The organism is Pseudomonas citrullilanati (assembly GCF_030580855.1).
Lineage (GTDB): Bacteria > Pseudomonadota > Gammaproteobacteria > Pseudomonadales > Pseudomonadaceae > Aquipseudomonas > Aquipseudomonas citrulli.
Map to the genome: position 1 here is coordinate 1 of NZ_JAUQOP010000032.1, position 55,380 is coordinate 55,380.

The window sequence follows — 55,380 nt, forward strand, 5'->3', positions numbered from 1 at the left end:
AAATGTGGCGCTGGGCCCAGCGCACGCGATGGGCCAGGCGTTCTTCGTTGGCCGGCAGGCTGGTGAACCCGGGCCCGGCGCAACGGGCCAAATCCAGCAGCGCGGGCAGGTCGGTGAGGGCGACCGGGCGGACAATCATGATGCGGCTCCTTCGTGGTGCCGGTGCGCAGACCGAGGGAAGAGGCGGGCTCGACTGTGCTTCATAGGGCCACCACCCGGATCGGTTCGCCTGGCGCGACATCCAGGGCGGCCAGCAGGTCGGGCGTCAAGCCCACGGGGCCTTCGGCGTCCAGGTCCAGCTCGGCGACGATGGCCCGGTAGTTGCCAAGGCCTTCATTGCTCACCAGGTAACGACCACGGGCATCGATTTGCGCGCATGGCCGGGCGACCGTGACACGGCCCTGGGTGACGGAGCGGATGTTCGCGACACGCGCGTGCAGCGTCGGCCCGCCGTCGAAGATGTCCACGTAGCTGTGGGTGTCGAAACCCTCGTCGACCAGGATATCGAAGGCCTCCTGGCCGTCGGGGTGGACCCGGCCGATGCACGCCTGGGCCGCTGGCGGCAGCATGGGCACGTAGATCGGGTATTGCGGCATCAGCTCGGCGAGGAAGGTGCGGCTCTGCAAGCCGCACAGGCGTTCGGCCTCGACGTAGGGCAGGTCGAAGAAGTGCTGGCCGATGGCGTCCCAGAACGGCGACTGGCCGTCTTCGCTGCTGAAACCGACGATTTCGCTGATCACCCCGTCGGCAAAGCGCCGGGGGTGGGCGGCGATGAACATCAGCCGCGCCCGGGACAACAGCGCCGAGGCCGGTGTGCGCACCCGCTCGGCGTCGATGTGAAAGCCGCGCAGCAGCGTCTGGCCATTGAGGTCTTGGCACAGCGACAGCGCCGGGACCCCGTGCTGGATGTTCAGCTCCCGGGATTCGCTGGAAAACGGACGGTTGCGCAGGCTGTAGAACGGTTCGTTGCAGCCGGTGCAGGCGAGCACTTGCGAGCAGCCCACCAGGCGGCCGGATTCGAGGTCCTGCAGGACGAAAAAATAGCTCTCCCCGCCAGGCTTTTGCACGTCGGCCTCGAACGAGGCGCACGAAGCGAGGATTTTCTCCCGCAGCCGCTCGCGGTCGTCTGGCAGCGACGTGATGCCCACCAGGCTTTTCCGGGCCAGCTGCTGCAGTTGCGGCAGGTCGGCGAGTTGCACTGGACGTAAGGCCAGCATGGATTGCACTCCTGTTCCAGAGGGCCCGGTGCCAGGCACCGGGCTTGACGATCACTGTCGATGTCCACGCATTGTCATCATGGGCGGTCGAACCCTTCGACCGCCGAACCTCATTGGCCGGCCGGGTCGGGCAGGGCCGTGCGACCGCCGAATCTGTTCAAGGCACACAGGTAGACCACGCCGACGGCAATCCAGACCAGGCCGAGCTTCTGCGCGCCCACGCCCATGTTGTACATGATGGCCGCGACGATCGCGAAACCCACCAGGGGGCAGGCCAGGTGCCGGATGAACTGGCCCGAGCGCTGGCGCCGCCAGTAGTGGTTGATCACGGTGAGGTGCAGCAGCATGAAGCCGCTCAGGGCGCCGAAATTGACCAGGGAGGTCAGGGTGTCCACGGCATCGATGAACAGGTAGCAGATCAGCAACGACAGCAGCGCGACCAGGTAGATGCTCACGTACGGGGTGTTGTGCCGTGGATGAACCTTGGCCAGCACCCTGGGCAACTGGCCGTCCCGGGCCATGCCGAACAACAGGCGCGACACCGCCGCCTGCGAGGTGATCGCCACCGCCACGCCCCAGGCCAGGGCTGTGGCGACCGCGGTCAAGGTGGCCAGCCAACTGCCGGCCGCCAGCTCGGCGATTTCATAGAAGGCGGTGTCAGCGGACTTGAAGCCCATGCCGGCCGCCAGGTCCGTGGCGATCCAGGTCTGCACCACGAAGATCGCCCCCATCACCACAAGCGTGACCAGCGCCGCCTTGCCGATGCTGCGGCCGGGTTCATGCTTGATCTCCTCGGCCAGGGTGGAAATGGCGTCGAAGCCCAGGAACGACAACACCGCGATGGACACGGCTTGCATCAGCAGGGCGAAGTTGAAGTGCTCCGGGCTGTACAGCGGCGCCAGGGTCAGCTGGCCGTTACCGGCGCCACCGTGCAGGGCCGACCAGGCGTAGGCCAGGAAGATCCCCAGCACCACCAGTTGGGCCAGCAGGAACAGGATGTTCATCCGTGCGGTAAAGGTGATGCCGCGCAGGTTGACGAAGGTCGCGCTCAGCAGGAACGCGAGGATGAAACCGACCTTGGGAATGTCCGGGTACAGGTGATTCAGCGCCATTGCGGCGTACACGTACAGCAGCGGCGGGATCAGCAGGTAGTCCAGCAGCATCAACCAGCCGGCAATGAAGCCGACGTGCCGGTTGAGTCCCCGTTGCGCGTAGGAATAGACCGAGCCGGCCACCGGAAAGGCCCGGGCCATGCTGCCGTAGCTCAGCGCGGTGAACAGCATCGCCACCATGCCGATGATGTACGCCAGCGGCACCATCCCCGGCGCCTCGGCGTTCACGTAGCCATACACGCCGAACGGCGCGATGGGGATCATGAAGATCATCCCGTACACCACCAGGTCGGTCAGTGACAGGCTGCGTTTCAACTCCTGTTTGTAGCCAAATGCCTCGATACTCATGAGCCGTTTTCCTTTTCAGCTGTGTGGGGGGTGTCGCTTGCCGCTCTAGAGCAGCGGGGCCAGGTACGCGCTCCAGGTCCGTACCGCTTCGGGGCTGCGCAAAAGGTCGTTGCGTACTTCGATCAACACCGAGTCCAGGCCGCGTCCATCGCCGTGCACCGGGACCGTCATGTCGGTCAACGGGTTGATCTTGTAGGGTTGGTTACCGGCCGCCCGCAGCGAATGGCGGGCCAGCCCGTCGACGATGCGCTGGGCATAGTCCCGGGCTTCACCGAACAGCACGCCGGCTTCCAGTGCGCGTGGCTGGCCGTAGAACACCGGGGTGAAGCTGTGGATGCCCACCACCCGCACCGGGCGGTTGTCGGCCAGCCGCCGGTCGATCAACGCGCGCAGGCGATCGTGGAACGGATGGAACAGGCACTGCTGGCGGTAGGCGCGGGTGGCGTCGTCCAGGGACTGGTTACCCGGGACCTGGTAGATCTCGCTTTGTGGCGGGATGCTGTCGGCCACGTGAAGCGGGCGGTTCAAGTCGATCAGCAGCCGCGAGTAGCGAGCTGACAGTAACGTTGCACCGAGGGTCTCGGACAGGCGCTCGGCCAGGGCCAGGGCGCCGATGTCCCAGGCGATGTGTTCATGGGCGGCGGTTTCATCCAGGCCCAGGTCGTTCAGGGCCGCGGGGATGAAGCGGCTGGCGTGTTCGCACACCAGCAACAGGGGGTGTTCGGATTCTTCCCGCAGCAACCGGTAGGCCGGCTCGGTGTAGAGCCCCGACTCGGCACATTCAATAGATTCGCGCATAGTGCTCACAACGCTCGGCAGGTGACAGCGCCTCGGTCAAGGCCAGCTCCTGGGCCTTCAAGGCGAAATAGGTTTCGACCAGCGGGCGGGGCAGGGCCTCGAACAGCGCCCCGCTGTGACGCAGGCAATCCAGTGCCTGGGCCAGGGTCGTTGGCAGGGCGATGATGCCACGTTCGCGCCGCTGTGCTTCATCCAGCTCATCGGGTATTTCATCGGTCACGGCGTTCAGCGGCAGGCATTGCTCGATGCCCAGCCGTCCGGCGATCAACACGGCGGCCATCGCCAGGTGCGGTGAGGCGGTGGCGTCCACGGCGCGGAACTCCAGGTTGTACTGGTTCGCCACCGGTTTGCCGCCCAGGCTCACGGTCGGGCAGATGCGCAACGCCGCCTCGCGGTTGCGCTGTCCCAGGCAGGCATGGGAGGCGCTCCAGTGATGGGGTTGCAGGCGCTCGTAGGACACCGGGGTCGGCGCGGTGAAAGCGCACAGCGCCGGCAGATAGTGCAGCACGCCAGCCGCCCAATGGCGGCCGAGGCTGGAGAGCCCGTTGGCGCTGGCGGCGTCATGCAGCACCGGGTCGCCGCTCAGGTCCTGCAGGCTCAGGTGCAGGTGCACGCCGTTGCACACGGCGTTTTCCGCGGTCTTGGGGGCGAAACTCAGGTCCAGGCCCATTTGCCGGGCGATCTCCCGGCTGATTTCCCGCACGTTCACCGCTCGGTCGGCGGCGGCCACGCCGAGGGACGGACGGCAGGTGATTTCATACTGGTGCTTGCCGTATTCCGGCAGGAACATTTCCGGTTCGACCCCACCGGCCCGCAGCGCACCGAGCAGCCAGCCGGCGAACCCGGCCTGCTGGCGCTGGGCCTGGAGGCTGAAGGCCAGGCGATCGGGCAGGGCGGGCGTGGCGTTGAGGTTGAACTCATGCTCGAACGCGGCGTAGACCTGCAACCCCAGCGCTGTGCGGTAGCGTTCCACCTCGTCCTGCAGCAGCGTGCGCGGACAGGCGCCCCAGGGCCGGCCGTCGGTTTCGCGCACGTCGCAATGAATGAAATCCAGAGCGGGCGCTTCGCTGTCGGGACCGTTGTCGACGGTCACCCGGCTGGACAGGTCCGGTATCAGCCGCAAATCGCCATGGGCACCCCAGGGGTTGCTCGCCGCGATGATGTCCTGGGGCGTCAGCGCGCTGTTGGCCGGCACCCAGCCACACCCGGCGCTGGCGTAGTGGGCCAGCTCGTCGCTGGGGAACGAACGCCCGCGGGTCACGCCGATCAGGTCGGTGCTCACCAGCGTCGTCAGGGGCAACGGTGACAAGCGCGGCGTCGTGTCGAGGCGGCTCATGGCTGCATCTCCTGCAAGCGTCCGAGCACGGTGGCGGTGTCCGTGATCCAGCAATAGCCCTTGATCGCGTTCAGGCACACCAGGTGGCGCTGTTCGGTGTACGTGGCGCAGGCATCGTCCACCAGGGTGACCAGGTAGCCCCGGTCGGCGGCGTCGCGCACGGCCATGTCCACGCATTGGTCGGTGACGATGCCGGCGACGATCAGGTGGCGCGTTTCCAGGTTGCGCAGCACGTAGTCGATGTTGGTGGAATTGAAGACGCCGGAGGACGTCTTCGGCAGCACGATCTCGTTTTCCTGCGGGGCCAGCTCGGCGATGATCTGCGCCTCGGGGCTGCCCTTGGGCAGGTGCATGTCCGACAGCTTGTGGTCCAGGGAGCGGTCGCGGCCATCGGCGGTGAGGCTTTCGATGTGGGTGTGCAACACGTTCTGTCGCGCCGCCCGCATCGCGGCGAGCAAGCGCTGCTGGTTGGGAATCACCTGCTGCCGAGCGCGGCGGATGAAGTACTCGGCCTCGGGGCTGTCCAAGTGGGCATCGAATTGCACGTCCAGCCAGGCGCGTTGCATGTCCACCAGCAACAGGGCCGTATGGTCGCGGGTGAACGGCAGGTCCCGGGGAGAACGGTGGGGGAGCGAGAACATCCTTATTTTTCCTCCAGCAGGTGCGTGTTGAACGTCGAGCGCAAGGCGTCGATGCCGTCCAGGCGTTCGGCCAGGTCGGGGCATTGCAGCGCCAGGCAGGCGACCAGCGCCTCGACCTGGGCCAGCGCCGGGACCAGGCTGTCGAACGCCGAGATCGATTCCACCGGGGCGCTGATGATCAGGTCGGCCAGCTCGCGCAGGGGTGAAGCGTAGACGTCGCTGAACAACACCACCCGGGCATGTCGTTCCTTGGCCGCCTTCGCCACGCGCAAGGCCTGGGCCTGGTAGCGCCGGTAGTCGAAGATCAGCACCAGGTCCTGGCGCTGTATGTCGAACAACCGGTCGGGCAACTGGGCGTTGTCTTCCAGGGCGAAGCAACCGGCGCGCAGCAGGCGCAGATGGTTAAGCAAATAGTGGGCGAGGAAACTGCTGAAGCGCCCGCCAAAGCAATGCACCTGATGGCGGCTGTCGAGCAGCCACTGCATGAGCACGCGCACGTCTTCGGGTTGGGTCAGCGCCTGGGTATCGCTGAGATTGCGTTGGCTGACCGCCAGGTACTGGCTCCAGGTATCGCCTTGCTGCGCCTTGGCCCGGGGTTGCAACAGCGTGCGCGGGGAGCGCAGGCGGTGGTCCATGTCACTGAGCAGCGCTTCCTGGAATTGGGCATAGCCACCAAAACCGAGCTTTTTCACCAGCCGCACGATGGTCGGGTCGCTGACGCCAGCGCGGTCCGCCAGGCGCGACATCGGCCCCAGGCCGTTGCGCGGGTAATGATCGAGCAAGGCGCGGACGACCTTGCGTTCCGACGGCGTCAATACCAGGCCGGGATCGGTGATCAAGTCTCTGAGGGGCGGCATCCGTGCTCCTTGCCAGGATGGGTGTTGGTTTTCTTCCATAACTCCTGAAAATAGTATTTATGTAGCAGGTGCTACATGTCCAGCGCTTTTTGCGCCTCGTTTAAGAACTTCGAATAGGGTACGAAAGCACTGTAGGGCTTGGCTTTGGCTGATGCGAATCGGTATGTCAGCTAACGCTTTTTGTTGTGTAAGAAATGTCGCCGTTTTGTCCCGGTTATTTGATTTCGTATAAGGTGCTGTACAAGCAAAACCCGGATTATCCCGTTGATGAACCTCTTTGAAATGTGTGAGTTCCCGCGTGCAAGCCACCCGTCTGACCCTGATCTGCCATGCTCGCACCGTCGCCCAGAAACAGGCGCGTTTCAGCCTGGATGAGCCGCTGGACGTCGATTGGCTGGCCCCGCGCCGGGGTATTGGCAAGCATTACCCGAGCGTTCGGCAATTGCTGTGCGCACCGGAGCTACGCGCTCGCCAGACCGCCGCGTTGTTCGGCCCCGAGCCCCGGTTGGTCCAGGCCCTGGCCGATTGCGACCTCGGACGCTGGCGCGGGCTGTCCATCGATGCGTTGCACCAGGACGAACCGGCCGCGGTGCAAGCCTGGCTCGACGACCCTGACGCGGCGCCCCACGGCGGTGAGTCCGTCGCCGATGTGTGCCGCCGTGTCGGGGACTGGTTGACGGGCCTGCAGGCCCGGCCGGGGCACGTGCTGGCTGTCACCCATCCCTTTGTGATCCGTGCGGCGCTGGTCCATGCCATGGGCTGCCCCGCAGCGTTCAACCGGATCGACATCGAGCCGCTGTCGGCCGTCGAACTGCGCTTCAACGGCGTCTGGCGATTGCGCACCCAGGGCCCCGGCCAGGAGACCTCGCCATGAAGACGCTGTACGTCATCGGCATCGGAGCCGGCGACCCGGATCACCTGACGATGCAGGCGGTGAAAGCCCTGAATCAAGTGGACGTGTTCTTTCTCATGGACAAGGGCCCGGCCAAGGACAAGTTGCTGGACCTGCGCCACGAAATCTGCCGACGCTACATCGTCGATCACCCGCACCGTTTCGTCACGGCCGACAGTCCCGAGCGCCAGCGTGGCGAACCGGATTACCCGGCCAGCGTCGAAGACCTCAACCGCGCGAAACAGGCTACGTTCGAACGGCTGATCGATGAGGAGCTGTCCGATGGGCAACGTGGTGGTTTCCTGGTGTGGGGCGACCCTTCGCTGTACGACAGCACGGTGCGCATCCTGCAGTCGATACGCGAGGCGGGCCGCTGTGCCTTCGAATTCGAGGTGATCCCCGGCATCAGCAGCGTCCAGGCCCTCGCGGCTCGCCATCAGGTGCCGTTGAACAGCATCGGCGGCGCGCTGGAGATCACCACCGGGCGGCGCTTGGCGGCGGGGCAGGTGGGCGACGCCGCCACCGTGGTGGTGATGCTCGACGCCGAGGACGCGTATCGCCAGGTGAGTGATCCAGATACGCAGGTTTACTGGGGCGCCTATGTGGGGACGCCGGATGAAATCCTGATCCGTGGCCGGCTCGGGGACGTGGCCGATGACATCGAGCGCACGCGCAAGGCCGCGCGAAAGCAGAACGGGTGGATCATGGACACGTACGTGTTGCGCAAGCCCTGATTCGCCCGCCGGGCCTTACCCCCGCCCAAACCGCTCCCGATACACCGAAGGCGCCAGGCCCACCACGCTGCGAAACGCCACGCGAAAGCTTTCCACCGAGCGATAGCCGCACAGCTGCGCGATGTTGTCGGTGTTGTCTGCGGTGCTTTCCAGCAGCTCGCGGGCGCGGGCCAGGCGCTCGTGTTGCAGCCAGGCCTTGGGCGACACGCCACAGGCCTGGGTGAAATGGCGCAGGAACGTGCGCTCGCTCATGGCCGCCTGGCTGGCCAGTTCACGCACGCCGAGGGGTTCGTGCAGGCGCTCGCGGGCCCATTGCATGACGCTCGACAGGTCGCTGCGTGGCGTGCGGCTGACTGGCGAGGGGATGAACTGCGCCTGGCCCCCGGTCCTTTGCGGCGACATCACCAATCGCCGCGCCACCGTGTTGGCGACCTGGACGCCATGGTCCCGCGCCACCAGGTGCAGGCAGGCATCGATGCCAGCGGCGCTGCCGGCCGAGGTGATGACTTGGCCGGAGTCCACGTACAACACGTCCGGGTCTACCAGGATGGCGGGAAAACGTTCGGCCAGCTCGTCGGTGTAGCGCCAATGGGTGGTGGCGCCCAGCCCATCGAGCAACCCGGCCGCCGCCAGGACGAACGCGCCCGAGCAGATCGACAGCAGCCGCGCGCCGCGGGCGTGGGCCCTGCACAACGCATCGAGCAGGGCTTGGGGCGGCGGTTCGCTGCGGTTGCGCCAGCCGGGCACGACAATGGTCCGGGCCGTGTCGAGCAGTTCCATGCCGCCGTCGGCCAGGATCTGGAAGCCGCCCATGGCGCGCATCGGGCCGTCATCCACCGCGACGATCCGATGCTCGTACCAGGGAAACTCGAATTCGGGCCGTTCCAGCCCGAAAATCTCGACGGCGACGCCGAACTCGAACGTGCACAGGCCGTCATAGGCGAGGATCGCGACCAGGCCGGGGGTAGGCTGCATTTGTCGGAAAATTCCCAGAGAGTGTCGTATGCGCCACTGTAGCGGTAACCCAGGGCCGGATAAAGTCTGTCCATGCCCACACCCACCTTGGAGTACAAACGATGACTAGCCTGGTTCGCGAAGTGCCTGCCGCCCCGTCCGATATCGCCTTGGAGCATTTCCGCCGTCGCCTGGCGTTCGAGACCGATTGCTCCGACGTCCACGCCAGCCAACAGGCCGGCAACGTCGATTTTGTCCTGGTGGACGTCCGCGGGCCATTGGCCTACGCGCGCGGTCATGTGCCCGGGGCGATCAACCTGCCGACCCGCACGCTCGATGCCCAGGCCTTGGCCGCCTACCCCAAGACCACCCTGTTCGTGGTGTATTGCGCCGGCCCGCATTGCAACGGCGCGAACAAGGCGGCGGTGCGCCTGGCGACCCTGGGTTACCCGGTCAAGGAAATGATTGGCGGCGTCATGGGCTGGCTCGATGAAGGTTTTCGCCTGACCGGCCTGGTGGAACGTGTGACGGACCAGGCCATCGGCTGCGATTGCTGAAGCGGGCCTTTTCTCAAGGCCTCATTCGAACCAGGTCCTCCATGGCCGCCAGGAACCGATGAACGTCGTCTTCAGAGGTGTAGTGCGCAAGGCTGATCCTGGCTACGCCGTCGTGCTCGTCGACGCCCAGGGCACGAATGGTCTGCGGGCTGAAATGATGACCGTGCCAGAGACGAATGCCTTGTTCGGCCATGTACCGGGAAATCATTTCGCTGGGTGTCGACTCCAGGGTAAAGGCCACGGTCGGCACCCGGCGTTGCGGTTCATGGGATGCGCGGTAGCCATGGACATGAACGCCGTTCAAGCGGCCCAGGCCTTCCAGGGCCGACTGCACCAGTCGCTGTTCGTACTCGATGATGGCGTGCATTCCCGCGACAATCTGCTGCCGCTTGCCCGCCTGCTCGCCGCAGGTTGCGAAGGCGCGACCGACCCAGGCCAGGTGATCGATGGCGCCGAGGATCCCGGCGATGGCCTCGCGGCTCTTGCTCCCGGTTTCGAATTTATAGGGCGGCTTATCGACCGTGGGGCGGGGCTTGTAGGGCATGAGCCGTTCGAGCAAGGCCAGGCGCCCCCAGAGGATCGCGTGATGGGGGCCGTGGAGCTTGTGCGACGAGCACACCAGCAAGTCGCACCCCAGGGCCTGCACATCGATCACCCCGTGGGGCGCGAACTGGACCGCATCGACATAGACCACTGCACCCTTGCGCCTGGCGAGGGCGGCCACCGTGGCGACGTCATTGATCGTGCCGGTGACGTTGTTCGCATAGCTCACCGCGACGACCTTGGTTCGATCGGTGATGATCGAGTCCATGTCGGCGATGCTGAAACCGTGGGTAAGGGGATCGAACGGCAGCCAGCGGACGTTCAGTTCCAGGTCTTTCGCCAGCTCGAGCCAGGGTGAAATATTGGCTTCATGATCCGACTGGGTCAGGACAATCTCGTCACCTTTGCGAAGGCTTCGCCCGAGGCAACGGGAGAGCTGGAACGTCAGTGTCGTCATGTTCTGGCCGAACACGATTTCTTCGGCACAGTGGGCGTTGACCAGTGCGGCGGCTGCGCAGCGTGCCTGGTCGATGGCTTTTTCCGCAATGACCGACGTCGAGAAATGGCCGCCCAGGTTCGCATTGTGTTCAATCGCGGCCTCGACGCTCGCCTCCAGGGCGCGCTTGCACACCTGGGTGCCTGCGGCGCTGTCGAGAAACACGCCGTCGCGCGCCGATGCCAGGGAGAACACCGGAAACTGTTGCCTGATGCGCTCGATATCCAAAATCTCGTTCCTTCGTGGTGGCGACTGGGGGTGGTCAGGCTTTCAGGTCGCTGAGGCTGATGCCCTGGGCGAGCAGCAGGTCCCTGATTCGATCGGATTCCGCCCAGTTCCTTTCGTTACGGGCCGCGTTGCGCGCCGCGATCAGCTCGCTTTGTTCCGACGTCAGGCGCGTGGCCTGGGCGTCGAACAAACCGATGTCCAGCACCGCATTGAAACTGCGGAGCAGGTCGATGCGTTCCGATTCGGTCAGTTCATTGGACTTGATCACCCACCAGAACTCAGCCATGGCGCTGGGCGTGTGCAGGTCCTTTTCGAGCGCAGCGAAGAACCGTTGGTGGGACGCGGCATGGGTGGACGAGAAAGCCTCGCCGCCAGGGCCGCTGTTTTCCAGGGCGCTGCTGACCCGTCGCCGGGCTTTTTGCAATGCCGTGGCGACGTCATCCAGCGCCGCCCAGGAAAATGCCAGGGCGCTGCGATAGTGCGAGCCCAGCACCAGCAACCGGAACGCGCAGGGGTCGTAGCCCTTGTCCACCAGCGAGTCCACGGTGAGGAATTCCCCGCTGGACTTGGACATTTTCTCTGCCTCCACATTGAGGAACTCGCAGTGGAACCAGTAGTTGACCCAACGGTGGCCGAAGCAGCATTCCGATTGCGCGATCTCGTTGGAATGGTGGACGTTGATATGATCGATACCGCCGCAATGGATATCGATCCTGTCGCCCAGGTATTTGCTCGCCATGGCCGAGCACTCGATATGCCAGCCAGGAAATCCCAGGCCCCAGGGAGAGTCCCACTTCATGATCTGGCCAGGAAATTTCGAGGTCGAAAACCACAGGGCGAAGTCCGCCTGCGCGCGCTTCAACGGATCGTGAGTGACACGTTCGGTGGCGCGTTGCTCGTCCAGCACCAGTTGCCCCAGCTCATGGTAGGTCGGGAATTTTTCCACGCTGAAATAGACATTCCCGGCGCTTTCGTAGGCCACGCCCTTTTCCAGCAAGCGCTGGATCAACGCGATGATGTCGGGAATATGCTGCGTTGCCCGGCATACCACGTCCGGCCGGGTAATGTTCAACAGGCCGCAGTGGCGAAAGAACGCGTCTTCGTAGAATTGGGCGATCTGCCAAGGGGTCTTGTTCTCGCGAGCGGCACCCACCATCAATTTGTCCTGGCCGGCATCGGCGTCGGATTGCAGGTGCCCGACATCGGTGATGTTCATCACGTGCTTTACCATCCATCCGCGATGCCGCAGGGTCTTGGCCAGGACATCTTCGAAGATGTACGTGCGCATATTCCCGATGTGCGCGTAGTGGTAGACCGTGGGGCCGCAGGCGTACAGGCCGACATGGTTCTCAACGATCGGAGAGAAGGGCACGACCGTCCTGCCCAGGGTATTGAATAGTTCCATTTCCAACTCTTGCGTCGAGGGGGCATCGATGCCCCGGGCCATCCGGGCTCAGTGCCCGGAGGAGGTCGTGTTGCCTTGTCGGTCGAGATCCAGCCATTGATGGACACTCTCGCGATCCCACGCCCGCAGCGCATAGTCCTTCAACGTCTGGGGAACCGGATCATCGTTGTAGATGAGCCTGTTCAACATGCCGGCGGCGTCGACGTCGGCGATGCACCAGGTGTTGAAAAGAAATGCCTTGCCGTCCCGAAGGCTGTGGGACAAGGTCTCGACCAGCCGCTGGGCATCGGCCTGCGCCAATGGCCCCAGCGGTTCCTGTGACGGTGCGATGAAGATGGTCTCGGTGGGCCGGTTGCCGCGCAGGTTGAAGAAATCGCTCCTCAGCCAGGCCTGGACTTGCCGGGCTTGGGCGCGGGCCTGGACATCAGCCGGGAACAGGCGGGCACCTGGCGCAATGTCGTTCAGGTATTCGGCGATGGCGGATGATTCAGCCAGGGAAAACGCCCCGTCCACCAGCGTCGGAACGCGGTGGGTGAGCGAGACCCCGGTGAATGGCGGTCGCCGGTGATCGCCCTGGGAGAGGTCGAGGTAGTGCAGGTCGAAGTCGAACCGGCACTCCTTGAGCGCTACGAACGCGCACATGGCAAAGGGCGAAGTGCATTGGTGATCCACGTATAGCTTCATTGAGTCTCGCTCCATCCCATCGAGGTCAGCAGGCTTGCGCGACAGCTGCCTGGCTGAGTTGCACGTCGAAAAAGCCGGTGTCTTCGGCTTCTTTTGCCCGGATCCACAGGTAATCGGCGTAGGTGACCGCCGGGTCTTCGTGAACCAGATAAATGAAGCCGTAGTTCGTCGAGATCCCGATGGTCGGCGCAACGCGGTCGCCAATTTCCGGGGCCCTGATCATCTTGAAGAAACTCGGCCTGGCGCTCAGTTCTTCGAGCCAGCGGCGATGGGTCACCTGGCCGGAGACGCTGTTGATCATCCCGATGACTTCACAGGTCGCATTCGATCGGTTGACTTTATCCAGCATCGAATGGAACGCCTCGGGGTCGGCATAGCAGGCCACGCAGAGATTGACGGCGTTGACGCCGCGCACGCGGGTCATCGCGCTGAGCTCCTGGGTCCCCATCATCCGGGCTGCCCATTCGATCAGCATCGGACCGTTGGCCGTCACCATCACTTCCAGGAACGAAGGGCCGATGTCGACGCCGAATGCGTCCAGGCATTGGTGGACGTAAGCGATGATGGGGGCCGCTTCTTCCGAGAGCAGGTCGATCAGCACTTCACGGTCGTTGACCACCCCGGCGCCTGGCACGGGCTTGCGATTGTCGCGCCAGATTTCGAAGACGAAATGTTCACCGGCGCGGGAAACCGCCTGCACCAGGTATTGCTGGCCAGCCAGGTATTCCATCGCCAGCAGCGTGTCGTTGATGAGCCCCATTTCATTGAGCCGGCCCAGCTCCTTATCCACCGCGTGACGCACCTGCGTCGTCTCGTAGCAGAAATGAATGCCGTCCGCCCCGGCGCTGTTGACCGGCTTGATGACCACCGGCCAGCCATCGATCGTCTCGATCGCCGTCTCGACCTCGCCCATCTGATGGATCAAGGCCACCCGGGCGGCCGGAATGCCCAACTGATGCAGCCGCTTGGCCATGTGCCATTTGTCCCGGCGGCAGGCCGACAGCGCCGTGCCGTTGCCAGGCGTGCCCATCAGTTCGCTGAGCCGGTCGGCCAGCTCGACGCCGGACTCGCAGCCGGGAATGATGAACGCCGGCTCGAATTCGGCCAACGCGTCCGTCAGTGCCTCGAGGTCCTGCGTTGCGACGAACCGCTGCTGGAAATCCCCTGGCCGGTAGCTGTCCACGTCATATTCGAGAATTTCGGCGGATGTCTGCACATGGATGCAGGTTATTCCATACCGCTTGAGTTCGTCCGCAAGGCTTGCCCCGGTCGAGTAGGCATCGACGATCACCGCGTATTTCATGTTCTAACTCCTTCGACTGAAAGGCGACTAAGGTGGGAATAGCCGTTGTAGGTCGCGGCCAGGCAGATAAGGACCACCCCCGCGAAACTGAATGCTGAAAAGGCCAGTCTCGAATCAACGGTTTGAAAAATGATGGTGAACAACGGGGCGGCCGCCAGGATGGCTTCCGTGGTCACCGGTTCGCAGCGCTTTATTCCTTCCTGCAACAAGAGCAGCGGCAGGATCACGCCGACGAACGCCAGCAGGACCAGGGCGTCGAGATGATCGAGGACGGCGGCGACCTTGCCCGGGTTCAAGCCGGTGTAGACGCCGGTGACCGCCAGCAAGAGATAGAACCGATGGGCGTAGAGATAATGGCTTGACGCCCCATGATCGGCGACGACCTTCGAGAGAATGCTGGTCAACGCCATGGCGACACCGCACACCAGCATCATCAGGTAGCCCAGCAACACCTGGTCGCTGTCGAACTCATGCTTGACTGCGGTGCGTCCGTCCATCGAGACCCAGCCCAGGTAGACGCTGGCCAGGGCGATGACCAGGGCGGCGATGTAGTCGGCCGGGATCATGATCGCCGTGGGGCGCAATAGCTTGTTCAGCACCAGCGTCGAAATGATCCCGACCCCGCCCACCAGCGCGCTGACGATGGCCGGCTCCACCCATTTCAAGGCCAGCAGGAAGGATATCCAGAGGGCGGCGGAGCTGACGTTGAGCATCAGCAGGCACCGGCGCACGGAAGCCTTTTTTCCTGGCGCGGCAAGCAAGGCTGGCGTCGCGCGTTTGCGAGCCATGTAGCCGAAAAAGAACACAGGCCAGGCGACGGCGAATAACACGAAGGTCGCGATGACGCTGTCGAGGCGTTGCAACAGGATCCCGAAATACACCTCCTTGAGCCCATCGATCACGTTGACGAGCATCAACGCCGTGATCCCTACAAACAGAGCTTGTGCCGTGCGCATGGTGCGGATTCCAGTCAGGAAAGCGGTCATAGGGCGGTGAGCGTGCGAATGTTCCCTTTTCTCGCTTGCTTGTAGCGTTGCAGCAGGGCTTCGGCCGGCAATGTCCTGGACAGCTTCGCGACTTCGTCCAGGCCACTCTGTAGATCGCCCAGGATGCGCTGCAGGGCAGGCTCCGACAGCGTGTCGAGCGGGTGGGCCCTGAGCCGTTCGTTCCCGTGCAGGCGTTCCAGCAGGGCGTAGGTGATGATGTCGGCGACCGTCGGCGGGTTGATCACGAAGCCGATGGAAAAGGACTCTTCATGGGCGACCGTGGCATGCCAGTAGCCCCGGGGCATGAACGTCGTGGTCCCGGGCTTTACCAGCCGCTCCTCGTGGCCGTCGGGCATCGTCAGCGGTAGTTTTGCGCCGGTGTAGGGGTGCGTGCCTGCCTGGTAGAAGCGGTTCGGGTTATTCGGGAAGAAGGGGTAGATGGGGTCCGGCAGCGAAGTGTTTTCGGCAAACCTCCAGGTCTTTTCGCCCTTGATCTGGATCATGAAGTTGGTTTCATGATCGAAGTGCGTCGCCACTTCCACGCCATGGTTGGCGGCGAACGCCTCGCAGCTCACATAGTGCCGGGGAATGTCGAGTATCTTCGCCAGTTCATCGCAGGCCAGGGAAATCGCGGGCAGCGCTTCCAGATCCTTCAGGTAAACCATCGCGGCGCCATCGTTGTACGGTGCGAGGGCATCGGCGGACCGGGCCACGGTGGTGCGCTTGCCCCCTGCAAAGAGCAGGTCGACGGGCCCCGGCAGCGCCCTGAACAACGCGCGGATGTCCTGGAATTCCTCCAGGGCCGACAATTGCGTAAAGCGGCTCATCGCGCCGTCGGCGACGTAGGAGCGCTTGGGCCAGCACGTGTCGAGGAACACCTCGGTCTGGTCGCCAAACATCTGCTGCAGAATATTCATCGCGCATTCCATCCTTGAAGCGGCGCGCATTGCGCGCCGCATGGTTTCATTACACGGCCGCGGCCACTGGCTGAGTATTCGCCGTGGCGTAGAAGGCGTTTTCCCGCTGGTGCAGGTACCCCTCGTAGACGCGGGCAAGCTCATCGCTGCGGGTCTTCAGTTGGTGGGTGGCGCTGGCGAACAGCGCTTGCTGCTCGTCTCGCGACAGGCCGACCATTTCCCCCTCGGCGCGACCCAGTGCGTTGAACAGCAGCTTGGCCAGCAGTTCGGTTTCCGAGCGCTCATGGCCGATTCGCTGGCAGATGGTTTCGACTACCGCGGCATGGTCGTGGAAGTGCCAGCCCAGGCGGCAAAGGCGGAATTTCACCGAAATCGGCGAGTCTTCCCACCAGTTCAGCGAGGCGTCGAGTTCGGCGTCGGTGATCCCGGAGAACTCTTCCACCAGTTGTTGGTGGCGTTTTTCCCAGAGGGTCAGCAACGCGTGGATGCTGCCGAAGTTGTAGGGCGCCGGGCCATGTATCTTCCAGTTGACCAGCGCCGGGCTGACGTTTTCAGCGTGGCGGATGCCCGTCCGGCTGGCTTCCAGGGTGGCGCGGATCGCAGGGGAGTGGGCCCAGAACTCGGCCATCACGCAGTGGACGATGTTGTTGCGAATCGTCCGCTGCTTGCCGAGGGTGTAGTTCTGGTGCAGGTGCTGCTGGTCGTACTCGGAGCCTTTCAGGCCGATGAGGCTGGCTTGCAGGTCTCGGAAGGAAACCTGCCAGTCGCGGATGATCATTTGCGCACGGGTCAAGCCGCGGCCCTGTGCCGCGCGTTTCTGCGCCGTGTCGGTGGCGACATCCAGCAGCATCTGGTAGATGCCCAGGCACAACTCACGCAGGCAGTCGGTGTAATGGGCCCAGCCACCTTCGCCCTGGGCGCCCGGCCAGTCGACCATCAGCTCATGGTCCGGCACCTGGATCAGCGTATTGCAGAAGCGGCGCACTTCACGGGCAATGGCAGTCTGCGCGATGCCTTCTTCGGGCACGCTGTCTTCAGGGTACTGCCCGCGGGCTTGCACGACGGGCAGCCAATACGCCGCTTCCCGGACCGCCACGCTGGCGGTGTTGCTGGCGTTCAACGCCTTTCGCAGTTTCGACTCGGCGATGGAGTAGTTGAAGCTGGCCATCGCCTGCTTGGCCAGGCCTACCGACAGTTGGGAAACGGTTTCGCTGGCGTCGATATCACCCTCGACATCGTGATGCACGCGGCAATACCCCAGGTCGAGCCGGGTATGGAGCGGAGCGCCGAGGAATTTGTGGTAGATGTCGCCATCGCTGGAGATGAGTTGCAAGACCGGCGACATGATGAAGATATGGCTGCCCACCAACTCGGAAATGCGCGGGTCGGGTTGGGAATTTTCCACTTCGACCCACACCGGAATCGTTGCTTCGTTGACCGCACCGATAAGCTGGGGATCGTTGAATACGCTGTCCACCAAGCGGTTACAACCACTGCAGGACTGGCTATGGAAATAAATCAGGATCGGCTTGCCAGTCGATTTGGACTGCTCAATGGCGTGGACGTAGGACGTGTGGTGGACCCAGTCAATCTTGTTGGTTTCGCTCATTTCTATGCTTCCATTCACGGTGGTTGAACATTTATTTGACGGATTTCAGGACATCGTCGAGCAGCTGTGCCCGTGTCGCCGGATTCGTCCAGAGCGCCTGGGCGTCGGCGGTCAGGGTATGGAGCGGGTCGCAGTAGAGAAAAACCTGGTCCTTTTTCACGGCCGGCGCGCGATAGGCGGCGATGCCCAGGTAGGGGTCGTAGTAGTCGTAGCTATGGATATCGCGCTTGCCGCCACCGCCGGGCAGATCCACGATGAAATGCGGGGTGTTGTGCCCGGCGATCAGGCCACGGGTGGATTTTTCCAGGGCGATCGAATCGCGAAGGCTGGTCCTGAGTGCCTCGACGCCACGGATCATGTCCCCTTGAAAGCAGTAATAGGGGCGCACGTTCAAGTAGGCGAGGCACTCGTTCAAACGGTGCATGGTCTGCGGGTTGTCATTGACGCCTTTGAGGATGACGGCCTGGTTCCTCACCTCGACGCCACGCTGGTGGAGCAGCCCCAAGGCCTCGGCGGTGATCGCCGTTATTTCGTTCGGGTGGTTGAAATGGGTGTGGATGGCAATGGACTTGCCCATCGTCCTCGCCCGGTCCGACAAGCGCGAGATGGCATCGGTCCAGTCGTGGTCGCTCTGGATCTTCATCGGCAGCACGGCCAGGCCTTTGGTGGCGAAGCGCATGCGCCGTACGTGGGGAACGTCCAGCAGCCGTTCACCGATCTCGGTGATCTGCCGGGCCTTGAGCCGGTAGGCATCGCCGCCCGAGATCACCACGTCCTCGACGCTGGAGTTGGCCTCTATGTAGCGGAACGCCGGTTCCCAGCGCTCGCCGGGGGCATTGATCTTCTTCTTGGTCACCGCATCGGTGTCCAGCCCCACCGCATAGCTGCGGGTGCAATAGCGGCAGTAGACCGGACACACATTGGTCGCCAGGAACAGCACGCGATCGGGGTAGCGGTGGGTCAGCCCCGGGGCCGGCGAATCATCCTGCTCGCCCATGGGGTCGAGTTTCACCATGGGATGGTCGACGCAGATCTCCGAGGCCAGGGGCAGGAACTGGCGTCGCAACGGGTCCAGGTAGGGGTTGTCCCAGTCGATCAGCGAAAGGATATAAGGCGTCAGCCGGATCGACATTGGTGCCATCTGGTGACCTTCCTCGAGGTCTTTCAGGAACGCGGCACTGATCCTGTTCTTGATCAGTGCGCCCAGCGCGCCGACGCTGGTAATGGCATTTTTTTCTTGCCACAGATGATTGTGAAACAACTCGGCGTCAATCGCTTTCCAATGATCCAGGTCGCGCCAGAATTCATCACTTCGAAAGGCATAGCGCAGCGACAATAATGGTTCCAGACGCTGGCCTTGAGAAGAATGGGCAATCAATGACTTTAATTGAATGCCTGCAAAGTCATAATCCACAATGTTACTTGACATGTGTTGTCGTCCCTTTCAAGTGGCGGCGTCCGTAGACTGACAATACTCATTAATTATCGTAAATCAAGGCGCTGTTTTAATTATTTATCCGGCACTTTTTCGAGGTGAAAGTGTGCGCATCGCCAATGATTAATTGCAATTTTTTGTCCGGGGTATAACCGGGCCAGGCGTTAATATCGGGCGCGCACTGTTCTACGCGGCGTTATCGGCGCCTGAAACGGTTAATAAAAATTTTACACGTGCGTAATGATTGTTTAATTAGGCACGGTGCCGGATTTCGCTTCTGGATGAATGACTGCCGTCGAAGACGCGACAACGCTCGGTTGAGGCTGCGTCGTGCCCGAGGACTGGGTCGTGGAAGACTGCACCAGGTATTGCGCGACGTTGGCGATGTCCTGGTCGCTGAGGGACTTGGCCACGGTCACCATGACAGGCGATGGGCGCGAGGCATCACGGAAGGCGCGCAGTTGTGTCTCCACATACTTGGCGAATTGCCCCGCCAGTTTGGGGTACTCGGCGTTTTCCGACGCGCCAGCCGTGCCATGGCAGGACGCGCAGGCGACGATGCCGCGGGTATGGTCGCCGCCGTTGAAGAGCCGTTCCCCGGCCCCCACGTCAACGGCCGCCGAGACAGCCGGTTCGTCGAATGGGCAGGCGTCTGGCTGGGCTTTGACGACACCGCCCATCTGGGTGCAGGTGCCCTTGGGAACAGCGACCCACTCGCGTGGATCGTTATCGACCTTGCTCATCTCCGAGCAGTCGTGCAGGCAACTGCTGTCGGAGCAATCGTTATGGCCGGCCTTGGCTACGCCGTAGCAAACCTCGGTCTCTGCCGTCTTGTCAGCGGCCACATCGGCCAGCGAAGCACTGCTGATGGAGGCCAACGCGGTGGCCACCAGAATATCTTTTAGATTCATCACGCAAGTTCCCGGTCAAGGTTTAATACAGTCATTTATTTTTATCAGTCCTTCGCACACGCGAAGGGCCGTACGACGGCCCGTCTGGAAACATGCCTCAGACAGGCGGCGAGTTATTCGATGTTCAATGAGGTTTTAGCAGTGCCCGTGACAAGAGAACTTGTCCAGCAAGTCGTGCCGGCACCGGATGTGCAGGAAAACAGGAATGTCGGGGAGGAAGGTAGCAATACGTTGGCGCCGCGTGGGCGAAGTTGATTCGTGCAAGTCAGTGGTTCGATACATTTATCGCTCCCTTTTTGTACAGGCCGCGTCTGGCGACTTGTCCGGAATCCGTTCCTGTCAGGTGACAAATCGTGCGTTCGTTTATCGAAGCCGCCATGTCCCTGTCGTATCTTCACCGTGAAATCAAATGTATTGCTTTAGTGCGAGTTTGCAAGGTGCTTTCTATTTGTAGCCCACGGCCAGAATATGTCTAATCGATATAAGCTTATAAGATGTTTCAAGATGTAACAGAGCGCGACCACGCTTTTACAGCGGGGGTGTCGGCCCGGCAGGACGCGCTCATGGCGAAAAAATCTGCCCGACTCAGCGGCTCAGGCAGGGTTCAGGAAATGGCGACCAGCAGGCCATCGTTCAACCAGCGGGTGACCAAGGCAGCGCTGTCGACAAGCTGCGGCTGACCCCGTGCGCCGTAACACGCCTGGGCGGCGATCAACGCGTCGCCCAGGGTCGTACCCTCCGCCAGGCGCTCCAGCGCGGCGGCTTCCCAGGGTTCGACCTCGCGTGCTTCGACATTCCAGCCGTTCCGATAGACAAGGACGGTACAGGCGTAGCGGTTCACCGACGGTAGGGGCTGGCCTTGCTGGCGGTGAGCGGACCATATCGCGACCACCGGCCATTGGCAGGGCAGCAACCCACAGCTCGGTGGCAAGGTGAATCGCTGGACATCCAGCTCCGCGCTGCTCATGGCGGCCAGTGCCCGGGGATCGAGTGCCGTGGCATCGCGGGCGTGAGAGGCCAGGTGGATCAGCCATTCCAACGACGCCACCGCCGCGAAATAAGGGTAGGGTGCCACGGGCGCATAGTGTTCGAGGAACATCGGCAGGCGCTCGCCGAACAGGCCCAGGTCGGGATGTCGCGACGGGTGGCGCCGCCCATACGCGTAGGCGAGCGAGCGGAAGAACGGGTCGCCCACCAACGCCTTGATGACCGGATAGGTCAAGGCCAGCGATTGTTCCTGGTGCCGCCAAAGCCCGCTGCGGTAACGCGCGAAGCGTCGCTGATCGCCCGCGCTGGCCGTCTCCAGCCACCCGTGTGGCAGGACCGAGGATGACGGGGAATCATCCAGCGCCTGGGTAAAGCTGACCTGCAGGGCCGCCAGTTCTTCACGTGTCATGCAGCACCTCCCGGGCGATCGTCCGTGCGATCTCGACCTGGTCGAGCAGTCCACCCAGGGGCGGCAGGCGTGTGTCCCATTCAATCAGTACCGGGACCGGGCCAAACCGGCGCAATGCGTCGCGATACAGCGACCAGACCGGTTCCGCCACCGCGCTGCCATGGTCGTCGATCAGCAGGTCCTCTTCCTGGCTATGGCCTGCCAGGTGAAACTCACGGACAGCCGATTCATCCAGGGCCTGCAGGGCGGCAAGGGCGCATTCACCGTGGTTGCACTGGTTGACGTAGAGGTTATTGAGGTCGAGCAGCACCGCACTGCCGGTGCGTGCCACCACTTCGGCGAGGAACTGCGCTTCGCCCAGGGTATCGCCGTGGTAGCGCAGGCTGGTGGAGATGTTTTCCAGCAGCAACTGTTGGCCCAATGCCTCCTGGACCTGGTCGACCCGGTCGCAGACCAGCTCCAGCGAGGCTTCAACCAAAGGCAGCGGCAGCAGGTCGTTGAGGCACCGGTCTTCAATCGCCCCCCAGCTCAAGTGCTCGGAAACCAGGAATGGATGCACCTGTGCCGCCAGGCGTCGTATGCGTTCGACATGGGCACTGGAAAACCCATGGACCGAGCCGATGCCCAGTCCGACACCGTGCAGGCTGATGGGATATCGTTGCGCCAGGCGTCGAAGGATGTGCAGGTCCTTGCCGCCCGGCCCCAGGTAGTTCTCCGTGTGCACCTCAAGCCAGTCAACGGCGGGATGGCCGTCCAGGAACGCTTGATAATGAGGGGCCCTGAGGCCAACACCAATCCGTGGTAATGGACGCACTGTCTGACTCGCTTCTCGATGGTCGCCGCTGATCATAGCGCAGTGCCGGATCGAATTGAGCAACCACCGATAACCGCTGTCTACCGCCGGCACGGTGTTTGCCGTACGGCTATCGAACGATGGAGGAAGACTGATGTACAAAGCGCTCGCCCTGTTCCTGTTGCTGGTTTCGTCCGGGTTGCAGGCCCAACCCTCGCTGCTCACCGACCTGCCGCTCAACTACCTGGCCCAGGCCGACGAGCAGGCCCGCAACCGACCGCTGGTGATCTTCCTGCATGGCTCCGGCAGTAACGAACAGGACCTGTTCGAACTCAAGGATGAACTGCCCCAACATTACAACTACCTGTCGGTGCGGGCGCCCAAGACCATGGAGCCGGGGCATTACCAGTGGTTTGCCAAGGCCGGCGAGGGCGCCTATGACGGCGACCCTGCGGACCTGAAGGCCAGCGGCCAGGTGCTGCTGGATTTCATCGACAAGGCCCGGGCCAAGTACCCGACCGACGCGAGCAACGTCTACCTGGTGGGTTTCAGCCAGGGCGCGATGATGAGCTACGAAGTGGCCCTGCGACATCCCGAGGCGGTCGGCGGCATTGCCGCGATGGGCGGGCGGGTGCTGTCGGTGCTGCGCGGGCAGTTGAGTCCGGAAGAGTCGCGCCGCACGCTGGCGGTGTTCATCGGCCATGGCACGGCCGACCCGATCATTCCCTACCACGACGGCACCGAGGCCAATACCTTGCTCAAGACCCTGGCGCTGGAGCCGGAATTCCACGCCTACCCCGGCGTGGGCCACACCATCAGCGCCCTGGAAGTGCAGGATCTGCGGGCCTGGTTGGAGCGGCTCAATCCCTAGTGGAATGGGAGACCGCGGTGGGGCTTTCGCGAGCAAGCTCGCTCCCACAGCGGGCACTCGGTCATCTGTGGGAGCCTGCTCGCGAATGCCCCGACCCGGTCCCGAAGGCACACCCGCATCCCATCACTGGCCGCTGGCGATCCGCTTCACCAAGGCTTCGTGAGCCGCCTTGTCGCTGGGCCGCGAGATGATCTGCACCACGGCCATGTGGGTGCCGGATGCGCCGATCAAGGTGGTGTCCAGCGTTGGCCCGCCCCCCTGGGTCGCACGGGTGTCGAGTTGGCGCAGGCCCAGGCCGGTGGTTTTGAGGGTCAGGCTTTTCTCACCGAGGATCTTCGCGTCGGGCAGGCTCTTGGTTTTCTGCACGGCAAACTCTGCGAAGGTGGTATCGAGGAACGCCGCGTCGTCGTCCTTCACCGCCGCGCCGCCGGCGATGGTGTTTTCTGCGGTGATCACCACCGTCTTGCTGGTGGCGTTGCTGTACATCGTTCCGCTGGCCCCGGCGGTGCCTTGGGCGGCTTCGCCGGCGGGCAGGGGCGTGGCGATGAAGCCCTTGGGCAAGCTGAAGGCGAACTTGCCGCCCAGCATCGAAACCCTTTGCGCCGGGGCATCGCCGGTGGTTTTTGACGGGGCCGCCTGGGCCGATACACCCGCGAGGCCGACGATCGCCACCAGCAAGACGGCGGCCGGTTGACTCAGCAATGACATTCAGATTCTCCACGGGACGCTTGAAGGGCGATCATCCCATGGGCGTCGCACTGGACTCCAGCGTCCGGGGAAAAAGCCGACGGTCATTTCGTCATCGGCGTCGTGGCGCGGCGTTCAGCGATCCCAGTAGGGCACTTCGCCAAAACACTCCAGGAAGAAGTCGATGACCGTGCGGACCTTCACCGACAGGCGTCGGCTGCCTGGCCAGAGGATGGCGATCTGCTGGGGTTCGAGGCTGTTGGAGGCCTGGTAGTCGCGCAGCACCGGGACCAGCGTGCCGTTGCGCACCGCCTCGCCGATCAGCCAGGACGGGAACATCACCAGCCCCAGGCCTTGTTCGGCGGCCTGGGTCAAGGTATCGGCGTGGTTGCCGGTGATCGGTCCCTTGACGCTGTAGGGTGTCCAGGCCTGGCCCGGGCGCCGGAAGAACCACCGCTGCTGGCCGGTCACGCCTTTGTAGGCCAGGCACTGGTGATGGGCCAGGTCCTGGGGCTTGAGCGGTGTCCCATGGCGAGCCAGGTAGTCCGGGCTGGCGGCGATCTGGAAGCGATGGGGCGCGAGGATACGGGCCTGCATGCTCGAATCGTGCAACGGACCGATGCGAAACAGCAGGTCGGCGCCTTCCTGCAAGGGGTCGACATAGCTGTCGGTCTGCTGGATGTCCAATTGCAGCTTCGGGTAGCGGGCGCACAACGCGCCCAGCCAGGGTGTCAGGTGGCGTTGGCCGAATACCACCGGGGCGTTGATCCGTACCAGCCCCGAGGGCTCGCTGTGTTGCTCCTGCAGGGCCTGTCCGGCTTCCTCCATCTGGACCAGCATCAATCGTGCGTGATGCCCCAACAGGCGCCCGGCTTCGGTGGGGGAGACGGCGCGGGTGTGGCGATAAAGCAACTGTTGGTTCAGGGCCTGTTCCATCAGCTGGATCTGCCGGGAAATCGAGGACGGTGCCAGGCCTTCGCGCCGGGCCACTTCTGAAAAGCTGCCGTGATCCAGCACGGCGACAAACAATCGCAGTGCCTTGAAGCCCAGTTCGTCGAGACCCTGCATGGTGCTGCCTGCCTGTGCGTATTGCGCAAAAGTGTTGTCTGGATACTCCCATTTATCGCACAGGGGCGCCAGCCGATAATACCGGCCATTCTTCGACGAACAAGGGTTAAAGGCATGCAAGCATCTTCACTCAGCGAGGCCGCGCGGGGAGCGACGACCGCCCAACCACGGTCATGGTTGCGCTGGTTATTGTTGCCTCTGGTCATCCTGGCCGGCATGGGCCTGTCGGTGGAAGCCGGCCTGCTCGGGCCACTGGGGGGCCAGGTCGGTCATCTGTGGGCCACCCTGAGCATTTTCGGCGTCGGTGCGGCGATCCTGTTCCTGCTGTTGTTGCTCAGCGGCCGGCAGCAAGGCCCGGCCTTGCATGAACTGCCGCGCTGGCAGTTGATCGGTGGTTTCCTGGGGCCGATCTACGTGGTCGTGCTGACACTCGCCACGCCCCACATCGGCATCGCCATGACCATGATCGCGATCCTCTCCGGCCAAGTCGGCAAAAGCGTCCTGATCGATCATTTCGGCTGGTTCGGTACGGCCCGCAAGCGCGTCAATGGCGAGCGCTGGCTGGCGTTGGCCTTGATTGTCGTTGCCCTTGTTCTGATTGCCCGAGGTTGACCATGAATCTGTTCATCTTATTGCTGGTGGTCGTTGCGGCCGGTGCGGTGCTGAGTGTGCAAGCGGCCATCAACGGGCGCCTGGGCCAGATGGTCGGCGTGCTGCGTAGCAGCCTGCTGACCTTTGCCGTGGGCACGGTGACCACCGGGTTGCTGATCGTGTTCTTCGAGCCGGCGCATGCCTTGACGCTGCTGGATATGCCGAAATGGCAACTCAGCGGGGCCTTGTTTGGCGTCGTGTACATGATGGTGATGGTCGGCGCGGTGCCCAGGGTCGGCACGGCCGTGGCCACGGTAGCGGTGATCGTCGGCCAACTGGGCATGGGCATGCTGATCGATCACTTTGGCTGGCTGGGCAACCCCGCCATCGAATTGTCCGGTAGCCGGATACTGGCCATGGCCTGCCTGGCACTGGCGCTGGTGTTCATGTACCGCAGCAACGCGCGCCAGGCCTGATCCCTTCAGTCGGGCTCCACGTTCATTTGCAGGCTGCCATCGCCCAGGCGCTCCGTGCTTCGCACGATGCCGCTCTGGCGCCGGCCTTCGGCGCTGAACACCACGATCTGGGCTTTGTCCAGGTCGTCCGGCATCGGCGGCTGAACGTGCAAGGCGAACCACACGGGCTTATCCTCGTCGAGGCGCTGGACGTCATACTGGCAGTCGATGCTTTTGGTCTCGCGGCCAAACAGGGTGTCGAGGCCGTAGTCAAGGTGGTTGCTGTCGGCAGGGGCGTTTGGCATCGGCAGTCTCCTGGAAAGGTGCACGCGGCTGATGTTCAAGTGATCCGTGGGGGAATGGAAAATTCCATCGGGTTGCCGTTCAGAATTGATAGCCGACCCCGGCGTAATATCCCCATCCCTCGGAGCGGGCGCGGAACTGGCCGTCGCCAAAGTCGAGCTCGCTGCCATCCTGCCAGTTGCCGCCGTTGTGAAAGTAGCGGCCCACCAGGGTGAAGCGCAGGTGCGTGAAGGCATACAGCAGGACGTTGGTCGCAACCGTGGCATTGGCGGTGCGCGCGGGGTTGTCCTTGTGCAGGTCCGAACCGAAGTCGAAGTTGGTGAAGCCGATGTAGGTCAGTGAAGCACCGTTGCCGAACTGACTGATCGGCACGATGTACTTGAGCTGGGCGCGATAGCCGTCCCAGGAATATTCGTTGCTGGCGCCATAGTTTTCCCATTGGTATCGACCGTAGAGGTTGGCCGACAGGTTGACCCTCGAACGGGTGTCGATGTCCGTGCCCAGGCCGCTGTACAGCGTGTTGGCGCGGTTGGCGCTGTTGCTGCCGTGGTCGTAGATCCAGTCGAACGCCACATACCATTCCTTGATTGGCCCGATGGCCAGGCTGCGGCCGGCCAGGGTATCGATGGAAATACGCGGCTCGTGCTCCATGAACACCGGGGAGCCGTGGTCCCATACCCCTTTGTCGTGGCTGTTGCCGATAGTGAAGATTTTCGGGATGTCGACGTAGCCATACAGCTCGAAAGGGCCCTTGCGACCGAAATACTCGTACTCCAGGTAAACGTCGTCGGTCGGTTGTGGACCGAAGCTGATGTCCTTGCTGCCGATGATCGTCAGGTCCTGGTTGTACCAGTCCGACAGGTAGGCGCCTTTTTTCGCCGGGGTGGCGTCGGGGCTGAGGGTTTCGCCCTGGGCGGACGTTTCGTTCGTCTGCGCCAGGGTGGTGGCGCTGGGTAGTCCGGTAACGACGGCCAGGAGCAGGCCGATTGTCCAATGGCCGGGCGAGGTGCGACGCAGGGTAGTGAGGTGCATGGAAAATCCTTGTCCGAGCGGGCCGGAGCCCGTGTTCCGTAGTTGAAAAAAACGTCGTCGATCAGCAGGAGGGTGACCTGCTGCGCAAACGTTTGCACATCCTGTACCAGAACTTGCCACCGGCTTGAAAAACAAAGGGATTCGTGTTGATTCCTGGCCCTATGGTCAATTCCCTGGAGCGAGCGGCGGGATGAGCCCCAACGAGGGCGTGCGGCACTCATCGTGCGCGACACTGGCGCGCCGGCGATGCTGGTAGACTCGCTCACCTTGACTTACGAGAGGTGTCCCCATGAGCGAGCCGATTCGCCTGACCCAGTACAGCCACGGCGCCGGTTGCGGTTGCAAGATTTCGCCCCAGGTGTTGGAAGTGATCCTGGCCGGCAGCGGTGCGCAGAACCTCGACCCCAACCTGTGGGTGGGCAACGCGTCCCGGGATGACGCCGCGGTGTACGCCATCGACGAGACGCGCGGGGTGGTCTCGACCACTGATTTCTTCATGCCGATCGTCGACGATCCTTTCGACTTCGGCCGCATTGCCGCCACCAACGCCATCAGCGATATCTACGCCATGGGCGGCGATCCGCTGATGGCCATCGCGATCCTCGGATGGCCGGTGAACGTGCTGGCCCCGGAGATCGCCCGGGAAGTGATTCGCGGCGGCCGTTCGGTGTGTGACGAGGCGGGCATTCCCCTGGCGGGCGGGCATTCGATCGATGCCCCGGAGCCGATCTTCGGCCTGGCCGTCACCGGCCTGGTGCAAAAGCGCCACATGAAACGCAACGACACCGCCACGGCGGGATGCCGCTTGTACCTGACCAAGCCCTTGGGCATTGGCATCCTCACCACCGCGGAAAAGAAGGGCAAGCTGCGCGTGGCCGACGTCGGCCTGGCCCGTGACTGGATGTGCACCCTGAACAAACCCGGCAGCCGCTTCGGCAAGCTCGACGGCGTGACGGCGATGACCGACGTCACCGGCTTCGGCCTGCTCGGGCACCTGGTGGAAATGGCCGACGGCAGCCAACTGACGGCACGCATCCGCTACGACGCGGTGCCGCGCCTGCCGAGCGTCGAGTATTACCTGGACCTGGGCTGTGTGCCGGGCGGCACGTTGCGCAACTACGACAGCTACGCCAGCCGGGTGGGACGGGTCCAGGAGCTGCACAAGCGGGTGCTGTGCGACCCGCAGACCAGTGGTGGCCTGTTGATCGCCGTCACCGCGGAGGGTGAAGCGCAATTTCTCCGGGTCGCCGAGGAACTTGGCCTGGCGCTGGCGCCGATTGGTGAACTGGTCGAGCGACAGACCCACGCGGTCGAGGTGTCATGATGGCCAATGACTTCATCGATTACCGCGACATCTTCCTCAACGACCGGCCCATGATGGACACCCGGGCGCCCATCGAATTTCTCAAGGGCGCCTTTCCCGGCGTGGTCAACTTGCCGCTGATGACCGACAGCGAGCGGCAACGCGTCGGCACCTGCTACAAACAGCAAGGGCAACAGGCGGCGATCGTGCTCGGCCATCAATTGGTGTCGGGCGAGACCAAGGCCCAACGCATCCAGGCCTGGGCCGAGTTCGCCCGGCGCCATCCCGATGGCCTGTTGTATTGCTTTCGCGGCGGGCTGCGCTCGCAGATCGTCCAGCAGTGGCTCAAGGACGAAGCCGGTGTCGAGTACCCCAGGGTCGGCGGCGGCTACAAGGCCATGCGCACCTTTTTGCTGGAGACCGTCGAGCAGGCGGCCAGCCAATGTGACCTGGTGCTGCTGGGCGGCATGACCGGCACCGGCAAGACCGACGTGCTGGCCCAGCTGGACAACAGCCTCGACCTGGAAGGCCATGCCAACCATCGCGGTTCGAGTTTCGGCAAGCGCGCCACCGGGCAGCCGTCCAACATCGATTTCGAGAACCGGCTGGCGGTGGACGTGCTGAAAAAGCGCGCCGCTGGCATCGAGCAGTTCGTGCTGGAAGACGAGAACCGCATGATCGGCAGCTGTGCCTTGCCGCTGCCATTATTCCAGCGTATGCAGCAGGTGCCGATGGTCTGGCTGGAAGACAGCGTGGAGCGGCGGGTCGAGCGGATCCTGCGCGACTACGTCGTCAACCTGTGCGCGGAGTTCGTCGCGGTTCGGGGCGAGGAAGGTTTCTCGTTGTTTGCCGAGCGCTTGCTGGCGAGCCTGGACAACATCCGCAAGCGCCTGGGAGGCGATCGTCACCGGCGCTTGATGGACATCCTGGAAGCCGCCCTGGCGGAGCAGGCCCGCAGCGGCGCCGTCGACCTGCATCGGGATTGGATCGAAGGCCTGCTGCGCGAATACTACGACCCGATGTATGTGTACCAGCGGGAAAAGAAGAACCTGCGCATCGAGTTTTCAGGGGAGCAGCCGGCGGTGCTGGCGTACCTGCGCGAGCGAGCGGCCCGCCGCGCCCCATAGCCTCGGGGGCGGCTCACAGCACCGCGGCCCCCACCAAGCCGAAGACAATCCCCACCACCATTGTCAGCAGCGCCACGGTCACCAGCACGCGGGCATCGAAATCCTTGCGCAGCATCAGCAGCGACGGCAGGCTGACGCTCGGCAGGGTCATCAACAACGCGACGGCGGGCCCGGTGCCCAGGCCGAGGGTCATCATGGTTTGCACGATCGGGATTTCCGCCGCGGTGGGAATCACGAACAGCGTACCGACGATGGCCAGCGGCACCAGCCACAACAGGCTGTCGGCCATGGCGCCGTCGACGTGGGGAAACAGCCAGACCCGCGCCGCCCCCAGTACCAGCACCGCCAGCACGTAGATCGGGATGGTGCTCCAGAACAGCTGCCACAGGGTCCGGCCCCAGCGGAGCAGGAACGGTTGCGTATCGACCGCGCTGGCGTCGGCCACCGCTTCCACGGCGGCTTCGGGCAGGGCCTCGGGCCGGGCGATGCGTTGGGCCACCATCGACACGCCGAACACCAGCACGATACCGGCCACCAGCCGCAGGGCGGTGAAGCCCCAGCCAAGCACGAAGCCCATGAACACCAGGGTCGCCGGGTTGAGGACCGGGTTGCCGATCCAGAAGGCCAGTGCCGCGCCCACCGACACGTTCTGCCGGCGCATGCCGGCCGCCACGGGCGCGGCGCAACACGAGCACATCATGCCGGGCAGGGCGAACAGCCCGCCGCGCAGGGTCGAGGCGAAGCCGGCCCGGCCGAACAGGCGCAGCAACCAGTCACGGGGAATCAGCACTTGCAGCAGCGAGCCGAGGATCACCGCCAGCACCGCCGCCTTCCAGATGGCCAGGAAGTAGACCTGGGCGTAGGCCAGGGCCGCCGTCAGTGGCGAGGTCTGCGCATCGTTGAGGATCGAGTTGCCGATGCTGTGGTTATCGGCGGCGACGAAGGCCTTGAGGTAGTAGGGCGACCACTTGACGTAATAGAGGCCGACGCAGGCCACCAGCAGGAACAGGGCGGGTTTGTACCAGAACGACCAGCCCCGGGCCGGAGCGGCAGAAGATGAAGACATGGAAAGGGTCCGGATAGCGGGAGAATGGCTGCATCATACCCTGCGCCGCCGGCTTGCGCCGAGGGCAACGGCTGCCCGCCGGTCAGGGCCCCGGTGTGGCCCGGCCCGGCGGCTGGCGCCTCAGGTCGGGCAGCTTTCCTGGCCGTTGTCCAGGCCTTGCTTGTAGGTCCGGCTGGAGAGGCTGGCCTTGCCGTTGTGCCAGGTCAGGGTCAGCACATACAGCGAGTCGAAATCCCCGGATTCCCAGTCTTCGGTAATGGTCTGCTTCTTGCCCACGGCCTCGCCGGCGACCTTGTTGATCAACTCCGGCAGGTAGCCATGGGACCAGGCGGTGTAGATGGTGGCGTTGTGGTACTTGTCGTGCAGCAACTCGTCGGCCAGGTCACTGGTGTCGTTGGCCGAATAATTGATGTTCACCGGCAGCCCGAGCTTGATGGCGCTGGGGCTGATGGTCATCAGCGGGCGAATGTAGCTGTAGGAGTTGTCCAGCTCGCCTTCTTCGACATGGCGGGTCGGGTTGGCTGCGAACACGTAGTCGGCCTTGCCGAACTTTTCCGGCAACAGGGTGGCCAGGTCGATGGCCCGGTTCAGCCCCTGGCAATTGAGCTGGCCAAGGCCGCCGGCGGGTTTCTCGGCGTGACGCAGGAATACCAGGGTCTGGACGCCGTCCACGGGTTGGGCGCGACTGACGCTCGATTCCAGCGACAGGGCCAGGCCGCAGGCCACCAACAGTGTCGGCAGCAGCAACCACGAACGGTGCTGCAAGCGCCTGGCAAACTTCAGTGGGTTCATCATCGGATCAGTTCTTCATTCTTCTTCGAGCCAGGCTGACAAACCCTGGCACCGCGAGGCGGTTGGCCTCGGGCGTTTTCCTTGTCATGACGCCGCTTCGGTTCCCTGTGGGGCATTGCTCAGAGTCCATCGAGGCCCTTTGGTTCGATCCTGCGGCCGGTTCCTTCCGAGCGATGGGCTGAACATTAGCGACAGGATGTTGCGAAATTAAGAACGGCGGAGGGATTCATCGTGCCTATGAGGTCTTTCGGTATTTGGATTATCCTCGGCCATCCATTCCTCTCGGAGCCCGCGACCATGGCTGACCTGAACCCATTCCCCATCACCCGCAAATGGCCCGCTCAATACCCTGAGTGGATCCAGCTCTATTCGCTGCCGACCCCCAACGGCGTGAAAGTCTCGATCATGCTCGAGGAGATCGGCCTGCCGTACGAGCCCCATAAGGTGGACTTCGGCAGCAACGACCAGTTGTCTCCCGAATTCCTTTCCCTGAACCCCAATAACAAGATCCCGGCGATTCTCGACCCACACGGGCCGGGCGACCAGCCGTTGGCGTTGTTCGAGTCCGGGGCGATCCTGATCTACCTCGCGGACAAGAGCGGCCAGTTGCTGGCCCAGGAGTCGGCGGCGCGCTACGAGACGATCCAGTGGCTGATGTTCCAGATGGGCGGGATCGGGCCGATGTTCGGGCAGTTGGGGTTCTTCAACAAGTTCGCCGGCAAGGATTACGAGGACAAGCGGCCCCGTGACCGCTACGTCGAGGAGAGCAAGCGCCTGCTCAACGTGCTCGACGGGCGCCTGCGGGGACGCGACTGGATCATGGGCGAGCGCTACACCATCGCCGACATCGCCACCTTCCCGTGGGTGCGCAACCTGATCGGTTTCTACGAGGCCGGCGACCTGGTGGGGATCCAGAACTTCCCCAACGTCACTCGGGTGCTGGAGCGCTTCCTGGCACGTCCCGCGGTGGCCCGAGGGTTGAAGATTCCGGAATGAGCGAACCGGGGGACCGTCGATACGCGCTCTCTGACGGGCGAGCGGTGCAGGGCTGACCTGCATCAAGGGTTACCCGGCCTTGCAGGGCGATTATTGCCCGGCCGGTAACACTCTGTTTTCCAGCCGGCGTTTGTGCCCTGGTCGGCCAGGGCATAAGCTTTGCCCCCTGTGATCGAGCCCCCCATTTGCCCAGGAGTCCCATGTCCAGCCAGTTCCCCGAAGCACGCCCACGCCGTCTGCGTCGCAATGCAAGCTTGCGCAGCCTGTTCCAGGAAACCGAATTCACCCTCAACGACCTGGTGCTGCCGATTTTCGTCGAAGAAGAAATCGACGACTTCGTGCCGATCAAGAGCATGCCGGGCGTGGTGCGCATCCCTGAATCGAAACTGGCCAGCGAGATCGAGCGCTACGCCCGGGCCGGCATCAAGGCGGTGATGACCTTTGGCGTGTCCCACCACCTGGACGGCGACGGCAGCGACACCTGGAGCGAGCGTGGCCTGGTGTCGCGCATGGCCGGCATCTGCAAGGACGCCGTGCCGGACATGATCGTGATGTCCGATACCTGCTTTTGCGAATACACCGATCATGGCCATTGCGGTGTGCTCCACGGCCACGAAGTGGACAACGACCGGACCCTGGTCAACCTGGGCAAGCAGGCCGTGGCGGCGGCTCGCGCCGGCGCCGACGTGATCGCACCGTCCGCGGCCATGGACGGCCAGGTCCAGGCCATCCGCTCGGCCCTGGACCAGGCCGGTTTCAGCCAGACGGCGATCATGGCCTATTCCACCAAGTTTGCCTCGGCGCTGTACGGCCCGTTCCGCGAGGCCGGCGGCAGCGCCTTGAAGGGCGACCGCAAGAGCTACCAGATGAACCCGATGAACCGTCGCGAAGCCCTGCGCGAATCCTTGCTCGACGAGCAGGAAGGCGCCGACGCGTTGATGGTCAAGCCGGCCGGTGCCTACCTGGACATCATCCGCGACATTCGCCAGGCCTCGAACCTGCCGCTGTCGGCGTATCAGGTCAGCGGCGAATACGCGATGATCAAGTTCGCCGCCCAGGCCGGCGCCATCGACGAGGCCCGCGTGGTTCGCGAAAGCCTTGGCGCGATCAAGCGGGCCGGGGCCGACCTGATCTTCACCTACTTCGCCATGGACCTGGCGTTGAGCGGGATCTGACCTGGCGCTGTCTGGGCGGGGGGGCTTGGGTTGGACGAAAGATTCGACCCCCCCAATTCCCCTGTAGGCGCGAGCCTGCTCGCGAAAGCGGTAGGCCAGCCCGAACCCAAGTGACCTGTGCCGCCGCCATCGCAGGCAGCGTCGCCCCCACATTGGGCATAGCCCGCATCCGTTTTTGATCGTATGGTTGCTCCGGACTCACGAACCCGATGGAGCACCATGCAATTCAACCCGTTGATGATCAGCCTCGCGGCATTGCTGACCCTGGCCGGGTGCGGCAGCCGCCCGGTGCAGGAACCCGAGCGCCAGCCCGCTGAGGTCAAGCGGCAGATCGTGCAGTTGTTGCCGGCCAAGACAGCGGACCGCGAAGGCTGGGCCAATGACATCTACGTGGCCTTCTCGACCCAGCAGATTGCGACCACCACCCAAAACATCTGTGCGGTCCTGGCGGTGACCGAACAGGAATCGACGTTCCAGGCCGACCCCAGCGTGCCGGGGCTGGGCAAGATCGCCCGGGACGAGATCGGTCGTCGCGCCGCGAAAGTGCACGTTCCCGGGCTGTTGATCAACGCTGCACTGGAAGTGCGCTCGCCCAACGGCAAAAGCTACGCCGACCGGCTCAAGGCGGTGCGCAGCGAGAAGGAACTGAGTGCGATCTTCGATGATTTCATTGGCATGGTGCCGTTGGGCAAGACGCTGTTCGATGGCTTCAACCCCGTGCACACCGGCGGGCCGATGCAGGTCAGCGTGGCTTTCGCCCAGGCCAACGCGCGCAACTACCCCTACACGGTGGACGGCTCGATCCGTCGCGAAGTGTTCAGCCGGCGGGGCGGGATGTATTTCGGTATCGCCCATCTATTGGGCTATCCGGTGAGCTATACCGAGCCGCTGTACCGTTTCGCCGATTTCAATGCCGGGTGGTACGCCAGTCGCAACGCGGCGTTCCAGCACGCGGTGAGTCGGGCGTCGGGCATTTCCCTGGCGCTGGATGGCGACTTGATCCTGCATGATTCCATCATGCCGGGCAGCACGGAGCTGGCGGTGCGCACGCTGGGCAAGTCGTTGGGGATGCGTAACCCGACCATTCGCGACCAGCTGGAACTGGGGGATAGCCTGGCGTTCGAGGACAGCACGCTTTACAAGCGGGTGTTCGAGTTGGCCGAACGCGCCGAAGGCAAGCCATTGCCGCGGGCAGTGTTGCCGGGGATCGTGCTCAAGAGCCCGAAGATCACGCGCCAGTTGACCACGGCGTGGTTCGCCAAGCGGGTGGATGAGCGTTATCAGCGGTGCATGGCGCGGGCGTCGGGGCGTTAGGTGGACGGTTGGCCCGGGGCGTTGGCAGGGGACCGTGGCGAGTGATCGGGGCTGCGTTGCAGCCCAGCGGGAGCAAGCTCCCTCGCCACGGTGTTGGATTGCTTGAGACCTGGGGTTGCAGGGCGAGCACTCATGCGTGGTTTTCGATCAGGCGGTCGGAGCCACCCTCGGCGACGCGGCGTTCCAGCAGGCGATCGGCACCGCCTTCGGCGACGCGGTTTTCGATGAGGCGGTCGGAGCCACCTTCGGCGACGCGGCGTTCCAGCAGGCGATCGGCACCGCCTTCGGCGACGCGGTTTTCGATCAGGCGATCAGAGCCGCCTTCGGCGACGACGGGTTGCGCGGTGGCGGCGAATACGTTGGCTGCCAGGACCGAGAAAGCGAGGCTGAGGATGACTTGGCGTTTCATGAGGGTGTGCTCCGGGGTGCAGTGGTTGGTGTGGCGCCATTGTTGCGCCCGGCCTCGGCCAATAGAACTTCATTGAAATGATGGTGGATATCGACGGCGCTGATAGCGCGTTGGTCAGCTCGATGCCACAACGACGGCGTTGGTTTGAACGCCGGCGGGTTGGTGGGTTCTACCCCATGACCCTCTCTTCAGGAGACCGCTCATGTATCAATTGTTTGGTCATCGCCAGTCGGGATCGGCGGCGGTGGAGATCGCGCTTGGGCTGTGCGAAGTGCCGTTTCGCCGGATCGATGCCTATTCGACCGAGGACAGCGAGGCGACGAACCAGCTCAAGGCATTGAACCCCCAGGCCCAGGTGCCCACCCTGCAATTACCGGATGGCTCGGTGCTGACTGAGGCGGCGGCGATCCTGATTCACCTCGGGTTGAGCTTTCCGGGCTCGAAGTTGCTGCCCGAGGACCCCCTCGAACGTGCGCAAGCGGTGCGGGGCCTGGTCTATGTCGCCGCCAATTGCTACACGCCCATCGGCATCATCGATTTTCCCCAGCGCTGGCTGGACGGCGGGGATGACGCCAGCGGCCAGCAATTGGTGCGGGGCACCCAGCAACGGCTGTATCGCAACTGGGCGTTGTTTGCCGATCAGTTTCCGGCCCGCCCGTTTCTCGGCGGTGCCGAGCCGGGGGCCCTGGATATCCTGGCCGCCGTGATCACGCGCTGGAGTGGTACGCGGGAGGCCATGCTGAACGCCAGGCCCGAGTTCCACGCCTTGTTGGAACGCATCGATCGCCATCCACGGGTGGCGCCGGTGCTGTCGCTGCATTGGCCCGGGTGAATCAGGGGCAGGCGTTTCGAGTGGCGGCCTGCTCGACGAGGCCGACCAACTGGCGGACGTTGTTCTGGTGGGCGCTCACCAGTTCGTCGATGCTGCCGCCCGCCGGCGTCTGCAGGCTGCTGCGGCAGGTGAGGGCGGGGCCCTGCGTGCCCCGCAACCGCCACTGCACATCCATGCGGGCATAGCGCCCGGGAATCGAGTCGAAGCGCTGCACGTCCACGCGCAGCAACCGCTTGGCCGCGCCGGGATTGTTCAGTTGTTCGTCCAGGCTGCTGTGCAACTCATCGGCCAGGCTGGCGCCCCACCATTCGGTTTCCAGGATCGCCAGGCCGCTGCTGCCTTGGCGAATGACCATCTGGGTGCGATCCACCTGGGGCGGTACGCTGACTTGCTCGACCTGAATGTCTGCGTTCGACCGCGACTGGCCGGCCGGCTGCACAGGGCTCAGGGTGTGGTAGTGGATCGGGTCGCTGCGGCAGGCGACGAGCAGCAGGACGAGGGCGACCCCCAGGCATTTCAGCGGCATCAGGCGTGCTCCTGTGGTCATTCGTTTGACGGCAATATGAGGTCCTGCGCCGGTGCATCCTTGGGGCGCCCGCGCAGCAACGATTCAGGATGGCGACTCAGGTAGTCGGACAGCTCGCGCAGCGAGCGCGACATGCGGCCCAGGTCGTCGAGGGTCTCGGTCAGTTGCTCGCGCTGGGGTGAATCCTCGGCCAGGGTGGAATTGGCCGATTGCAGGGTCTTGCTCACGTCCTGCAACGTGCTCTGCACGCCGGGCAGGGTCTTGCCGTTGAACTGTTTCAGGCCTTTGCGCAATTCCACCAGGTTGCCGTCCAGGTTGCTGGCGATGCTTTCCAGCGGCAGCTTGTTGATCCGTTCCACCACCGATTGAAGTTGCTCCTGCAATTGCTGGAGGCTGCCCGGGATGGTCGGGATGCGTACCGGCCGGGCGTTGGGGTCGAAGGCGACCTTTTCCGCCTTGGGGTAGAAATCCAGGGAGATGTACAACTGTCCGGTCAGCAGGTTGCCGCTCCGGGCCTGGGCGCGCAGCCCGCGTTCGACGAAACTGCCGATCAGGCGGGCGCCCGCGGCCTCGTCGTCGGGGTTGTGGTTGAGGGCCTTGAGCAATTTCTCATGGGCCTTGCCCAGGCGCTGCGGGTAGATCACCACGCCGACGTTGACCGGAAAGCTGCGCTGTTTCTCGTCGAAATCCAGGTTGATGGCCACCACTCGGCCGACCTCCACGCCCAGGAATTCCACCGGCGCATCGACCCGCAAGCCGCGCAACGCCTGGTCGAAGCGCAACGCCAGGTACTGCGCCTTGCCATTGGGTGGGGCCAGGGCGCTCTGCTGGTCGGCGAACAGCTCGAAGGTCTTGTCTTCGCCGGCGGGGCTGTCGTTGGGGTTGTATTCCGGGGCCCGGAAGGCGATGCCACCCAGCAGCAAGGCCGAAAGCGACTCGGTCTTGACCGCGAAACCGTTGGCACCGACGTTGACGTCCACGCCGCTGACGTTCCAGAACCGGGTGTTCTCGGTGACGTAGACATCGTTGGGCGCGTTGACGAACACGTCGATGTCGACGCCCTTGCCCTCGGCATCCAGGGCGTAGGACACGACCTGGCCCACCGGGATCTTGCGCAGGTACACCGGCGAGCCGATGTCCAGCGAGCCGAGGTCCTGGGAATGCAAGGTGAAGCGCTTGCCCGGTTCGCCATAGGTGATCGGCGGCGGGGCTTCCAGGCCGGTGAAGGATTTGGCGCGCACCTTCGACTGGCCGGCGTCGGCGCCGATGAAGTCGCCGGACAGCAAGGTGTCGATCCCCGAGATCCCGCCCGCGCCGATGCGCGGCCGCACCACCCAGAACACCGAGTCCTCGTGGGTGAAGGTGTCGGCGTTCTTGGCGAGCTTGACCGTGGCGGTGACGTTCTTCTGGTCCTCGCTCAACTGCACGTCGGTGACCTGGCCGATGACCACGTTGCGGTATTTCACCTCGGTCTTGTTGGCCGTCAGGCCCTGGCCGGTCTTGAAGGTAATGGTGATGGTCGGGCCTTCCTGCAGCCAGTCGTGGACCACCAGCGACACCCCCACCAGCACCGCGATGATTGGCACGATCCACACCAGCGAAACGCTCCAGCGGCGGGTGCTGACGTTGGCGCGCCCCGGCCCGGGCCGTTGCCCGTCAGTGGCTTGCGTCTTCATCCAGGGCCTCCTCGGATGGTTGGGTGTCCCAGATCAGCCGGGGGTCGAAACTCATGGCCGACAGCATGGTGAACAGCACCACCAGGCCGAAGAACAGGATCCCCGGGCGCGGCTCGATGTCGCTCAGGGCCTGGAACTTCACCAATGCCGCCACCAGGGCCACCACCAGCACGTCGAGCATCGACCAGTAGCCGATCACTTCCACCAGCCGGTAGAGCTTGGCCCGCTGGACCTGGGCCCAGGTGCTGCGGCGCTGGACGGTCACCAGCAACAACGTCAGCACGACGAACTTGATGCCCGGCACCGCGATGCTGGCGATGAAGATGATCAGGGCGATGTCCCAGGCGCCGCCCTGCCAGAACTCGATGACGCCACTGATGATGGTGCTGTCGGCACCTTCGCCGAGCATCTGGGTATTCATCACCGGCAGCAGGTTGGCCGGGATGTAGAACACCAGCGCGGCCAGCATGTAGGCCCAGGTGCGGGTGATGGGATCGGGCTTGCGCCGATGCAGCTCGGCGTCGCAGCGGGGGCAGGCCTGGGGGGCGTCGCTCATGTCGCAGGCCAGGCCACAGCTGTGGCACAGGCACAGGTTCAGGTCGTCGGCCTTGGGCGGAGGGGCCGGCGGCGGGCCGTTCACAAGCTGTCCCAGAGGTCGCGGACATCGCGCCCGGCAATGCGGATCATCAACAAGCTCAGGACCGCCAGGGCAAACAGGCCGATGCCCGGCAGCACGTCCAGCAGCCCGGCCAGCTTGATCACCGCCACCAGCGCGCCCAGCAGGCAGACTTCGAGCATGCTCCAGGGCCGCAGGCTTTCCAGGCTGCGCATGCACAGGTTGAAGCCGGGCGCTCGGCGCTGGGCGTGGGCGTAGCCCAGCACCCAGAGCAGCAGGAGCAGTTGCAGGGCCGGCGCGACGATGATCGCCACGGCGGCCACCAGGGCGATGAAAGTAATCGGCCCGTGGCTCAGCGCGACGATGGAGTCCCACAATGTGGCGCTGTTGCTCAGGCCCTTGAACCGGATGCTCATGACCGGATAGACATTGGTGAATGCCCACAGCACCGCGGCCGTGACCGTCAGGGCCAGGCGTTGCTCGATGCTCAGGCCGTTGTAGCGCTGGATGACGGCATGGCAACGCACGCACGAGGCTTTTTGATGGCGGACGAGGGCCACCGGCTCGTACACCGCATCGCAATGTTCACAGATGATCAGTCGGGCGGAGGTGGCCATCGAGATGCTCGGGCAGGGGCAACTCCTTCAATATAGAAGTGAACGGCAAATCGGCAACCCGTGGCAGCGAGCCGCTCGCTGCCACCTCGTTCGGCGACGCGGTGAACCGGTCATTCGCCGCGGATGTATTGCTCCAGCTGTCGGATCAGGTCCGCCTGCTCGGCAATGGCTTCCTTGACCAGGTCGCCGATGGACAACAGGCCGACGAGCTTGCCGTCGTCCACCACGGGCAAGTGGCGCAGGTGCTTTTCCGTCATGATGCTCAAGCAGGTCTCGACGTTCTGGTGCGGGTCGATGGTGATCACCGGGGAAACCATGATGTCGCTGACCTTGGTCCCCACCGACGAGCGGCCGTGCAGGACCATTTTGCGCGCGTAGTCGCGCTCGCTGATGATCCCCAATACTTCCCCGTTCTTGACCACCAGCAAGGCGCCGACGTTCTTCTCGGCCATGCGCATCAGGGCCTGCAATACCATGTCGTCCGGTGAGATGGTGTGCACTTGCTGGTTCTTCTCATCTTTTATCCGGAGCAGTTGCGCGACGGTTTTCATGGTGGGCCTCGGGTTGTTTTGCGGGGGTGGTTAAAGAATCGTAGACCCGACGGCGCAGAGCAAGCGCTAAAGCGGCGGCCAGTCGTCAAATAACGTCATGGCCGGGGAAACTACTGCAAGCTCAAGTCATGCGCTGTTGTGGCGAGGGGATTTATCCCCGTTGGGCTGCGCAGCAGCCCCAATAAACAGGTGTTAGGACTGCTTCGCAGCCCAGCGCGGATAAATCCCCTCGCCACAGGTAGAATTGTCGCCTATGCAAAATTCGAGGTTGCAGTGGTGGATCTACAGCAGGGCTTCGTCCTGACCCGGCATTGGCGCGACACCCCGGCCGGCACCGAAGTCGAGTTCTGGCTGGCCACCGATGCCGGTCCCCGGCGCGTGCGCTTGCCGGTGCAGCCGTCGGTGGCGTTCGTGCCCCAGGTCCAGCGTGGCCAGCTCGAGGCGCTGTTGCAGGGGGAGAAGGACATCGAGCTGCGTCCCCTGGACCTGCTGGATTTCGAGCATCGTCCGGTGCTGGGGCTGTATTGCCAGCAGCACGCCCAGTTGATGCGCCTGGACACCACGCTGCGCCGCGCCGGGGTCGAGGTGTTCGAGGCCGATATCCGGCCGCCGGAACGCTACCTGATGGAGCGCTTCATCACCGCGCCGGTCTGGTTCGGCGGCACCCCGGCCGCCGATGGCCTGCTGGTGGAAGCGCAAATGAAACCGGCACCCGGCTACCGTCCGGCCTTGCGCCTGGTGTCCCTGGACATCGAGACCACCGCCCAGGGGGATTTGTATTCCATCGCCCTGGAAGGTTGCGGCGAGCGCCAGGTGTACATGCTCGGGCCGCCCAATGGCGACGACAGCGGGGTGGATTTCCAGCTCGAATACTGCGAGTCGCGGGCGCTGCTGCTCAAGAAACTCAACGAGTGGTTCGCCCGCTTCGATCCCGACGCGATCATTGGCTGGAACGTGGTGCAGTTCGACCTGCGGGTGCTGCATGAGCATGCCCGCCGGTTGGCGGTGCCGTTGCGCCTGGGGCGCGGCGGGGAAGAGATGCAGTGGCGCGAGCACGGCGCGCGCAACAACCACTTTTTCGCCTCGGCGGCCGGCCGGCTGATCATCGACGGCATCGAGTCGCTGCGGTCGGCCACCTGGAGCTTCCCGTCGTTCAGCCTGGAAAATGTCGCCCAGACGCTGTTGGGGGAGGGCAAGGCGATCGATAACCCATACCAGCGCATGGACGAGATCAACCGCATGTTCGCCGAGGACAAGCCGGCGCTGGCGCGCTACAACCTCAAGGATTGCGAGCTGGTGACGCGGATCTTCGCCAAGACCGAACTGCTGACGTTCCTGCTGGAACGGGCCAGTGTCACCGGCCTGCCGGCGGACCGCAGCGGGGGATCGGTGGCCGCCTTCACCCATTTGTACATGCCGCTGATGCACCGCCAGGGGTTCGTCGCGCCCAACCTGGGGCAACGCCCGCCCGAAGCCAGCCCGGGTGGCTTCGTCATGGATTCGCAACCGGGGCTCTACGAGTCGGTGCTGGTGCTGGACTACAAGAGCCTGTACCCGTCGATCATCCGCACCTTCCTCATCGACCCGGTGGGCTTGATCGAGGGCCTGCGCCACCCGGACGATGGCGCGTCGGTGCCGGGCTTTCGCGGGGCGCGTTTTTCCCGCACCCGCCATTGCCTGCCGGCCATCGTGGCGCGGGTCGCCGAAGGCCGGGAGACGGCCAAGCGCGAACACAATGCCCCGCTGTCCCAGGCCCTGAAAATCATCATGAACGCCTTCTATGGCGTGCTCGGTTCCAGTGGCTGTCGCTTCTTCGACCCGCGGCTGGCCTCGTCCATCACCCTGCGCGGCCACCAGATCATGCAGCGCACCCGGCAGTTGATCGAAGCCCAGGGGCACGTGGTGATCTACGGCGACACCGACTCCACGTTCGTCTGGCTGCGTCGCGCCCATGGCCAGGAAGAAGCGGCGAAGATCGGCCGCGAGCTGGTGGCGCACGTCAACCAATGGTGGCGCGAACAGGTGCGTGACGAATTCGGCCTGGAGAGTGCGCTGGAGTTGCAGTTCGAAACCCACTTCAAGCGCTTCTTGATGCCGACGATTCGCGGCGCGGAGGAGGGCAGCAAGAAACGCTACGCCGGGCTGGTGACGCGCGCCGATGGCCACGACGAAATCGTCTACAAGGGCCTGGAGACCGTGCGCACCGATTGGTCGCTGCTGGCCCGGCAGTTCCAGCAGGAGCTGTACGAGCGGATCTTCCATCGCAGGCCCCACCAGGATTATGTGCGCGATTACGTGCGACAAACCCTGGCCGGCGCGTTCGATGAGCGCCTGGTCTACCGCAAGCGCCTGCGCCGTCCGCTGGACGACTACGAACGCAACGTGCCGCCCCATGTGCGGGCGGCACGGCTGGCCGACGCGTTCAACCAGCGCCAGGGTCGCCCACCGCAATACCAGAATGGCGGCTGGATCAGCTACGTCATCACCGTCGCCGGTCCCGAGCCTCTGGAAATCCGCAGTGCGCCCATCGATTACGACCATTACGTGACCAAGCAGCTACAACCGGTGGCGGACGCGATCCTGCCGTTCGTGGACGATGATTTTTCGACGTTGGTGGGCGGGCAGATGGGGTTGTTTTAAGGCAATCCTCATTCGCTTGACCAACCCCTGTGGCGAGGGGATTTATCCGCGCTGGGTCGCGTAGCGGCCCCAGAAGCGTCGCTGCCACCTGCCAAGCTGGCGAGTGCTGCGCACTCGAGCGGGGGTAAATCCCCTCGCCACAAAAGCCCTGTTGCCTTCATCGCCAACACGTAGTGACCCACCGACTCAAACCATCGCCAGCCGCTGCTTGCCTTGAGGCCGGGGAAACACCAGGTCCAGGGCCGCCAGGTCCTGCGGTTCAAGCTTCAGGTCGACCGCGTCGGCGTTCAACCGCACATGCTCCGGCTGCACGGCCTTGGGAATGGCGATGACGTTGTCCTGGCGCAGCAACCAGGCCAGCGCGATCTGGGCCGGTGTCGCGCCATGGCGGTCGGCGATCTGCCGTAGGGTGGGGTCCTTGAGCAGGTGTCCGCCCTGGCCGACCGGACAGTAGGCCATGACCGGCATGCTTCGCTGTTGGCACCAGGGCAGCAGGTCGAACTCGATGCCCCGGGCTTGCAGGTTGTACAGCACCTGGTTGGTGGCGCAGGCCGGCGCCGCCAGTTCCTCCAGGTCAGCGACATCGAGATTCGACACGCCCCAACGGCCGATCTTGCCTTCCTCGCGCAGGCGTTCGAAGGCTTCGACGGTTTCCTCCAGCGGGTATTGCCCGCGCCAGTGCAGCAGATAAAGGTCGATGTAGTCGGTGTCGAGTCGCCGCAAACTGCGCTCGCAAGCCAGGGGAATGCCTTTGCGGCTGGCATTGTGGGGATAGACCTTGCTCACCAGGAACACCTGGTCGCGCAGGCCGGTGATCGCTTCGCCCACGACGCTCTCGGCACCGCCTTCGGCGTACATTTCCGCGGTGTCGAGCAGGGTCATCCCCCGCTCGATGCCCAGGCGCAGGGCGGCCACTTCCTGCTTGTGCCGGGACGGTTCCTCGCCCATGCGCCAGGTGCCTTGGCCGATCACGGGCACGGATACGCCGGCCAGTTCCAGAGTCTTCATGACTGTCTCCTGTGTGGTTGAACGTCAGGCATGTGGCAGCAGGATAGACCAAGTGTCCAAGGACGATGGCCCCCACGGGCGGGCGGCGTCAGCCGAGCCTGTGGGGGCGGGCGGGGCGGGGGATTACTTGGCCGAGAACTTCAACACCATGGTCTGGGTGTAGGTCTGGCCCGGATCAAGACGCGTCGACGGGAAGTCCGGCTGGTTGGGCGCATCCGGGTAGTGCTGGGTTTCCAGGGTGAAGGCGCCCCAGTGCGGGTACACCTTGCCTTGCTTGCCCTTGATCGTGCCGTCGAGGAAGTTGCCGGTGTAGAACTGCACGCCTGGCTCGCTGGTGTAGAGCTGCAGATAGCGCCCGGACTGCGGATCGTAGGCATCGGCGGCCAGTTTGCCCACGTCACCCTTGGCGTCCAGCACCCAGTTGAAATCGAAGCCGCCCTGTTTCGGTTCGGCGAATTTGAGTTGCGGGTGGTCGGCCTTGATGTGGGTGCCGATGGCGGTGGGCTTGGTGAAGTCCATCGGCGTACCGGCCACGGGGGCTAGTTCACCGGTGGGGATCAGCTTGTCGTTCACCGGCGTGTAGCGGGCCGCATGCAAGGTGGCGACCTGTTTCAGGATGTCACCGTTGCCGGCGCCGGCCAGGTTGAAATAGCTGTGGTTGGTCAGGTTCAGCACCGTGGGCTTGTCGGTGGTGGCCTTGTATTCGATGCGCAATTCATTTTTGTCGTTGAGGCTGTAGGTGACGTCTGTCTTCAACGCGCCGGGAAAGCCCATTTCGCCGTCGGCCGACAGGTAGGTCAGGGTCACGCCCACCGAGTCCTTGCCGTCATGGGGTTCGGCCTTCCACACATGCTTGTCGAACCCTTGCGGGCCGCCGTGCAAGGAATTGCCGTGGTCGTTCTGCGGCACCTGGTAGCGCTTGCCGTCCAGTTCGAACGCGCCGCCGGCCAGGCGGTTGCCGAACCGGCCGATGGTTGCGCCGAAATAGACGTTGCCGTTCTTCTGGTAACCCTGCACATCGTCGAAGCCGAGCACCACGTCAGCGGGCTTGCCGTGTTTGTCCGGCACGATCAGCGATTGGAGAATGCCGCCGTAGGTGATGACCGTGGCTTCCATGCCGTGGCTGTTGCGCAGCACGAATTTTTCCACCGCGGTGCCGTCGTCGGTCTTGCCGAACGCCGCGCGTTGTTGGGTCAGGCCGGCAGCCTGGGCAGAGGTGGCGATCATCAGAGACACTCCGAGGGCCGAGAGCAAATGTCTGGATTCAAGCATGGTTTGACCTTCCTTCCTGTTGTTTTGTTGTTGTTTTGAACGCGGGTCGAGTCCGTTGTTGGTCGGACAACGATGAAGGCTTTTCTGTTCAGTAGTCTTTCTATTTGAGAGTAGAGAAGGGATTTATAGCCATAAATTGGGATTTATCAATTAAAAAGTAAGACTAATTGAAGTTTTGGAAATTTCTTTCAGCGAGAAGGGTTGCGCCGCGTACCGCACTTTTACGGTTTTTGCCGCTCTATCCATGGCCGGAAGCGGCGACCCCCGCCTCTTCCCCCTGCCCAGACCGAGACTCGATGGCCGGTGCTTTTTATTCCATGGATGCGGTGCGACGACGCTGCACCGCATTGTTTTTGATCGCTGTGCTGGCCCTGCTCAGCGGCTGCAGCCACCAGCAAGGCCAGGACATGGTCGCCCAGCTCGGTAACACCCGGCCCCAGGAATTTTTGCAGACCAGCGTCGACCGCATGGCGACACTGGCGATGCACGACAACCTGCAAAGCCTTTACCTGCTGATGAGCAAGCTGTACCTGCGCAACCCCGACGAGCTGCGCAAGTCTGGCTTCCTCGACGCCCGTACCGCGGAAAAACAAGTGCGCATGGCCATCGAGCAGCAGCAACCGTTGCCGACCCTGGGGGGCAAGAAGGACCTGGCGGCCTTGAGCTATGCGATGAGCCCCGAGTTCCTGGGGGACCGGGTCGGCGCCTTCATCTATGCCATCGGCAGCATGCTGGTCACGGCCCATGGCAATCGCCTCGAGTTCTACATGACCGACACCATCGACCCGCGCTTCGTCAGCAACGCGGCGCGCAATATCGAAAAGGCCACCTGGATCCTGAGCCAGCGCCAGGACAAGGACGGCAAGCCGCTGCTGTTCTCCAACGAGATCTCGGAGGAGGGCAGCAACCTGAGCTTCGCCGTGGAGTTCGGCAAAATCGTCGCGCGATTGGACCTGCTGACGCAGATGCTGGACGAGCGCTACCGACGGATCGGGCTCAACTACGCCCAGAGCCTGCTGTTCCTGAACTTCCTGCCGGTCCAGTAGTGTGCGCTGAAAAAGGCATAAAGATAGATCATATCGATATAGGGGGTTATAAGAAAAATCGCTATGCTCGCGGCCAGATTTTCCACGCGGTTGCGCTGAGACGGGTTTGATGGATTTCGGTAATGTCGGTTTAGTCGTAGCGGGCCTGGTGGTCGGTTTCATCGTCGGGATGACTGGGGTCGGCGGCGGTTCGCTGATGACGCCCATTCTGTTGTGGTTCGGCATCAACCCGGCGACGGCCGTGGGCACCGACCTGCTGTACGCGGCCATTACCAAATCGGGCGGGGTCCTGGTGCATGCCAGGAACCGCAACATCGACTGGGCCATCACCGGCTGGCTGACCTTGGGCAGCGTGCCGGCGGTCGGCTTGACGCTGTGGTTCCTCAGCAGCCTGCACAGTTCGCCCGACGCCATGAACGCGGTGATCAAGCAGGCCCTGGGCTTCGTGCTGTTCGCCACCGCCCTGGCGATCCTGTTCAAGAAGCGCCTGCTGCAATTCGCCCATGACCGCGCCGGCGGTCACTACAACCCGTCCGGTTCGCGACTCAACCTGCTGACCGTCATCACCGGCCTGATCCTTGGCACCATGGTTGCGCTGACCTCCATCGGTGCGGGCGCCCTCGGCACGGTCGCGCTGTTCATCCTCTATCCCTTCCTGGTCACCAAGCGCCTGGTGGGCACCGAGATCGCCCACGCGGTGCCGCTGACCCTGGTCGCGGGCCTGGGCCATGCGAGCATGGGCAACATGGACTGGCACATCCTCGGTTTCCTGTTGGTCGGGTCGTTGCCGGGCATCTACCTGGGCAGTCATTTGTCCGGACGTATCTCTGACGAACTGCTGCGCCCCTGCCTGGCGGTGATGCTGGCGATGATCGGGTTCAAGCTGGCTTTTTGAGCCCATGCCAGGCCCGTTCCCGCCAGGGACCCTGGCCGACGCTTGCCGTGAGGCCCGCTCGTAGCCGGTTGCGCAATGAACCCGCTGGCCTAAGCTTCAACACAGGCGGGCGCAGTGTTGGCCGACTCGCGGAACAATTGCCGCCATGGGCAATCAGTACAGCGTAGATATCAAAAGGAGAGGCGCATGCTCATTCGGTCGTTGACCTTCGCTACCTTGCTGGCCGTCGCCAGCCCGCTGTTCGCCGCCGATGGCGACTCACCCCTGTTGGCGGAGGTGGGCAAGGCCCGCCCCCTGATCGTCATCGCGCCCAGCACCGTCGACCCGGCCTGGAGCAGCCTGAAGAAAGCCCTGGATGAGCCGGCCGGCAAGCAAGGTTTCGCCGAGCGCAACATGGTGCTCTACACCGTGCTCAACACCATCGGCCAACGCGACGGCAAGGACCTGGACCCGCAAAGCACCATGTCCCTGATCCGTTCGCTCAAGTTGGGTGCCGGCGCCCAGACCAAGATCATCCTGGTGGGCAAGGACGGGGAAAAGAAGCTCGAGCATTCCGGGGCCATCGAACTGAAGGAGCTTTTCGACGCCGTCGACAAGTTGCCGCCTGCGGAAAAAGAGGCCGCCGCCCCGACTCCACCGCCTGCGCCCGAAGTGGCCCCGGCCAAGGAAGCCAAGGGCGCCAAGCCTGGCAAGGCGGGCAAACCTGCGGCGGCGCCGAAGCCGCTGGATGATTGATTTCCGATAGCACCGCGGCCGCTTTTGTGGCGAGGGGATTTATCCCCGTTGGGGCGCGAAGCGGCCCCCTCGAATTTTGGCAGTCCGGTGTGTCAGGCAGATTGGGGGACAGCTTAGGAGGGCTGCTGCGCAGCCCAGCGGGGATAAATCCCCTCGCCACAGGGGGACTCGTCGTACTTTATTGAGCATCTAGCGCCATCAGGATCCGATGCGCGGCCTTCACCCGTTCTTCATTCGGGTAGTTCTTGTTGGCAAGCATCACGATCCCCAGGTTCTTTCCAGGCACGAACGCCGCATAGGCGCCGAAACCGTTGGTGGAACCGGTCTTGTTGACCCAGGCGCCGTCCGGCGCTGGGCGCGGCGGGTCGAGAGCTTCGACTTTTTGCGCTGTCAGGGCCATCTGCGGTGTATTGCCAGCGAGCAGGTCATCCAAGGTGAACGGGGCGGGGTAGAACTCCCAGCCCAGCCCCTGGTGCATCCCGCCAACCTTGTAGAACCCCGTATGCGTCGTGGAGATGGCTTGCTTCAGCTTCGCGTCCAGTTTTTCAGGTTGCAGGTTGGCCTCGACGAAACGAATCAGGTCCGATGCACTGGTCTTGACCCCGTAGGCCTCCGCGTCCAGCGCGCCTGGCCCGACCCGCACCGGCTTGCCATCCTTTGCGTAGCCTTGGGCATAGCGGTCCATCTGGCCTGGCGGCACCCGTACGTAGCTCTGGGTGAGGCCCAGCCCCGGCATCAGCGTCTGCTCCATGACCTGGTCAAACGGCTGGCCCAGGCTGCGGGCCGCCAGATAGCCGAACAGGCCGATGCTGGGGTTTGAGTAGAGGCGCTGGGTGCCGGGCGGGTAGAGGGGTTTCCAGGTCTTGTAGTAGCTGAACATCCGGTCCGGGTGGTCCGCTTCCTGGGGAAACTGCAACGGCAGGCCACCAGCGGAATACGTCGCCAGGTCGAGCAGGCTGATGCCGTCGAAGGCGCTGCCCCGCAGCTCGGGGGCGAAGCGGCTGGCGGGGTCCGACAGCGACAGCTTGCCCTGGGCCAGGGCATAGGCGCCCAGGGTCGCGGTGAAGGTCTTGCTCACCGAGCCGATTTCGAACAGGGTCTGATCGGTGACGGCCTGCCGGGTTTCCCTGGAGGCCACGCCGTAATTGAAGAAGTGTCGTTGGCCGTCCACGGTGATCGCCACGGCCATGCCGGCGATGTCCTGCTGCTGCAGCAACGGCTGGATAGCGGCGTTGACCGTCTGTTCGATGGCGTCCTGGGCGAAGCCCGGGGTGGCCGCGCAAAGCAGCAGCAACGCGCCGGCGAGGGTTGATCTGGCCATGGGCATGTCGGATCGTCTCCTTGATGTTCGATGCCTGGGATGCACCGCAGGGGCGTCAATCTAGGCCGTTTTCCGTCACCCGGCAATTGGTTGCCGGGCACTGCCGGGCACGGTTCCGAGTTGTCTGGCGCGGGCGACGGAAAGATCCTACGAAATCGTTGCGCAGGCCGGCCGTTGGTCGTGCATGGCGAGCACACAAATTCATGGCCGCCGGGTAAACTTGCGCTCTTTCTAAAGGAGTTCCCATGAGTTACTACCAGCCCGGCATTCTCGCCACCCCTGTTCCGCCTCAGGCCCGTCATCTGTTTTTTGCCCTGGAATCGGTCGAGGCGCTGCCGGCTGCGCTGGACAAGCTCGTGTCGCTGCTCGATGGCCGCGCCGTGATCGGCCTTGGCGAATCGCTGGTCCAGGCCCTCGGTGCCCAGGTCGAAGGCCTGCGGGCCTTTCCCGCGCTGGCCGGGGTGGGCGTCGACAACCCCTCCACCCAGCACGCGCTGTGGTGCTGGCTGCACGGCGAAGACCGCGGCGAACTGCTGCACCGCAGCCGCGCCGTCGAGGCGGCCCTGGCGCCGGCGCTGCGCCTGGTGCAGATGAACGAAACCTTCCGCCACATGACCGGCCATGACCTCACGGGTTACGAAGACGGGACCGAAAACCCCCATGACGAAGCGGCCGTCGCTGCCGCCCTGGCCCAGGGCACGGACGGCTTGCGCGGCGGCAGTTTCGCCGCGATCCAGCAGTGGCAGCATGACCTGGATGGGTTCGCCGCGATGTCCCCTGGCGAGCGCGACAACATCATGGGCCGGCGCTTGAGCGACAACGAGGAAATCGACGAGGCACCGGAATCGGCCCACGTCAAGCGCACCGCCCAGGAGAGCTTCGCCCCCGAGGCCTTCGTCGTGCGCCGGTCCATGCCCTGGATCGAAGGCGACCGCGCGGGCCTGATGTTCCTGGCGTTCGGGTTTTCCCTCGACGCCTTCGAGGCGCAATTGCGCCGCATGAGTGGCCTGGAAGACGGCATCACCGACGGCCTGTATCGGATGAGCCGGCCGATCACCGGCGGCTACTACTGGTGCCCGCCGTTGCTCGACGGGCGCCTGGACCTGCGTGCCCTGGCGCGCTAAGCGCAACGGTTTGTGCAAGGCGCGGGGTGAACGCTATCCTTGGCCCGGACCTCTATCCGTGAACGGGAGAAACAAGCGTGGATAAAGTCATCGTCATCACGGGGGGCGGTCGCGGGATCGGGGCTGCCACGGCGCTGCTGGCTGCCGAGCTGGGCTATCGGATCTGCATCAATTACCAGTCCGATGAAAACGCCGCCCAGGAGGTGCTCGCTCAGGTTCGGGGCAAGGGCGCGCAGGCCATTGCCGTGCGGGCCGATGTGAGCATCGAGGACGAAGTGATCGCGCTGTTCGACCGCGTGGATGCCGAGTTGGGCCGGGTCACCGCCCTGGTGAACAACGCCGGCACCGTCGCCCAGAAGGCCCGTCTCGACGAAATGTCCGAGTTCCGCATCCTCAAGGTCATGCGCACCAACGTACTGGGGCCGATCCTCTGCGCCAAGCACGCGGTGCTGCGCATGTCGCCCCGGCATGGCGGGCAGGGCGGCAGCATCGTCAATGTCTCGTCGGTGGCCGCGCGTCTCGGCTCGCCCAACGAGTATGTCGACTACGCGGCTTCCAAGGGCGCGCTGGACACCTTCACCCTCGGCCTGTCCAAGGAAGTGGCCGGCGAAGGCATTCGCGTGAATGCGGTGCGCCCGGGCTATATCTACACCGACTTCCATGCCCTCAGTGGCGACCCGGACCGGGTCAGCAAGCTCGAGTCGGCGATCCCCATGGCCCGGGGCGGGCGGCCGGATGAAGTGGCCGAAGCGATCATCTGGCTGCTGTCGGACAAGGCCTCGTATGCCACCGGGACGTTCGTGGACCTGGGTGGCGGGCGCTGAGGTCCGGGTGTCTGGCCCGGCGGTTTCGCGAGCCGGCTCGCGAAGCGCCCAACCCACCTTTGCCTCAGAACGAGCGGATAATCCGTCCCAACGTCTCCATGGCCTTTTCCGAGGCCTCGGTCCACGGGCTGCCATAGTTCAGGCGGATGCAGTTCCTGAACCGCCGGGTCGGCGAGAAGATCGGCCCCGGCGCGATGCTGATGCCCTGGGCCAGGGCCATCTGGAACAGTTTCAGCGAATCCATCTGCTCGGGAAGCTCCAGCCACAGGAAGTAGCCGCCGGCCGGCTGGCTGACGCGGGTCTGGGGCGGGAAATAACGGGCGATGGCGGCGCGCATCGCGCCTTGCTGTTCTTCCAGGGCGTAACGCAGCTTGCGCAGGTGGCGGTCGTAGCCGCCGTGTTGCAGGTAGTCGGCGATGGCCGCCTGGGCCGGCATCGAGGCGCACAGTGAAGTCATGAGCTTGAGCCGCTCGATCTTCTGCGCATAGCGCCCGGCGGCGACCCAGCCGATGCGATAGCCCGGCGCGAGGCTCTTGGCGAACGAGCCGCAATGCATCACCAAGCCCTCGGTGTCGAATGCCTTGGCAGGCTTGGGGGCCTGCTGGCCGTAATAGAGCTCGGCGTACACGTCGTCTTCGATCAGGGGCACCTGGTGCTGGCGCAACAGCTCGACCAGCGCCTGCTTGCGGGCCTCGGGCAGGGTCGCGCCCATGGGGTTCTGGAAACTGGTCATGCACCAGCAGGCCTTGATCGGATGGCGCTCCAGCGTCTGCGCGAGCACCTCCAGGTCGATGCCGTCGCGCGGGTGCACGGGGATTTCCACGGCCTTGAGCTTGAGCCGCTCCAGCACTTGCAGGCTGGCATAGAACGCCGGCGCCTCGATCGCCACCAGGTCGCCGGGTTCGGTCACGGCTTGCAGGCACAGGTTCAGGGCCTCCAGCGCCCCGTTGGTCACCAGCAGTTCTTCCATCGGCAGCATCAACCCGCCGACCATGTAGCGCAGGGCGATTTGCCGGCGCAGTTGCGGATTGCCCGGCGACATGTCCGTGACCACCACCCGCGGGTCCATGTCCCGCGTGGCGCTGGACAGCGAGCGCGACAGCCGCTGCAACGGAAACAGGGTAGGGCTGGGGAACGCCGAGCCGAAGGGCACCGTGGCCGGGTCCTTGATCGATTCCAGCACCGAGAACACCAGCTCGCTGACGTCGACTTCGGTGGACTCGTGCACGGGGCTGCTGACCGCCGGCTCGGAGAACGGCGTCGGTGCATGGGCATTGACGAAGTAGCCCGAGCGCGGCCGGGCCCGGATCAGCCCGCGTCGCTCCAGCAGGTAATAGGCCTGGAACACCGTGGAGGGGCTGACGCCATAGGTCTGGCTGGCGTAGCGCACCGACGGCACCCGCTGGCCCGGCCCGAGCATGCCGGAGCGGATCAGTTCAGCGATGTCGTCGGCGAATTTCTCGTAGCGTTTCATGGCGTGCCCATTGTGCAGCGGTTCGAGGTCAGGCTGGAGCTGTGCGTCGGGCATCTTATCGCCTCACCGGTTCATCGGTGCGACAAAACGGCTCTTGGCCACGCTCTGGATGCGCGGCTCGTCGCTGTCGGTCACCTTGAAAGTCATGTCCTGGGAGCCGCTGCGAGGGCGTTCGTCGAGCATCGCCACCGACACCGGTACATCGACGATTTCCCCCGCCGCCAGGCTCAATTGCGTCTTGCCCTGCAGGGTGAAGCCTTCGCCGTCCTCGAGGGACAAGGTGTAGTCCTGGCGCTGCTGGGTCTTGTTGATGATTTTCAGGCTGTAGATGTTCTCGATCTGGCCCAGGCTGTTCTCGCGGAACAGGCCGCGGTCCTTGCTCACATCCAGGGACACCATCGGCCGCTCCACCAGCGCCACCGCCAGGGCGCCGATCATTACCAGCAGCACGGCGGTGTAGCCGACCAGGCGTGGCCGCAGCAGATGCGTCTTGCCACCCTGCAACTGGCGCTCGGAGGTGTATTTGATCAGCCCACGGGCGTAGCCCATCTTGTCCATGATCGAGTCGCAGGCGTCGATGCACGCCGCGCAGCCGATGCATTCCATTTGCAGGCCGTCGCGAATGTCGATGCCGGTGGGGCAGACCTGCACGCACATCTGGCAATCGATGCAGTCGCCCAGGCCGATGTTGGCCGGTTTCACCTCGCGCTTGCGCGGCCCGCGGATCTCGCCACGGGCGGCGTCATAGGAAATGGTCAGGGTGTCCTTGTCGAACATCACGCTCTGGAAGCGCGCGTAGGGGCACATGTGCATGCACACCGCCTCGCGCAGCCAGCCGGCGTTGAGGTAGGTGGCCGCAGTGAAGAACAGCACCCAGAACAGGCTGACGCCGCCTATTTGCAGGGTCAGCAAGTCTTCGGTCAAAGGCCGGATCGGGGTGAAGTAGCCGACGAAGGTCAACCCGGTGAGCAGGCTGATGGCCAGCCACAACGTGTGCTTGGCCGAGCGGCGCGCGAGCTTGTTCAGGCTCCAGGGCGCGGCGTGCAGCTTGATCCGCTGGTTGCGCTCGCCTTCGGTGATCTTCTCGCACCACATGAACAGCCAGGTCCAGGAGCTCTGCGGGCAGGTGTAGCCGCACCACACGCGGCCGGCGAACACGGTGATCGCGAACAGGCCGAAGGCGGCGATGATCAGCAGCGCCGACAGCAGGATGAAATCCTGGGGCCAGAAAGTGGCGCCGAAGATATGGAATTTGCTTTCGGAAAGGTCCCAGAGCACGGCCTGGCGACCGCCCCAGTCGAGCCACACCGTGCCGAAGAACAGCAGGAACAGCACCCCCGCGCCGCTGATGCGCAGGCTGCGGAACAAGCCGGTGAAGCTGCGGGTGTGGATCAGGTTGTCGGTGGTCCTGGCCTTGGTCTTCGCCGGCGCAGGTTCGAAGGTCTGTATCAACTGGACGGGGATTCTATCGCTCATGGTCGGTCGCTCATCAGCCGTTATCTGGCCGGGGCACTATGACCATCGAACTGTTTGCATAACAGACTCAGCTGAATCGATAAAAACCGGATCAGATGCCCTCCGGGCCAAGCCCTGCGACACTTTGATGCAGGCGCGAACAGACCCACTACAGCCTCAAGGGGGAGGCACTGTGTGGGAGCAGTGGTGCTCCCACGCAGCAAGACGGGTGGGCTAGACCACCGAGCCGCTGTCGGTTGCCTTTAGGTTCTGGCGCCCGTCGACCGCCCCGGCCACCGTCAGCGCGTCGGCTTCGGCCTCGGTGATGTAGACCCGGCCACCGTTGAGCTCGACCGCCGACATGGCTTTTTCCGCGTCGGTGACAATGGTCAGTTCGCTCGCCGGGCGCTGCTCCGGGCCATTGGGGGTGTCGAAGTGGCAGGTCTGGTGGTCATCGATGTGCACGGTCATGGTGTCGCTCCTTCTGGGTGGCTTGTGCATTAGGCGCCTGGCGGCCAGCAGGGTTCGTTGCGCCGGATCAGCGGTCGGGCGCACCTCTGGCGCCGCTTGCGGTCCATCGTCTATCGAGTGGAAGGAGAATGGTTGATGGAATCGTGGTGGCAGAGAATCTGGCTGACCCTGCAAGCGGAGTTCGCCGACATCGCCGATGTGGAGCAGATGACCCGGGTCACGCTACGCCTGCTGATGGCCGCGCTGCTCGGCGGCATCCTGGGCTTCGAGCGCGAGCACAAGGGCAAGGCCGCTGGCGTGCGTACTCACATGCTCGTGGCGCTGGGCGCGGCGCTGTTCGTGTTGGTGCCGCAGCTGTCCGGCTCCCAGGCCGATGCCATGAGCCGGGTCATCCAGGGGGTGGTCGCCGGCATTGGCTTCCTGGGCGCCGGTACGATCCTGAAGAACACCGAGGGCGATGTCGGCCACGTCAAAGGCCTGACCACCGCCGCGGGCCTGTGGATGACCGCCGCCATCGGCGTCGCGGCGGGGTTGGGCCGCGAGGCGACGGCGGTGGTGAGTACGGTGCTGGCGTTGGCGATTTTCAGTGTGATGCCGATGATCGTCCGGGCGCTGGAAAGCGACGACCAACCTTGAACGACCCTTGGGAGCACCGGCGGGTCGGCGCTGCATCTCGCGAGCAGGCTCGCGCCCACCGGGACCAGGCTACGCTTGAACGCGCTCCGGTGGCACTTCGCTGGGCGGATCACCGACGGGGGGCTGGGGATCGAGCGGTGGGTCTTTTTCCGGGATCGGCTCCGGATCGGGCCCCGGCGGGGGCAGGGTGGGGTCGTCGATATTGGGGTCCGGGGTTTCGGCCGGGATCGGGATATTCATCGGGACGGGTCTCCGTAACGCAAATGGCTTGAGTCGTGCTTACTGTTGTTGACCCCCTCGCGCCGGGTTTTATCCCGAGC

Annotated in this window: 56 protein-coding genes and 1 pseudogene; 19 read left to right on the forward strand and 38 right to left on the reverse strand. The window is 64.0% G+C overall.

The window, feature by feature from the left end:
• From Q6A48_RS19290 to Q6A48_RS19320, 7 genes are all read right to left on the reverse strand, one after another.
• A partial coding sequence (locus Q6A48_RS19290) for an arginine N-succinyltransferase (RefSeq protein WP_304555887.1) occupies positions 1 to 139 on the reverse strand: 139 nt, incomplete at its 3' end.
• A 61-nt stretch (positions 140 to 200) separates the two neighbouring features.
• Positions 201 to 1,217 (reverse strand): arginine N-succinyltransferase, encoded by a 1,017-nt coding sequence (locus Q6A48_RS19295; RefSeq protein WP_304555823.1) that lies wholly within the window; start codon positions 1,215 to 1,217, stop codon positions 201 to 203.
• A gap of 110 nt (positions 1,218 to 1,327) precedes the next feature.
• Positions 1,328 to 2,677: an APC family permease gene (locus Q6A48_RS19300; protein WP_304555824.1), complete on the reverse strand. Its 1,350-nt coding sequence runs from the start codon at positions 2,675 to 2,677 to the stop codon at positions 1,328 to 1,330.
• 45 nt (positions 2,678 to 2,722) lie between these two features.
• Positions 2,723 to 3,475, reverse strand: coding sequence for an N-formylglutamate amidohydrolase (locus Q6A48_RS19305; RefSeq protein ID WP_304555825.1), 753 nt, complete (start codon positions 3,473 to 3,475; stop codon positions 2,723 to 2,725).
• Complete coding sequence (locus tag Q6A48_RS19310) at positions 3,459 to 4,811, reverse strand: type I glutamate--ammonia ligase (RefSeq protein ID WP_304555826.1); 1,353 nt, start codon at positions 4,809 to 4,811, stop codon at positions 3,459 to 3,461. Before Q6A48_RS19310 ends, Q6A48_RS19305 begins: the two co-directional genes overlap by 17 nt.
• On the reverse strand, positions 4,808 to 5,452 hold the full coding sequence (locus tag Q6A48_RS19315) for a cysteine hydrolase family protein (RefSeq protein ID WP_304555827.1): 645 nt from the start codon (positions 5,450 to 5,452) through the stop codon (positions 4,808 to 4,810). The genes Q6A48_RS19310 and Q6A48_RS19315 overlap by 4 nt, the downstream gene beginning before the upstream one ends.
• 2 nt (positions 5,453 to 5,454) lie before the next feature.
• Positions 5,455 to 6,309: a MurR/RpiR family transcriptional regulator gene (locus tag Q6A48_RS19320; RefSeq protein WP_304555828.1), complete on the reverse strand. Its 855-nt coding sequence runs from the start codon at positions 6,307 to 6,309 to the stop codon at positions 5,455 to 5,457.
• A gap of 298 nt (positions 6,310 to 6,607) precedes the next feature.
• Here Q6A48_RS19320 and Q6A48_RS19325 point away from each other — a divergent pair, with 298 nt between their 5' ends.
• Both Q6A48_RS19325 and cobF read left to right on the forward strand, forming a co-directional pair.
• Entirely contained in the window at positions 6,608 to 7,183 is a 576-nt protein-coding gene (locus Q6A48_RS19325; RefSeq protein ID WP_304555829.1) for a histidine phosphatase family protein, read from the forward strand.
• Complete coding sequence (gene cobF, locus Q6A48_RS19330) at positions 7,180 to 7,935, forward strand: precorrin-6A synthase (deacetylating) (RefSeq protein WP_304555831.1); 756 nt, start codon at positions 7,180 to 7,182, stop codon at positions 7,933 to 7,935. Before Q6A48_RS19325 ends, cobF begins: the two co-directional genes overlap by 4 nt.
• Positions 7,936 to 7,950: 15 nt before the next feature.
• On the opposite strand, the gene ftrA is transcribed toward cobF, so the two are convergent.
• Positions 7,951 to 8,910 carry a transcriptional regulator FtrA gene (ftrA, locus tag Q6A48_RS19335; protein WP_304555832.1) on the reverse strand — a complete coding sequence of 320 codons (960 nt, stop codon included), beginning with the start codon at positions 8,908 to 8,910 and terminating at the stop codon, positions 7,951 to 7,953.
• Between the two features lie 101 nt (positions 8,911 to 9,011).
• Between ftrA and Q6A48_RS19340 the strand changes: the two genes are divergently transcribed.
• Positions 9,012 to 9,446 carry a rhodanese-like domain-containing protein gene (locus Q6A48_RS19340; protein ID WP_304555833.1) on the forward strand — a complete coding sequence of 145 codons (435 nt, stop codon included), beginning with the start codon at positions 9,012 to 9,014 and terminating at the stop codon, positions 9,444 to 9,446.
• Positions 9,447 to 9,459: 13 nt separating this feature from the next.
• On the opposite strand, the gene Q6A48_RS19345 is transcribed toward Q6A48_RS19340, so the two are convergent.
• The 11 genes from Q6A48_RS19345 to bufB form a co-directional block, all read right to left on the reverse strand.
• Entirely contained in the window at positions 9,460 to 10,713 is a 1,254-nt protein-coding gene (locus Q6A48_RS19345) for a cysteine desulfurase-like protein (RefSeq protein ID WP_304555834.1), read from the reverse strand.
• A 34-nt stretch (positions 10,714 to 10,747) separates the two neighbouring features.
• The gene (gene cysS / locus Q6A48_RS19350; RefSeq protein ID WP_304555835.1) at positions 10,748 to 12,118 is read right to left on the reverse strand and encodes a cysteine--tRNA ligase; all 1,371 of its coding nucleotides are present in this window, start codon (positions 12,116 to 12,118) and stop codon (positions 10,748 to 10,750) included.
• Between the two features lie 48 nt (positions 12,119 to 12,166).
• Positions 12,167 to 12,817, reverse strand: a complete 651-nt coding sequence (gene yfcF, locus Q6A48_RS19355; RefSeq protein WP_304555836.1) for a glutathione transferase — start codon at positions 12,815 to 12,817, stop codon at positions 12,167 to 12,169.
• 10 nt (positions 12,818 to 12,827) lie between these two features.
• Positions 12,828 to 14,105 carry an ATP-grasp domain-containing protein gene (locus tag Q6A48_RS19360; protein ID WP_304555837.1) on the reverse strand — a complete coding sequence of 426 codons (1,278 nt, stop codon included), beginning with the start codon at positions 14,103 to 14,105 and terminating at the stop codon, positions 12,828 to 12,830.
• Positions 14,102 to 15,061, reverse strand: coding sequence for an EamA family transporter (locus tag Q6A48_RS19365; protein ID WP_304555838.1), 960 nt, complete (start codon positions 15,059 to 15,061; stop codon positions 14,102 to 14,104). The genes Q6A48_RS19360 and Q6A48_RS19365 overlap by 4 nt, the downstream gene beginning before the upstream one ends.
• 26 nt (positions 15,062 to 15,087) lie before the next feature.
• Positions 15,088 to 16,008, reverse strand: a complete 921-nt coding sequence (locus Q6A48_RS19370; RefSeq protein WP_304555840.1) for a JmjC domain-containing protein — start codon at positions 16,006 to 16,008, stop codon at positions 15,088 to 15,090.
• A gap of 49 nt (positions 16,009 to 16,057) precedes the next feature.
• Positions 16,058 to 17,617: a thioredoxin family protein gene (locus Q6A48_RS19375; protein WP_304555841.1), complete on the reverse strand. Its 1,560-nt coding sequence runs from the start codon at positions 17,615 to 17,617 to the stop codon at positions 16,058 to 16,060.
• Positions 17,618 to 17,648: 31 nt separating this feature from the next.
• Complete coding sequence (locus Q6A48_RS19380; RefSeq protein ID WP_304555842.1) at positions 17,649 to 18,953, reverse strand: KamA family radical SAM protein; 1,305 nt, start codon at positions 18,951 to 18,953, stop codon at positions 17,649 to 17,651.
• 347 nt (positions 18,954 to 19,300) lie between these two features.
• On the reverse strand, positions 19,301 to 19,963 hold the full coding sequence (bufA1, locus tag Q6A48_RS19385; protein WP_304555843.1) for a BufA1 family periplasmic bufferin-type metallophore: 663 nt from the start codon (positions 19,961 to 19,963) through the stop codon (positions 19,301 to 19,303).
• A 604-nt stretch (positions 19,964 to 20,567) separates the two neighbouring features.
• Entirely contained in the window at positions 20,568 to 21,359 is a 792-nt protein-coding gene (locus Q6A48_RS19390) for an HvfC/BufC N-terminal domain-containing protein (protein ID WP_304555844.1), read from the reverse strand.
• Positions 21,349 to 22,173, reverse strand: coding sequence for an MNIO family bufferin maturase (gene bufB / locus Q6A48_RS19395; protein ID WP_304555845.1), 825 nt, complete (start codon positions 22,171 to 22,173; stop codon positions 21,349 to 21,351). Before bufB ends, Q6A48_RS19390 begins: the two co-directional genes overlap by 11 nt.
• A gap of 133 nt (positions 22,174 to 22,306) precedes the next feature.
• On the opposite strand from bufB, the gene Q6A48_RS19400 reads away from it, so the two are divergent.
• The gene (locus Q6A48_RS19400; RefSeq protein ID WP_304555846.1) at positions 22,307 to 23,023 is read left to right on the forward strand and encodes an alpha/beta hydrolase; all 717 of its coding nucleotides are present in this window, start codon (positions 22,307 to 22,309) and stop codon (positions 23,021 to 23,023) included.
• 123 nt (positions 23,024 to 23,146) lie between these two features.
• Here Q6A48_RS19400 and Q6A48_RS19405 read toward each other — a convergent pair whose 3' ends face one another.
• Both Q6A48_RS19405 and Q6A48_RS19410 read right to left on the reverse strand, forming a co-directional pair.
• A complete protein-coding gene (locus tag Q6A48_RS19405) occupies positions 23,147 to 23,731 on the reverse strand; it encodes a DcrB/PsbP domain-containing protein (protein ID WP_304555847.1) in 585 nt (194 codons plus the stop codon).
• A 114-nt stretch (positions 23,732 to 23,845) separates the two neighbouring features.
• Entirely contained in the window at positions 23,846 to 24,778 is a 933-nt protein-coding gene (locus Q6A48_RS19410) for a LysR family transcriptional regulator (RefSeq protein ID WP_304555848.1), read from the reverse strand.
• A 114-nt stretch (positions 24,779 to 24,892) separates the two neighbouring features.
• Here Q6A48_RS19410 and Q6A48_RS19415 point away from each other — a divergent pair, with 114 nt between their 5' ends.
• Positions 24,893 to 25,390 (forward strand): DMT family transporter, encoded by a 498-nt coding sequence (locus Q6A48_RS19415; protein WP_304555849.1) that lies wholly within the window; start codon positions 24,893 to 24,895, stop codon positions 25,388 to 25,390.
• A gap of 2 nt (positions 25,391 to 25,392) precedes the next feature.
• Positions 25,393 to 25,845, forward strand: coding sequence for a DMT family transporter (locus tag Q6A48_RS19420; RefSeq protein ID WP_304555850.1), 453 nt, complete (start codon positions 25,393 to 25,395; stop codon positions 25,843 to 25,845).
• Between the two features lie 5 nt (positions 25,846 to 25,850).
• On the opposite strand, the gene Q6A48_RS19425 is transcribed toward Q6A48_RS19420, so the two are convergent.
• Together Q6A48_RS19425 and Q6A48_RS19430 are read right to left on the reverse strand one after the other, a co-directional pair.
• Positions 25,851 to 26,129 carry a hypothetical protein gene (locus Q6A48_RS19425; protein WP_304555851.1) on the reverse strand — a complete coding sequence of 93 codons (279 nt, stop codon included), beginning with the start codon at positions 26,127 to 26,129 and terminating at the stop codon, positions 25,851 to 25,853.
• Between the two features lie 79 nt (positions 26,130 to 26,208).
• The gene (locus Q6A48_RS19430; RefSeq protein ID WP_304555852.1) at positions 26,209 to 27,159 is read right to left on the reverse strand and encodes a nucleoside-specific channel-forming protein Tsx; all 951 of its coding nucleotides are present in this window, start codon (positions 27,157 to 27,159) and stop codon (positions 26,209 to 26,211) included.
• Between the two features lie 289 nt (positions 27,160 to 27,448).
• On the opposite strand from Q6A48_RS19430, the gene selD reads away from it, so the two are divergent.
• Entirely contained in the window at positions 27,449 to 28,483 is a 1,035-nt protein-coding gene (gene selD / locus Q6A48_RS19435) for a selenide, water dikinase SelD (RefSeq protein WP_304555853.1), read from the forward strand.
• Positions 28,483 to 29,589, forward strand: coding sequence for a tRNA 2-selenouridine(34) synthase MnmH (mnmH, locus tag Q6A48_RS19440; protein ID WP_304555888.1), 1,107 nt, complete (start codon positions 28,483 to 28,485; stop codon positions 29,587 to 29,589). The genes selD and mnmH overlap by 1 nt, the downstream gene beginning before the upstream one ends.
• A gap of 13 nt (positions 29,590 to 29,602) precedes the next feature.
• Here the strand turns inward: mnmH and Q6A48_RS19445 are convergent, their stop codons facing one another.
• Both Q6A48_RS19445 and Q6A48_RS19450 read right to left on the reverse strand, forming a co-directional pair.
• Positions 29,603 to 30,655, reverse strand: a complete 1,053-nt coding sequence (locus Q6A48_RS19445; protein WP_304555854.1) for a permease — start codon at positions 30,653 to 30,655, stop codon at positions 29,603 to 29,605.
• A 120-nt stretch (positions 30,656 to 30,775) separates the two neighbouring features.
• Complete coding sequence (locus Q6A48_RS19450) at positions 30,776 to 31,450, reverse strand: histidine phosphatase family protein (RefSeq protein ID WP_304555855.1); 675 nt, start codon at positions 31,448 to 31,450, stop codon at positions 30,776 to 30,778.
• A 294-nt stretch (positions 31,451 to 31,744) separates the two neighbouring features.
• Here Q6A48_RS19450 and Q6A48_RS19455 point away from each other — a divergent pair, with 294 nt between their 5' ends.
• From Q6A48_RS19455 to Q6A48_RS19465, 3 genes are all read left to right on the forward strand, one after another.
• Entirely contained in the window at positions 31,745 to 32,443 is a 699-nt protein-coding gene (locus Q6A48_RS19455) for a glutathione binding-like protein (RefSeq protein WP_304555856.1), read from the forward strand.
• Positions 32,444 to 32,643: 200 nt separating this feature from the next.
• The gene (gene hemB / locus Q6A48_RS19460; protein ID WP_304555857.1) at positions 32,644 to 33,618 is read left to right on the forward strand and encodes a porphobilinogen synthase; all 975 of its coding nucleotides are present in this window, start codon (positions 32,644 to 32,646) and stop codon (positions 33,616 to 33,618) included.
• 219 nt (positions 33,619 to 33,837) lie between these two features.
• Positions 33,838 to 34,932, forward strand: a complete 1,095-nt coding sequence (locus Q6A48_RS19465; protein ID WP_304555858.1) for a DUF1615 domain-containing protein — start codon at positions 33,838 to 33,840, stop codon at positions 34,930 to 34,932.
• A 139-nt stretch (positions 34,933 to 35,071) separates the two neighbouring features.
• On the opposite strand, the pseudogene Q6A48_RS19470 reads toward Q6A48_RS19465, so the two are convergent.
• Positions 35,072 to 35,341: pseudogene (locus tag Q6A48_RS19470) on the reverse strand (hypothetical protein); the annotation flags it as partial.
• Between the two features lie 202 nt (positions 35,342 to 35,543).
• Here Q6A48_RS19470 and Q6A48_RS19475 point away from each other — a divergent pair.
• Entirely contained in the window at positions 35,544 to 36,173 is a 630-nt protein-coding gene (locus tag Q6A48_RS19475; RefSeq protein ID WP_304555859.1) for a glutathione S-transferase family protein, read from the forward strand.
• Position 36,174: 1 nt separating this feature from the next.
• Here the strand turns inward: Q6A48_RS19475 and Q6A48_RS19480 are convergent, their stop codons facing one another.
• The 5 genes from Q6A48_RS19480 to Q6A48_RS19500 all read right to left on the reverse strand — a co-directional run bounded on the left by Q6A48_RS19480 (position 36,175) and on the right by Q6A48_RS19500 (position 40,159).
• A complete protein-coding gene (locus tag Q6A48_RS19480) occupies positions 36,175 to 36,699 on the reverse strand; it encodes a PqiC family protein (protein ID WP_304555860.1) in 525 nt (174 codons plus the stop codon).
• Between the two features lie 17 nt (positions 36,700 to 36,716).
• The gene (locus Q6A48_RS19485; protein ID WP_304555861.1) at positions 36,717 to 38,375 is read right to left on the reverse strand and encodes a PqiB family protein; all 1,659 of its coding nucleotides are present in this window, start codon (positions 38,373 to 38,375) and stop codon (positions 36,717 to 36,719) included.
• On the reverse strand, positions 38,356 to 39,015 hold the full coding sequence (locus Q6A48_RS19490; RefSeq protein ID WP_304555862.1) for a paraquat-inducible protein A: 660 nt from the start codon (positions 39,013 to 39,015) through the stop codon (positions 38,356 to 38,358). The genes Q6A48_RS19485 and Q6A48_RS19490 overlap by 20 nt, the downstream gene beginning before the upstream one ends.
• Positions 39,012 to 39,608: a paraquat-inducible protein A gene (locus tag Q6A48_RS19495; protein ID WP_304555863.1), complete on the reverse strand. Its 597-nt coding sequence runs from the start codon at positions 39,606 to 39,608 to the stop codon at positions 39,012 to 39,014. The genes Q6A48_RS19490 and Q6A48_RS19495 overlap by 4 nt, the downstream gene beginning before the upstream one ends.
• 110 nt (positions 39,609 to 39,718) lie before the next feature.
• Positions 39,719 to 40,159, reverse strand: a complete 441-nt coding sequence (locus Q6A48_RS19500) for a CBS domain-containing protein (protein WP_042728728.1) — start codon at positions 40,157 to 40,159, stop codon at positions 39,719 to 39,721.
• A gap of 276 nt (positions 40,160 to 40,435) precedes the next feature.
• Between Q6A48_RS19500 and Q6A48_RS19505 the strand changes: the two genes are divergently transcribed.
• The gene (locus Q6A48_RS19505; protein WP_304555865.1) at positions 40,436 to 42,799 is read left to right on the forward strand and encodes a DNA polymerase II; all 2,364 of its coding nucleotides are present in this window, start codon (positions 40,436 to 40,438) and stop codon (positions 42,797 to 42,799) included.
• 186 nt (positions 42,800 to 42,985) lie between these two features.
• Here the strand turns inward: Q6A48_RS19505 and Q6A48_RS19510 are convergent, their stop codons facing one another.
• Complete coding sequence (locus Q6A48_RS19510; RefSeq protein WP_304555867.1) at positions 42,986 to 43,807, reverse strand: aldo/keto reductase; 822 nt, start codon at positions 43,805 to 43,807, stop codon at positions 42,986 to 42,988.
• Positions 43,808 to 43,930: 123 nt separating this feature from the next.
• A complete protein-coding gene (locus Q6A48_RS19515; RefSeq protein ID WP_304555868.1) occupies positions 43,931 to 45,079 on the reverse strand; it encodes an aldose epimerase family protein in 1,149 nt (382 codons plus the stop codon).
• 317 nt (positions 45,080 to 45,396) lie between these two features.
• Here Q6A48_RS19515 and Q6A48_RS19520 point away from each other — a divergent pair, with 317 nt between their 5' ends.
• From Q6A48_RS19520 to Q6A48_RS19530, 3 genes are all read left to right on the forward strand, one after another.
• Positions 45,397 to 46,125, forward strand: coding sequence for a hypothetical protein (locus Q6A48_RS19520; protein ID WP_369811716.1), 729 nt, complete (start codon positions 45,397 to 45,399; stop codon positions 46,123 to 46,125).
• Positions 46,126 to 46,234: 109 nt separating this feature from the next.
• Positions 46,235 to 47,020, forward strand: coding sequence for a sulfite exporter TauE/SafE family protein (locus tag Q6A48_RS19525; protein ID WP_304555871.1), 786 nt, complete (start codon positions 46,235 to 46,237; stop codon positions 47,018 to 47,020).
• Positions 47,021 to 47,206: 186 nt separating this feature from the next.
• Positions 47,207 to 47,755, forward strand: coding sequence for a DUF4174 domain-containing protein (locus Q6A48_RS19530; protein WP_304555872.1), 549 nt, complete (start codon positions 47,207 to 47,209; stop codon positions 47,753 to 47,755).
• Positions 47,756 to 47,933: 178 nt separating this feature from the next.
• On the opposite strand, the gene ampC is transcribed toward Q6A48_RS19530, so the two are convergent.
• Positions 47,934 to 49,082 (reverse strand): class C beta-lactamase, encoded by a 1,149-nt coding sequence (gene ampC / locus Q6A48_RS19535; RefSeq protein WP_304555873.1) that lies wholly within the window; start codon positions 49,080 to 49,082, stop codon positions 47,934 to 47,936.
• A 239-nt stretch (positions 49,083 to 49,321) separates the two neighbouring features.
• Between ampC and Q6A48_RS19540 the strand changes: the two genes are divergently transcribed.
• Both Q6A48_RS19540 and Q6A48_RS19545 read left to right on the forward strand, forming a co-directional pair.
• A complete protein-coding gene (locus Q6A48_RS19540; RefSeq protein ID WP_304555874.1) occupies positions 49,322 to 50,200 on the forward strand; it encodes a Dyp-type peroxidase in 879 nt (292 codons plus the stop codon).
• Positions 50,201 to 50,277: 77 nt separating this feature from the next.
• Positions 50,278 to 51,024, forward strand: coding sequence for an SDR family oxidoreductase (locus tag Q6A48_RS19545; protein ID WP_304555875.1), 747 nt, complete (start codon positions 50,278 to 50,280; stop codon positions 51,022 to 51,024).
• A gap of 64 nt (positions 51,025 to 51,088) precedes the next feature.
• Here Q6A48_RS19545 and mapR read toward each other — a convergent pair whose 3' ends face one another.
• The 3 genes from mapR to Q6A48_RS19560 all read right to left on the reverse strand — a co-directional run bounded on the left by mapR (position 51,089) and on the right by Q6A48_RS19560 (position 54,424).
• Entirely contained in the window at positions 51,089 to 52,498 is a 1,410-nt protein-coding gene (gene mapR / locus Q6A48_RS19550) for a GntR family transcriptional regulator MpaR (protein ID WP_304555889.1), read from the reverse strand.
• Between the two features lie 63 nt (positions 52,499 to 52,561).
• Entirely contained in the window at positions 52,562 to 53,974 is a 1,413-nt protein-coding gene (gene ccoG, locus Q6A48_RS19555) for a cytochrome c oxidase accessory protein CcoG (RefSeq protein WP_304555876.1), read from the reverse strand.
• Positions 53,975 to 54,187: 213 nt separating this feature from the next.
• A complete protein-coding gene (locus Q6A48_RS19560; RefSeq protein WP_304555877.1) occupies positions 54,188 to 54,424 on the reverse strand; it encodes a DUF3203 family protein in 237 nt (78 codons plus the stop codon).
• Positions 54,425 to 54,559: 135 nt separating this feature from the next.
• On the opposite strand from Q6A48_RS19560, the gene Q6A48_RS19565 reads away from it, so the two are divergent.
• Positions 54,560 to 55,060, forward strand: a complete 501-nt coding sequence (locus Q6A48_RS19565; protein WP_304555879.1) for an MgtC/SapB family protein — start codon at positions 54,560 to 54,562, stop codon at positions 55,058 to 55,060.
• Between the two features lie 69 nt (positions 55,061 to 55,129).
• Here Q6A48_RS19565 and Q6A48_RS19570 read toward each other — a convergent pair whose 3' ends face one another.
• A complete protein-coding gene (locus Q6A48_RS19570; RefSeq protein WP_304555880.1) occupies positions 55,130 to 55,300 on the reverse strand; it encodes a hypothetical protein in 171 nt (56 codons plus the stop codon).
• Between the last annotated feature and the right edge of the window lie 80 nt (positions 55,301 to 55,380).

Coding starts and splice junctions, on each gene's coding strand:
- hemB (WP_304555857.1), top strand. CDS start 32,644: ATGTCCAGCCAGTTCCCCGAAGCACGCCCACGCCGTCTGCGTCGCAAT.
- mnmH (WP_304555888.1), top strand. CDS start 28,483: ATGGCCAATGACTTCATCGATTACCGCGACATCTTCCTCAACGACCGG.
- yfcF (WP_304555836.1), bottom strand. CDS start 12,817: ATGGAGCGAGACTCAATGAAGCTATACGTGGATCACCAATGCACTTCG.
- Q6A48_RS19420 (WP_304555850.1), top strand. CDS start 25,393: ATGAATCTGTTCATCTTATTGCTGGTGGTCGTTGCGGCCGGTGCGGTG.
- Q6A48_RS19475 (WP_304555859.1), top strand. CDS start 35,544: ATGTATCAATTGTTTGGTCATCGCCAGTCGGGATCGGCGGCGGTGGAG.
- Q6A48_RS19390 (WP_304555844.1), bottom strand. CDS start 21,359: ATGACACGTGAAGAACTGGCGGCCCTGCAGGTCAGCTTTACCCAGGCG.
- Q6A48_RS19560 (WP_304555877.1), bottom strand. CDS start 54,424: ATGACCGTGCACATCGATGACCACCAGACCTGCCACTTCGACACCCCC.
- selD (WP_304555853.1), top strand. CDS start 27,449: ATGAGCGAGCCGATTCGCCTGACCCAGTACAGCCACGGCGCCGGTTGC.
- Q6A48_RS19430 (WP_304555852.1), bottom strand. CDS start 27,159: ATGCACCTCACTACCCTGCGTCGCACCTCGCCCGGCCATTGGACAATC.
- Q6A48_RS19300 (WP_304555824.1), bottom strand. CDS start 2,677: ATGAGTATCGAGGCATTTGGCTACAAACAGGAGTTGAAACGCAGCCTG.
- Q6A48_RS19565 (WP_304555879.1), top strand. CDS start 54,560: ATGGAATCGTGGTGGCAGAGAATCTGGCTGACCCTGCAAGCGGAGTTC.
- Q6A48_RS19495 (WP_304555863.1), bottom strand. CDS start 39,608: ATGGCCACCTCCGCCCGACTGATCATCTGTGAACATTGCGATGCGGTG.
- Q6A48_RS19445 (WP_304555854.1), bottom strand. CDS start 30,655: ATGTCTTCATCTTCTGCCGCTCCGGCCCGGGGCTGGTCGTTCTGGTAC.
- ccoG (WP_304555876.1), bottom strand. CDS start 53,974: ATGAGCGATAGAATCCCCGTCCAGTTGATACAGACCTTCGAACCTGCG.
- Q6A48_RS19500 (WP_042728728.1), bottom strand. CDS start 40,159: ATGAAAACCGTCGCGCAACTGCTCCGGATAAAAGATGAGAAGAACCAG.
- Q6A48_RS19315 (WP_304555827.1), bottom strand. CDS start 5,452: ATGTTCTCGCTCCCCCACCGTTCTCCCCGGGACCTGCCGTTCACCCGC.
- Q6A48_RS19570 (WP_304555880.1), bottom strand. CDS start 55,300: ATGAATATCCCGATCCCGGCCGAAACCCCGGACCCCAATATCGACGAC.
- Q6A48_RS19370 (WP_304555840.1), bottom strand. CDS start 16,008: ATGAATATTCTGCAGCAGATGTTTGGCGACCAGACCGAGGTGTTCCTC.
- Q6A48_RS19465 (WP_304555858.1), top strand. CDS start 33,838: ATGCAATTCAACCCGTTGATGATCAGCCTCGCGGCATTGCTGACCCTG.
- Q6A48_RS19375 (WP_304555841.1), bottom strand. CDS start 17,617: ATGAGCGAAACCAACAAGATTGACTGGGTCCACCACACGTCCTACGTC.
- Q6A48_RS19520 (WP_369811716.1), top strand. CDS start 45,397: ATGGATGCGGTGCGACGACGCTGCACCGCATTGTTTTTGATCGCTGTG.
- Q6A48_RS19540 (WP_304555874.1), top strand. CDS start 49,322: ATGAGTTACTACCAGCCCGGCATTCTCGCCACCCCTGTTCCGCCTCAG.
- ampC (WP_304555873.1), bottom strand. CDS start 49,082: ATGCCCATGGCCAGATCAACCCTCGCCGGCGCGTTGCTGCTGCTTTGC.
- Q6A48_RS19415 (WP_304555849.1), top strand. CDS start 24,893: ATGCAAGCATCTTCACTCAGCGAGGCCGCGCGGGGAGCGACGACCGCC.
- ftrA (WP_304555832.1), bottom strand. CDS start 8,910: ATGCAGCCTACCCCCGGCCTGGTCGCGATCCTCGCCTATGACGGCCTG.
- Q6A48_RS19450 (WP_304555855.1), bottom strand. CDS start 31,450: ATGATGAACCCACTGAAGTTTGCCAGGCGCTTGCAGCACCGTTCGTGG.
- Q6A48_RS19365 (WP_304555838.1), bottom strand. CDS start 15,061: ATGCGCACGGCACAAGCTCTGTTTGTAGGGATCACGGCGTTGATGCTC.
- Q6A48_RS19480 (WP_304555860.1), bottom strand. CDS start 36,699: ATGCCGCTGAAATGCCTGGGGGTCGCCCTCGTCCTGCTGCTCGTCGCC.
- Q6A48_RS19515 (WP_304555868.1), bottom strand. CDS start 45,079: ATGCTTGAATCCAGACATTTGCTCTCGGCCCTCGGAGTGTCTCTGATG.
- Q6A48_RS19525 (WP_304555871.1), top strand. CDS start 46,235: ATGGATTTCGGTAATGTCGGTTTAGTCGTAGCGGGCCTGGTGGTCGGT.
- Q6A48_RS19425 (WP_304555851.1), bottom strand. CDS start 26,129: ATGCCAAACGCCCCTGCCGACAGCAACCACCTTGACTACGGCCTCGAC.
- Q6A48_RS19510 (WP_304555867.1), bottom strand. CDS start 43,807: ATGAAGACTCTGGAACTGGCCGGCGTATCCGTGCCCGTGATCGGCCAA.
- Q6A48_RS19360 (WP_304555837.1), bottom strand. CDS start 14,105: ATGAAATACGCGGTGATCGTCGATGCCTACTCGACCGGGGCAAGCCTT.
- cysS (WP_304555835.1), bottom strand. CDS start 12,118: ATGGAACTATTCAATACCCTGGGCAGGACGGTCGTGCCCTTCTCTCCG.
- Q6A48_RS19530 (WP_304555872.1), top strand. CDS start 47,207: ATGCTCATTCGGTCGTTGACCTTCGCTACCTTGCTGGCCGTCGCCAGC.
- bufA1 (WP_304555843.1), bottom strand. CDS start 19,963: ATGAATCTAAAAGATATTCTGGTGGCCACCGCGTTGGCCTCCATCAGC.
- Q6A48_RS19455 (WP_304555856.1), top strand. CDS start 31,745: ATGGCTGACCTGAACCCATTCCCCATCACCCGCAAATGGCCCGCTCAA.
- Q6A48_RS19410 (WP_304555848.1), bottom strand. CDS start 24,778: ATGCAGGGTCTCGACGAACTGGGCTTCAAGGCACTGCGATTGTTTGTC.
- Q6A48_RS19295 (WP_304555823.1), bottom strand. CDS start 1,217: ATGCTGGCCTTACGTCCAGTGCAACTCGCCGACCTGCCGCAACTGCAG.
- Q6A48_RS19485 (WP_304555861.1), bottom strand. CDS start 38,375: ATGAAGACGCAAGCCACTGACGGGCAACGGCCCGGGCCGGGGCGCGCC.
- Q6A48_RS19305 (WP_304555825.1), bottom strand. CDS start 3,475: ATGCGCGAATCTATTGAATGTGCCGAGTCGGGGCTCTACACCGAGCCG.
- Q6A48_RS19400 (WP_304555846.1), top strand. CDS start 22,307: ATGTACAAAGCGCTCGCCCTGTTCCTGTTGCTGGTTTCGTCCGGGTTG.
- Q6A48_RS19310 (WP_304555826.1), bottom strand. CDS start 4,811: ATGAGCCGCCTCGACACGACGCCGCGCTTGTCACCGTTGCCCCTGACG.
- Q6A48_RS19340 (WP_304555833.1), top strand. CDS start 9,012: ATGACTAGCCTGGTTCGCGAAGTGCCTGCCGCCCCGTCCGATATCGCC.
- cobF (WP_304555831.1), top strand. CDS start 7,180: ATGAAGACGCTGTACGTCATCGGCATCGGAGCCGGCGACCCGGATCAC.
- mapR (WP_304555889.1), bottom strand. CDS start 52,498: ATGAAACGCTACGAGAAATTCGCCGACGACATCGCTGAACTGATCCGC.
- Q6A48_RS19320 (WP_304555828.1), bottom strand. CDS start 6,309: ATGCCGCCCCTCAGAGACTTGATCACCGATCCCGGCCTGGTATTGACG.
- Q6A48_RS19405 (WP_304555847.1), bottom strand. CDS start 23,731: ATGTCATTGCTGAGTCAACCGGCCGCCGTCTTGCTGGTGGCGATCGTC.